Here is a 57671-nt window from a genome sequence, read left to right on the forward strand (position 1 = left end):
GTTTCGAGGGCTTGGATAATATACCACTCCTCCTCCTCATTGTCAAGCCTTTTCAAAGTCATTTTTTTACACTTGCCCGAACTCAATAGATGGGCAACCCGTAAAATTTCAGAAGTGGTAGCAAGCTCAAATTGTTAAACACTGAAACGCCCTGCATGAATCGGCGATATGGTTTTAAGACAAAAGAGTTTTAGCGTATAATATTTCCTGCTTCCCTTTTGAGTAAATTGATAAAAGTGTGAAATATAGTCCGGCTTGGGCTATTCTGCTATCAGGAGAATACTATGGATTTTGGATTCAGCCAAAAATCATTGGATTTGCAAGAACGCCTGAAAGTGTTCATGCTTAAATATGTGTATCCAAACGAAAAAATTCATCATGAACAAATTAAAGCTTCTGGAAATCCGCATCACCACGCTGAAATTGTTGATGTATTAAAGGAGAAGGCAAAAGAAGAAGGGCTGTGGAATCTCTTTTTGCCTGATACCACTTATGGCGCGGGTTTAACTAATCTCGAATATGCGCCGTTGGCAGAGATTATGGGTCGCGTTTTATGGGCTTCCGAAGTTTTTAACTGTTCCGCGCCCGATACCGGAAATATGGAAATTCTGGCACAGTTTGGCAATGAAGAACAAAAAGAAACTTGGCTTAAACCTCTGCTAGAAGGTAAAATCCGTTCTTCTTTTTCAATGACCGAACCGGATGTTGCCAGTTCAGATGCAACCAATATCCAGATGTACATCCGGCGTGAGGGGGATGAATACGTATTGAACGGGCGCAAATGGTTTATTTCTGGGGCAGCCCGTGAACGCTGCAAATTACTCATTACAATGGGGAAAACTGACCCACTAAACCCTGAAAAACATCGCCAACAAAGCATGGTAATCGTTCCCGTGAATACTCCGGGTGTCACCATCAAGCGAGCTATTCCGGTTTTTGGGAATGTTGGGAACGAAGGTCATTGCGAAATAATTTATGAAGATGCGCGTGTATCTATAACAAATGTATTGGGCGAAGAAGGGGGCGGTTTTGCAATAGCACAGGCGCGACTTGGTCCCGGTCGTATTCATCATTGTATGCGTTCAATAGGGGCAGCGCAACGCGCCCTTGAGATGATGTGCCAACGCGCTACTCGTCGGGTAGCTTTCGGTAAGGCTTTGGCAGAACAGGGCGTGGTGCAAGATTGGATTGCACAATCGCGAGTAGAAATTGAGACGGCACGCCTCCTGACCCTCAAGACTGCTTGGATGATGGATACGGTCGGGAAAAAAGCGGCGCAGGACGAAATTGCTATGATTAAAATCATCGCGCCAGAAGTACATACCACCGTTTTGAATCGTGCCATTCAGCTTTTTGGCGCGGCGGGCGTGAGCGATGATTTCCCCTTAGCTGAACAGTGGGTTTATGGGCGAACCTTGCACCTCGCAGATGGTCCCGATGAAGTGCATAAACGCTCTCTTGCGCGTTCCTGCTTGCGTCATTGGGGTAACATTAAGTAAAAGTTAGTTGCAAAGGCTTGACGTAAACATTTTGCCCGTTTACAATTTGTAGAAGTTTAGCCTTGTAGAAATAGCGCTTGAGGCTGTTTATGGGTATTTTATCGACGCTAAATCTATGGCGAAAAAAAAGAAGTAGTATAATTCTAGGGCAGCGAGGAATGGTATTAGATAATAGGGTTCTAGCCAGAGGACATAAAACACTAGTACATCAGTTCATGCGAGAGGATGTGGATAAGTGGATGGCGTGGCCTATGCACCAAGACCCGCTATACGCATCAAGTTACCCGCGCACAATGAACCGTTTTGAACGGGATGACTGGTTTCAGGATCGTTCATCTCGCAACGATTATATGATGTTTGCGGCTGAAGATTTTCAGGGAAATCTGATTGGCTTGATTACCCTTCGCAATATTGAACGCAACCGTACCCATGCGGTGCTGGGCATCACCATTCGCCCCGAAATATTGGGCAGCGGCTTTGGCACCGATTGTCTATGGATATTCCTGTATTACTATTTCGAGACGTTGCACTTTGATGCTTTGATTTTGGATGTGGCAGCATATAATTATCGCGCCCAAAGGGTTTACGAGAAGTGTGGCTTTGTTCGCACCGGGGAACACTGGGGTCATTATGATGACTACTCAGTTTTTTATAACGATTATTATAAAAATATCCGCAACTATTTTCGCCAGCGTGGCGCGTGGATTGAAACCCTCTACTATGATATGATTTTGCGTCGTTATGATTACCTACATCTCCGAAAGCAGGGTTACGATCCTACTCAGATAAGGACTCAGAAATAGCAATGAGTGATAAACAGGGAGTTTCTTCTAAATCTTCCCATCCACATTTCACCGATGAGATTATCTTCATAGAATTAAAACATGATGTGGCTAACCGGATGGAGTTGCCCCAATTAGTACCGCTATTCCAAAAAGACTACGAAACCGAAATAACACACGGTCAATTGCCGCCTGCCGCAATTGCCGCCGCAATTGAAGCTCTCAAGCTGGTTAAACCTGCTCTAACGGAATATGATCGTTTCTTGGCACGTTATTATCTGTTGGAAGCCCATCGCTCTCTTGAGCAAAAGCCCCCCGATGGCTATCAGGCGCAGCGTTATTTTCAGAAAGCTTTGGGTTTAGATGTAGGCGAGCCTTCGGCAGAAGCGGCTTTCTATCTCGGCAATATGCTTTCGGCGGTGGATACCCTTGAAGCGGAGCGCATGTACCGGCTATCGTTGGATATACAACCGGGAGTTGCGACAGTACATTATGAGCTTGGGTTACTATTAAGAGCTAGGCGCGATTTGCCTAACGCGCTTGGAGAATTTGAAAAGGCATTCCGGCTTGAGCCTGATAATGCTATCCTGCTAAATGAAGTGGCTGAAACCCAACTAATGGCTGAAAATTATGAACAAGCCAGAGCCGCTTTTGCGCGTGCTGCCGAAATTGAACCGGAAAATTGGATATTCCCTGTTAAACTGGGTCTAGCTGAATACCGCTTAGGTGAATATGCCTTTGCTATGACGCATCTTCGCGCCGGGCTGGATGAATCACCGGATGAATTATTAGATGGGGAGACTCAATCGCTTTATATTGACGGGCTGTTCTGTCTTGGGCTGGCTTATCGCGCTACAGGCGATCCGGTTAGGGCGCGTAAGCTGTTTAAAGCGGTGCTGAATATTGCACCCGGCTTTGAACCTGCGGTATTGGCATTGAACGGTTAGCTTTCAGGGGTTATAATTAATCTGTTAACTTAGCATAACAATAGTAAATATTGTGGCAACCATCGCAAAGAGTATCACCATTTCCATTGCTACAAAATAAAGCGCTGCCACCGTTTGATTAATGTTATGTAGCGTTACGGGCTTTTCCCCGTCACCTAGAGTATAATGCCCGCTTTTTTCAAGCTGCACTTTCATTGCGCCTGCTATTGCTGCCATTGTCCAACCCGCGTTAGGGCTGGCAGTTTTGTTATGGTCGCGTAGCGCAATTCTCCAAGCGTTTGCTCGGTTGCCCTTGTACCAGCGAGCATTGATTATCAACAGCAAAGCGGTGAGACGCGCCGGAAGGTAGTTTAGCAAGTCATCAAAACGGGCTGCGGCTTTGCCTAGATACTCGTATTTACCCCGATAACCTATCATCGAGTCGAAGGTGTTGGCGAGGCGATAAGCCAACGCGCCCGGCACACCAAACAACGCAAAAAACATCAGGGGTGAAACAAAACTATCGGTGGTGTTTTCTGCCACCGATTCGATGGTTGCCGCAATAATTAGCGGTTCACTGAGTTGGGCGGTATTTCGGCTAACCAAATCGCGCATCTCAAAACGCGCCTCCTCCAGCGTTTTTGCGCTCAGGATTTGCCTAATTTTCAAGCCGCTATCTCCAAGCATTTTTAAGCTGAAACAACTTTTTAGCAAGTAGGCTTCGAGAATTATAGCGGGAACGGGCAAGGCGGTTCGCAGCCAACTAAAGCCCCACCAACTTAAGGCAAATAATCCCCCAATACTGATTAGTAACGTTGACAGACCGAAAATAAATTGAAGTGCCGGGTTCTTACTTGGCGCGATTCTTTCCCAAAGACTGACCAATTTGCCCATTCCCACTACCGGATGAACCAGAGCAGGTGGCTCACCGATAGCAAGGTCGTAAGCTACCGCAATAAGCAAGGCTATCAAATATTCAAGCGGGAATGGGAATAGCATTGTTTAATCCGGAATCGGATGTTCCTTTTCTTCTTGCGTAAAGAGCTTTGTTAGGAATTTATGCAAAATCTTTGGTCCTTTAGGTAAGGGCGGAGGCGGGGTGAGCAGTGCCGCAATCGCTTTAGCGGCTGCTTCCGTTTGTTTGTTGGTTATATCCTTGCCGCCTTTTTCACCCGGTATCGGTACGCCGATAGTCATGCGGAGGTGTTTGCCAAGCCATAATTCTTTAGTGCCGCTAAAGGCAACCGGAACAATCGGTACCCCGCTCATGCCAGCGAACATACCCATACCTCTTTTCAACGGCAAAATACGTCCCGTTTCAATTGCGGAAACATCGCCTTCGGGGAAGATACCAAGCGCACCTCCGTCCTCTAGCGTTTCTCTAACCTTCTCGATTAGTTCACGGCTCAAGCCTTTATCTCGGTCTATCGCGATTACGCCGCCCACCTTTTCGGTGAATATGCGCCGCCAACGCGGAAAATATACTTCCTCACGGGCGGCAATAAAAAAGATACGCGGCTCTGAAGGGCAAAATGCCAGAATTAGAAAAGAATCAATCCAGCTAAGGTGATTTCCGGCAATTATATAGCCGCCCTCGCGGGGTAAGTTATGCCGCCCTTCCACCTTGATGCGGAACATCAGCCGAAAGAGTATTCGCCCGAAAAAGCGCAACGCCTTGAAAGGAAGGGAAGCTTTGTAGAACTTCCCATTATGAACCGCGCCCATATTATCTCCCGAAGCTAATAATATCCGCCAATACGCCGGAAGCAGTAACTTCTGGACCTGCGCCGCGCCCTTGAATTACCATCGGGTTTGGGTCATAGCGCCGGGTTTTGAAGACTACTATATTATCGGTGCCACGCAACCGCCCGATTTGCGAATCTTTGGGGACACTCTGCAAACCTACCGTTAGCCCCTTGCCGCTCACATTGGCAATATAGCGCAGGGTTTCGCCCTTTTCGGCAGCTTTGGAGGCGAGTCCAGCATAGTATTCATCTACTTCAGGTAAGCGTGCCATAAATTCTGGTACGCTCAAACTTGAGAGCGAATCAGGATATAACGCCTCTACGCTCACTTCACTTAACTCGATTCCCATGCCGAGACTTCGCGCTAAGATAAGGGCTTTGCGAGCCACATCCACTCCACCCAAATCATCACGCGGGTCTGGTTCAGTGTAGCCCTGCGCTTTGGCATCCGCTACAATTTCGCTATATTTACGCCCGTTTTCAAGTTCGGTAGCCAAATACCCAAGCGTTCCACTAAAACAACCCGATATTTCTTTGATTTGGTCAAAGCTATCTAGCAGCATACGTAAGGTGCTAACCACTGGTAACGCCGCTCCCGCCGTTGTTTCATATCTCAGCCGAGCCATACCCAAACCGGAAGCAGTCGCCATCTGCCGAAAATCCTCGATAGGTCCGCAGAGAGGACGTTTATTAGCCAGTGCCGCATAATGTCCTTGCCGTAGCGCGGAGGTTAGAACTGGGGTCATGGCAGTAGCAGAAGCGCCGCTAGTATCCACTACCACCAGTTTGGCAGTGCTATCTTCGGTGCGTATCCGGTCGAGTTCGGTGGCAAGAATAGATAAGTCGGAGGGTTTTTGAACCGATCCGGTTTGTTCGGAAATCCTGTCGCCCACTTCCGGCTTTAGTCGCGCCCACAAATATTGCATATACTGTTGGTTTGTTGCCGAGTTAAAATCAATGTGGAGGGCGTGGGTACTATCCACAATCGCCCGGTATCGCAAGTTAATACCCAACCGCTCTTTGATTTCGGGGGAATATTGCACCACCAGACCGAATAGGGCGCGTCCCACGCCACCCATTCCGTATTGCACAATCTCATAGAATTTAGACATTTTTGCTTTCCTAACCTATGTTTCAAAGACGCTATTTATTTTTTACTTCTTGGACTATTGTTATATTTTATCTCGACTAATGCAAACAAAGTGACTACTCCACTCGCCCTAAAGGGCGGGGGGCATCTAGGGGCGAACCCACGCTGTGTAGTCCCACAGCTTTGATATTTAAGGCAGCATTGAGATCGCGGTCTATATGCAGACTACAACTAGGACACTCGAATATTCTATCGGCAAAGGGAAGTTTTTCTTTCCCCGTTCTTCTGTAGCCACAGTCCGAGCAAGTCTGGCTGGTATAGGCAGGGTTTACAGCAATGAAAGTGTAGCCAGCTTCTTCCGCTTTACTACGCAACATACTGAAAAATTCCGACCATGCCGCATCACTAATGCTTTTGGCAAGCCTACGGTTTTTGACCATTCTATTCACGGTCAAATCTTCCACAAAAATCCTGCCATATTTATTTACGATTTTACGGCTGTGCTGGTGGCTAAAATCCTGACGTTTCCAGCCTAGCCGTTCGTGAGTTCTGGCAACTGCCTTGCGCCTAAACCTACGCTCCGGCGTGCCTTTGGTTTCTTTAGCCAACTTTCGTTGGACTTTAGCAAGGGCTTTTTCCTCCTTGAGAAAGAAGCGAGGGTTCTCAACCACAGTACCATCGCTGAGAGTAGCAAAGGTGTTAAGCCCAACGTCTATACCTACAGCGTTATCGAGTTTGGTCAAGCGTTTAGGCTCAAGCTCACAAGCAAAAGAGACAAACCATTTTCCAGTGGAAGTGCGACTGATAGTAGCGGTTTTGGGAGTACCTTCAAGCGGTCTGTGCAAAATGATATTGATATGCCCGATTTTGGAGACTACCAGATTCTTATTGTTTTGTACAGAACAACCGCCATTACTGACTTGAGGAAAGGTAATGCTGTCATAGCTGCCATAGCTTTTGAAGCGGGGGTAGCCGGGTTCTTCACCGGATTTTACCCTACGAAAGAAGGCTTTGAAAGCAAGGTCAACGCGAACTGCCACGTTTTGAAGGACTTGGCTGTGAACATTGGCAAGTTCGGGCTTTTCTTTCTTAAGAGGCGGGATAGAAACAGCTTGGGCGTGGTAAGTAACGCTGCGCTTTTCTTGTTCCCAAAAGTCTTTACGCTGAGCAAGGAAATGATTGTAAAGCCAGCGACAGGCTTCAAGTTGCTGGTTAAGCAAGTTAGTTTGCTTGCGAGTAGGGTATATCCTGTATTTATAATTCTTAAGCATATATATATTATGGCTTAATGTGATAGCAATGTCAAACGATTGTGCAATTATACAGGGTGAATAGATGCCCTCTCTAATGACCTTACAGTGAGCCTGACATTATTTTAATTTGTGAGAAGTCTGCGCTAAACGCATTTTCCCTGCCGATTCATGATAAAATACCGCAAGCGCAAAAAAGCCTAAGCGCAAAAAGTGTCTAACCATCCGACAAGCAGACTACTTTTTAGCGAAAGATGTAATCCATGTACTTAAAAAAGCTTCAACTACACGGCTTCAAAACCTTTGCCAATAAAACCGAGTTCTTTTACGACAGCGGTATCACCGCCATTGTAGGTCCCAACGGTAGCGGAAAAAGTAATATTGCAGATTCGGTGCGCTGGGTTCTTGGAGAACAGCGCTATAGCCTTATGCGAGGCAAAAAAACCGAAGATGTGATTTTCGCGGGCAGTAGCGGCAGACCCGGTATGGGTTTTGCCGAAGCCTCTATTACCTTCGATAATACCGAGCGTAAGCTACCGATTGATTTCAGCGAAGTCACTATCACCCGACGCGCCTATCGCACAGGTGAGAACGAATATTACATCAACAAAGCGCGTGTACGTCTTAAAGATGTACATGAAGTGGTAAATCAGATTTCCTCCAACTATACCGTTATCACGCAAGGTATGGTAGATGCTGCCTTGAGCCAAAAGCCCGAAGAACGCCGCAGCCTTTTTGAAGATGCCGCCGCAATCGGGCATTACAACTCCCGCCGGGTTGAAGCCGAAGAACGCTTGAATAAAACGCAAGAGAACATGCGCCGCATTTCTGACCTATTGGCAGAAATCGGACCACGCATGAAAGGCATGGAGAAACATGCCCGTCTTGCCGAAGAATATTATGCACTACAGGAAGAACTTCAAACCTTGTTCCGGCGCTGGTATGGGTATCGCTGGCGTGGTACAAACCGCACTCTGGTAGCGACGCAACGAACCGAACAACAAGCCCAAAGCGAATTTGAAAAGTGCAACCTCGATATGGAGTCGCTCAAGTTGCAAAGCAACGAAGCCCGCACCCGACAAAATGAGTTGCGGGCTAATCTTGCGCGGCTGCACCAAGATAGTAGCACACTCCACACTCGCGCCCAACAACTCCAGCAACAGGTTGCGGTAGAGCGCGAAAAGCTAAACGGCTTGAGTCGCCAGCGTGATTCACACCAACAGGAACTGGTTAGCTTGCGGATGCAAGTTGAAGAAAATACCCGCCGCTATTCTAATCTAGAGCTTGAGTTCAAAGCAGTTAAAAGCGAAATAAGTGAAGCAGATGCCAATGTTGCAGCGCAAGAAACAACTCTGAAAGAAAAAACGCTTGGAACCAGTCGTTTAGAAACCGCATGGGCGCAAAAAAGAGACGAAGTTTTAAGGATTCACAACCGATTGGACAGCCTGCAACAACAGACGGCGCAACAGGTCAAACAGCGAGAAGAACTGGCACGACAACAAACACAATATTATCAGGTGCGAGATAACACGCTGGCACGCCAGAAGGAACTAGAGCAAGAAATAGAAGTTGCCCGAAATTCCCTTAATGCTTTTGAAAAAGAAATAAACGCGCTGGCAGCCCGGCGAAAAAGCGAGGAGGTTGAGCTAAACGCCACCACCGAAGCGATTCGCTTAAAAGAACGACAAGCGCAAGATTTACGCAACAATCTTGACTCAACCCGTAGCCGACTAAATCTATTGCAGGATTTGCAAAACAGCTTTGCCGGGTTGCATAGCGGCGTTAAAGCGGTGATGCAAGCGACAAAGCGAAATAAACCCCCATTAGGTGGAATACAGGGACTAGCGGCAAATCTGCTAGAAGCTCCGGTTGAATTGGAACTAGCGATTGAAACCGCGTTAGGTGGGCATCTACAAGACATCGTAGTGGAACGCTGGGCAGATGCGGAGGATGCAATCCGTTTCTTGAAAGAAAGCGGGCAAGGACGCGCTACTTTCCTACCGCTCGATAGTCTTAAATCCCAAAATTCGGGTCGGCTCGAAGATAGAATTTTCAGAACCGAAGGGGTGCGCGGACTTGCCACCGGGCTAATTCGCTTCGCCGAAAAATATCGTTCCGTCTATGAACAGCTACTAGGGCGTTGGCTAGTGGTGGATGATTTAAAGGTAGCACGCCGCATCCTGCCCGATTTACCGATAGGCTGGAATGCCGTTACGCTAGGAGGCGAAACGGTACGCGGAGGCGGCGCAGTTACAGGTGGTACGCTTGGCAGAGAACGGGCAGAAAGCGGCATGCTTATGCGCGAACGCGAGTTGCGCGAATTGCCCGTCAAACTTGCCGCCCTCGAAAAACAAATCGCTGAAGGCGCACAGGAGCTTTCTAAATTACAGGTGCAATTCGCTACCCGCAAACAGCAAATTGCAAATACCGAGCGCGACACCCGCCAAATAAGCGACACCCGCCAAAAAGCGCAGGAAAAGTTGAGCAGCCTGTCAGGACAAACGGAGAAATTGTCGCATGAGTTGAAAGTGCGGGAAGAAACCAGCCAAAATCTGGCACGCGAAACCGCAGTTCTGGACGAGCAGGAAACCACCATTAATACAGGGAAAGAAGCCGCACTCAAACAACGCGAACAAGCACAGGCTGAAGTGATAGAGCTTGAAAAGTCTTTGCAATCTGCCAAAGAAGCCGAGCAGAAAGAGCGCGATAAGTTAACCGCTTTGCGTACCGCTAACGCCCTTTTCGAGCAACGCATCAAGAGCGCCGAGTCCAACTTGCAATTCGCCCGCACCGAACGAGAGCGGGTTAGCGGGCAAGCAAAAGCACGCGAGGAGCAAATAAAAGAGCTTGAAAACCAAACCAACGCTTTACAACGCTCCCTCGAAACAGCCCAAAGAGAACTATTGAAGTTAAGCGAGCAACTAGAAGCCCTTCGCGCCGAAATTGCGCCATACGAGCGGCAACTAGAAGCACTAGAACTAGAGCAGGTACAAAGCGATAAGCGTTGGCGTGAGATGAGTACCCATATGCTGCAACTCGAAGCAGCCCATAGCCGGGCTATTTTGGAAGTACAAAGGCTTGAAGCCGAATTAGAAACCTTGCAAGTGCAAGCTAACGCCGATCTCGCCCCCTCAATGGTGGGTGAGCAGGGCGAACAGGCACAAGTTAATCCGGCAGATTGGGTAGAGTTGCTAGAATTAGGCGAAGATGAAGCGCGGCAGTTACATGAGCGCATTGAACAAAGCCGTGTCCGCTTGCGACGAATCGGGGTAGTCAATCCGCTGGCAATGCAGGAATACAAGGAAACCAATGAGCGTCACGGCTTCCTGAGCCGCCAACTTGAGGATTTAGAAGAAGCTACGCTCTCTTTGCGCGAACTAATTAAAGAACTAAACCAACTTACCCAACAACGTTTCTCCGAAACCTTTGCAAAGGTTGCCGAAGCTTTCAGCAAATATTTCGCACAGCTTTTCAACGGCGGCAGTGCCAAACTTTTTCTAACCACGCCGGATAATCTGGCGGATACAGGCATAGAAATTGTGGCACAACCTCCCGGTAAAAAACAGCAAAATCTGGTATTGCTAAGCGGTGGGGAACGCGCTTTAACGGCGGTTGCCCTGCTTTTTGCCTTACTGGAAGTAAACCCTACGCCCTTCTGTATTCTCGATGAGGTGGATGCCGCTTTGGATGAAGCAAACGTGCGCCGCTTCTGTGAAACCCTAAAGGTTCTGGCAGCACGCACCCAGTTTATTGTAGTCACTCACAATCGAGGCACTATCGAAGCGGCTCGCACAATTTACGGAATCTCAATGGGGTCGGATAGCGTCTCCAAAACAATCTCGCTCAGGATAGATGAAGTCTCAAAATTCCGCCAGAAATACGATAAATCTCTACGCAACGCCGGAACATCGTCTGATTCCTCCCTTATTAGTAAAAATTAGGGTAAAATACAAAGCCCGGCGGAGCGGTTTAAAAGCTCTCCTGCTGGAAGCTTTGTATATTTTTTTCGCAAAGTCGGAAGTAATTTGATAGAAGCAGTTATTAATGCAGAGCTTTCCATTTTGAATTGAACAGGAAGTAAAAAATAAAATGAGAAAAGTAGTTGTATCCGAGTTCCTAACACTGGATGGGGTTATGGAAGCGCCAGACAAGTGGTCTTTCCAATTCTGGACTGAAAAAGCAGGAGAGTTTAAGTTCGCTGAGCTATTTGCTAGTGACGCGCTTCTGTTGGGGCGGGTGACCTATGAAGGATTCGCCCAAGCTTGGCCCTCTATGACTGATGAACAAGGCTATGCGGACAGAATGAACAGCCTTCCCAAATATGTTGTTTCCACCACTATACCAAAAGGGGAATGGAACAATTCAACGGTGCTTAAAGAAAATATCGTGGAAGAAGTTTCCAAACTAAAACAACAACCCGGTCAGAATATATTGGTTTTCGGCAGCGCCACTCTTGTACAAACCCTGATGGAACATGACCTCATTGATGAATACTGGCTGATGATTTATCCTGTGGTAGTGGGTAACGGAAAGAAGCTCTTTAGAGACGGAATCAATACGAGCTTGAATCTTGTAGAAACAAAAACTTTAAGTTCAGGCGTTATCATACTTTCCTACCAGCCCGTCAGAAAAGAAGAAAAATAATAAAGATGGTGGGCAATAAACGAGAAGTTTATCTTGATTATGCCGCTACTACCCCGGTTGACTCGGCGGTGGTAGAAGCCATGCTGCCAATTTTTAGCACAGATTGGGGCAACGCCAGCGCCCTTTACCACAAGGGGCGCATTGCAAACCAGCGCATCACCGAAGCACGAGAGCAAATTGCCCTTGTTCTCGGCTGTACACCGAACGAAATCATCTTTACGAGCGGCGGCACTGAAAGCGATAATCTAGCGTTAAAGGGCGCAGCCGAATACGGTCTGAAAAAAGGGTTGGGCAACCACCTTATTGTCAGCGCGTTTGAACATCATGCTGTACTACACACCGCCGAATATCTCAAGGAAAAAGGCTTTGAAATAACCTTTCTTCCCGTAAATCAGGACGGACTAGTGAACCCTGCCGAAGTGGAAAGAGCCATCATACCCGGCAAAACAAGACTGCTCAGTGTTATGTATGCCAACAACGAAATCGGCACAATTCAGCCGATTGACGAAATTTCCCGAATCGCTCGCAAATATAATGTGCCTTTCCATACCGATGCCGTACAAGCAGCAGGACAGCTACCGTTAAAGGTGCGCGATCTTGGCGTGGATATGCTCTCTCTATCTGCCCACAAATTTTACGGGCCAAAAGGGGTTGGCTTGCTCTATCTCAGACAAGGCTTGCAACTGGAATGGCAACAATTGGGCGGTAGTCAAGAACGCAAACGCCGCGCCGGAACAGAAAATGTGCCGGGTATAGTGGGAATGGCAAAAGCCTTGACGCTTGCCGAAGAAAAACGACCACAGGAAAATCTGCGTCTTGCCGGTTTACGCGACAGGCTAATGCAAGGAATAATGTCGCAAATAGCGGGAACTGCCGTAAACGGTACTCTTGACCCGACGCATCGTTTAGCTAATAATCTTAATGTTTCTTTTGAGGGAATCGATAGCGAGGGGTTGTTACAAGCGCTTGATTTACAGGGAATTGCTGCCAGCAACGGCTCTGCCTGCAATGTGGGCAGCATCGAACCAAGCCATGTTATTCGGGCTATCAGTGGAGCAGAAAATTCAGCCACCGGAACAGTAAGGCTAACACTTGGCAAATATAGCTCAAATGAAGATATTGAGTACGTTTTGGAAAAATTGCCGTTAGTGGTTAGTCGTATGCGAGCATTAAAGCAAAGCTCTTTTGCATGAATGTGGTAAAATATTAGTAAGACGCTTGTTAGACAATTTACAGGACTGGCTACGCAGTGTCGCGTTTTAACAGATTAACTAAAAATAAACCTGTAATTTGCGAGAAAGAGAACTACTATGGATGATGTACAACTAACAAACCTAAAAGCAACTTTACTGGCTGAAAAAGCTCGTTTGGAAGAAGAACTCGACCGTTTATTACAAGATGCCCGTGAAAACGCCGAAGATCAATCCGCCGAAGGTTCACCTAGCGAAATGGCAGATATTGCTTCCGATGTGACAGAGCAAGAGCGTATTATGTCAGAACGTGAAGAAGTGCGCTCACTTCTAAATGAAATTAATAAGGCACTGCTGCGTTTCGAGAAAGGCACTTATGGGCTTTCGGTTGTATCCGGCAAGCCCATACCATTTGAACGGTTGGAAGCGTTACCATGGGCAAGTAAGCTTGTAAGTGAAGAGAAGTAAAAGTTATTGATAACAAACGAAGCCGATAGCCTTACTGAAAATAAACCCCTAGAAAAACGAGGACTGGGATATTACTGGGTTTTTGGTTTTGCTACGGGTATATTTGCCCTCGACCAATTTACCAAATGGTTGACCGAAAATAACCTCGGACCCTATGGCAGCGGCAAGCAGACAGAAGTTTTAGAGGGACTGATAATTTTCCGTTACGTAAAAAATACAGGGGCTTCTTTCAGCATACTGCAAAACGCGCCTTGGTTTTTTACGCTAGTTGCCAGCCTTGCCAGTATCGGAATTATCTTCTGGTACATAGCCAAAGGTACGAATGACCGCTGGTATCAGTTTTGTGTGGCTATGCTACTCGCCGGGGCAGTCGGCAACCTCTCCGATCGCCTTTTTAAAAACGGGGCAGTCACGGACATGATAAATCTACCGTGGGCTGAGATTTTCAAAAATTTTAATGTGGCAGATGTCAGCCTGAATGTTGGAGTAGCTACCCTTTTGCTAGTCACCATCTTCAGGTCGTTACGCGAAAACCGCGACAATTCTACAAAGAGCGATAATATATAATGCCTTCCGAACCCCTATCCCTTGATGATTTGGATCTCGACCTAATTGGCGAGAATCTGGATGCAATTACTATTGACCCTGCTTTACCCGCTGAAATGAGTTACACCGCTACTGCCAACGACAAAGGTGAGCGACTGGATAAGCTCGTTTCAAATATGCGTCCCGACCTCTCACGCGGACATGTGCAACGCTTGATAGAAGAAGGAAACCTGACGATTAACGGCGCTATTGTCAAATCGGGTTACAAATTGCGCGAAGCTGAACTGATTCATCTGATAGTACCGCCGCCCGCACCGTTGGCACATCTCGCGCCAGAAGCTATCCCGCTTGATGTGGTTTATGCGGACGATGATATTATGGTCATCAATAAACCGGCAGGGCTGGTAGTACACCCTGCACCGGGTCACTATAGTGGCACTCTGGTAAACGCTTTGCTTTATCATGTCCCTAACCTAAATATCAACGGCAATATTCGCCCCGGCATAGTTCACAGACTGGATAAGGACACCAGCGGCTTGTTGGTAGTGGCTAAAACCGATAAAGCCTTAAACAGCCTCATCGGTCAGATGAAAGAACAAAGCACCCTCAAAGAATATACCGTGCTAGTCGAGGGAAATGTGCAACCCCCTGCCGGAATTATAGACGCACCGATTGGGCGCGACCCCAAAGCCCGCAAACAAATGGCGGTGGTACATAATGGCAGACCCGCCCGCACTGAGTATAAGGTACTTAATTATTTCGCCCGCCATACCCTGCTAATGGCGCGTTTACACACCGGGCGCACCCACCAGATTCGCGTCCATTTTGCCTATATGGGACATCCCGTTACAGGCGATCCGGTTTACGGGAGGCGCAAATCTACCCTGAATCTCAAACGCCAGTTTTTGCATGCGGCTTTGCTTGGTTTGGCTTTACCTTCTACAGGAGAGTATCGCGAATTTCAGGCTCCGCTACCGCCTGAACTTGAAAAAGCTCTTGCCGAAGCTCAAAATCTCGAATGAACTTTTAGCTCATCCTTGTTTAATGGTATAATCCATTATCTCAAATATCAGTAAAACCATGAAAACAATAGATGAGTTAAAGCTATGAGCAATCCCAGCCAACCGGTGACACCCAAACCTAGCGCAACCGTAATGGTGGTACGTCCTGCCGCCAACCCGGCTGAGGTGATGGAAATATTTATGTTGCGGCGACACTCCCGCAGCAAATTTATGCCAGACCGCTATGTTTTTCCGGGTGGTGGTCTGGAAGCGCATGATTTTGAACCTGAAACGCTGGCATTGCTCAAGCTTGAATCTCCAGAAGGAACGCTTTTTCGTGACTTGCCTGGCGAGGGCGCATACAATCAGGTCACGCCTTTGACTACTGCTCAGGAAAAAGGCCTTTTTGTAGCGACCTTCCGTGAACTTTTTGAAGAAGCGGGCGTATTGCTGGCGCTGCATAAAGAAACGGGCGAACCATTCGAGCTAGTAGAAGGCTCGGAAGAACATCACAAATATGCCCGCTACCGAGACCAATTACATGCCCATGAAATCAGCTTCCGTGATATTTTAACCCATGAAAACTTATTGCTTGATGCCAGCCGTTTGATTTATTATTCACACTGGATAACCCCTCTTGTTGAACCTATTCGTTACGATACGCGCTTTTTCGTGACGCTGGCGCAGCCCGACCAAATTGCCGAATCAGATTATCTAGAAACAACGCATGGTCTCTGGATTAGCCCAAGAACCGCCCTCTTCCGGTATGAAGCGGGTGATTTTAACCTTATTTTCCCAACGATATTACATCTCCGAAGGCTTGCCATCCATGACACTATTGCCGGTATGCTGGAAGTTGCCCATAGCAAAACCGTCATTCCCGTCTCACCGGATGCAATCCCCTCCGAGGTAGGGCTAGATTTCAATTTACCCGGCGCAATTGCAGACCGTTGGTAAATAACGTGCTTAACATCCCTTTAACCATTGATTAAATATTTATTAATAGGAACTTGATACCCTTATAAGGGTCTTCCAAACCATAGCTCTGGCAATTGGATGATAAAACCCCAAACGACAGTATTCATGCTGTCTTTATTGTGTGAAAGGAGAGAGAGTATTGAAATCCTTTAAGCGTATGGGAGCTTTTGTTGCTCTACTGATGCTGACTGCTATAATGGCTGCCTGCGGTGATAACACTGCCACCCCTGTACCTGCTACCACTACGGCGGCAGCGACTACAGCGTCTGCCACTACCACTACGGCTACTACTGCTGCGGCAAGCGGACAAGCAGTTGAACTGACCTTCTACTTCCCAACAGCGGTAGATGGGCCTATCCCCCAAACCTTCAAAAAATATGCGGATGATTTTACTAAAGCTAATCCCAACATTAAAATCAACACTGTATATGCTGGTGGTTATGCCGATGTTTTGAAGAAAATCCAGACCGAAGTTGGCGGCGGCGGCTCTACTGCTGATGTAGCGATTATGCTCAGCACCGACCTCTATACCCTCGCCGATAATGGGTTGGTTGTTTCGTTTGATGATTTAATCAAGGCTGACTCCACCGGAGATACTTGGGTCAAGGATTTCTATCCCGGTTTTATGGCTAATAGCCAGGCTAACGGCAAAACTTGGGGCATCCCTTTCCAACGCAGCACCCCGGTACTTTATTACAACAAAGACCTTTTCAAAGAAGTCGGATTAGACCCTACCAAGCCACCTACAACCTTCAAGGAAATGGCTGATATGGCTCAGAAATTGACCAAAGCTGACGGTAGCCGTTGGGGTATCAAGATTCCTTCCGATGGTTTCCCTTACTGGCTGTATCAAGGCTTTGCCATTTCTAACGGGCAAAACGTAGTGGGCGATGCTGCTAACAAAGTGTTCTTTAATACTCCTGCCGCTACCGAAGGTTTGAAGAACTTTGTAAGCCTTGTAAACGATTACAAAGCTATGCCAAAAGGTGTAATTGTCTGGAGCGATACTCCTAAAGACTTTATCTCCGGCAACGCCGCAATGATATACCATACCACTGGTAGCCTTACCACCATCTTGGGTGGAGCTAAGTTCGATGTGGGCGTATCTTTCCTACCTGCTGGTTCTAAAGGTTATGGCGCTCCTACCGGCGGCGGCAACCTTTACGTTATGAAAAAAAGCTCACCCGAAAAGCAGAAAGCGGCTTATCAGTTCATCAAGTTCCTGACCGAACCTGCTCGTTTGGCGGACTGGACTACTGTTACCGGATATGTTGCGCCGCGCAAAGCTGCATGGGATACTGACGCATTGAAAAAGCTCGTTGCAGATAAACCTCAATATGCAGTCGCCCGTGACCAATTGCAATATGCCGCCAAAGAACTGGCTACTCATGAAGGCGCTACCGTACAGCAAATTCTGGGTAAAGCAGTACAATCGGCAGTAACCGGCGATAAAGACCCTGCTAAAGCACTCGATGATGCTCAAAAAGAAGCTGATAAGCTTCTAGCTGATTACAAAGATTAAGCTTTAACTGAGCAGGATTTTCGTTTCAGAGGTGAATTCAGGCAAGGGGCATAAACCCCTTGCCTCTAAGGTAAATTCATTTTTACCATTTTAAATGTACTCTTCTCGAAATAAAACTAATGGAACAAGAATCAAAGCAAGCATTAATAGAAGCCAAAAATGCGGACTCAACATTGGTCGCTTTTAAAGCAAATGCCAGCCGTAAATCGCTAGGACGCGCTATTTTTCCATATTTGCTCATTTTTCCAACCCTAGCTTTAATAACGTTGTTCACCTTCATCCCAACTATCAATTCTGCCATTCAAAGTACTATTAAGCCTCCCCGCACCGTACAACAGGAAGCGGAATTTGTAGGATTCAAAAATTATCTCGACCTATTCGATAATAATACCGTCATCGGGCAAGAAGATAACTTCCAACGGGTATTTGTCAACACTTTAGTATTTGTAGCCGTGACAGTTCCGGTTTGTGTCATTCTGGCTTTCTTGCTGGCGTTATTGCTGAACCAAAAATTGAAACTGACTTCAATTTACCGCACTGGCATTTTTTATCCCGTATTATTGCCGCTATTAAGCGCAGCCAGTATCTGGGCTTTTTTCTTTGCCGATAGTTTCGGTATGCTAAATACTACCCTCAAAGCGATAGGTTTGCCCCCACAGGGCTGGAATCGTGACGCTAATTGGGCGCTTATTTCGATTATGCTGGTGGTAATCTGGAAACAAACCGGCTTTTACATGATTTTCTACCTCGCAGGTTTACAGAATCTGCCGCAGGATATTTATGAAGCAGCCCAACTTGATGGCGCAAGTGCGCTCAGGCGTATGTTTAACCTTACTATTCCGCTGCTGAACGGTACAACACTCTTTGTACTGGTCATTGCAGGAGTGGGCGCATTCCAAACTGCCGACCCGCTCTACGCGCTTGGTGAAGGAAATCCGGCTAACCGCAGTAACCTGATTCTTTATTTCATCTATCAGCATTTGAATGAACCGCGTGACCGGGGTTACGTGTATGCCATGACAATTCTGCTTCTGATATTGCTATTAGTCTTCACCGTTTTCAATTTCATATTTATAGAGCGGAGAGCGAACTATGAAGACTGATGCAACACCTGTAACCTTTACCCTGAACCGCCAGAAAATACGTTGGAACTTGCTGATTACAAACGTTATTTTGATAGTGGTTAGCATTATCTGGCTAATGCCTTTGATAATGACTATACTTTTGAGCGTGCGTCCCAAAAAGGATACGCTCGGCGCCGGAAATATTTTCTTTGGTTCGGGTTTTAGCCTTGAGTGGTTTCAAAGCGCATTTGATTCCCAGCCGTGGGGTACTTATTACCTCACCACTATTATATTCGTGTTCGGGTTGCTCGCCCTACAACTGCTTACTATTACGCTATCGGGTTACGCCTTCGCTCGTCTCGATTTTTTCGGGCGAGATTTCATCTTTATCCTTATATTGGTACAGATAATGATACCATCTGCCGTATTGCTAGTACCAAATTTTGCTACTGTACGCTTTCTAAACCTCTATGACACCAAGTTAGCGTTGCTGCTTCCATATATCGGCTCAGCTTTCGGCACTTTCTTGATGCGCCAAACTTTCCGGCAAATTCCCCGCGAATTGGAAGATGCAGCGCGGATTGACGGTTGCAACTGGCTAGGTTTATTGCGCCACGTTTACATTCCTTCCTCTACATCAGGTTATATCGCTTTTAGTCTTGCTTCGGTCAGCGCCCATTGGAACGAGTTCTTGTGGCCTCTCATTATTACTCGTAGCGATGATAACCGGGTTTTAACGGTTGGTCTGGGACAAATCTTGAGAAGCGAGTCTGGGGCGCAATACGGTTTGATTGGGGCAGGCACATTGATTGTAGTCGCCCCCTTACTGCTACTTTTTATTATATTCCAGCGACAGTTTATCAATAGCTTCCTGCGTAGCGGGATGAAATAGTTTATAATCCTGAACATGGGTAAAGACAAAACCAGCATGTATATAGGCACATGTCTGCTTTCAATTGAGATTCCTGACGGTGAATCGCTTAAAGATAAGCGTCATGTGGTCAAATCTATAATCGAACGCGCCAAGCGCGAGTTGCACCTGAGCGTGGCGGAGGTAGGCGGTTTGGATGAATGGGATTACGCCGAAATCGGTCTGGCATATGTCAGCAATAGCGCTAAACACGCCGATGAGGTTATCGCCAAAGCGGTCAACTGGATTGAGACAAATCTAAAAGATGGTATTCTGGGCAACTACAAGACCGAAATTGTTAGGATGTTTTAGTAGTTATGTCAATTCAGAAATCCCTCACCCTGTGCCTAACCCTCTTAATAATGGGACTACTGTTTTCGGCTTGCAGCAGCGCTCCAGATGACACAACTATTACGCCAACTTTAACACCTCGCCCTATTTTTGTGCTGAACACGCCTACGCCCACAGCGCAGGTTACACCACTAATTACACCTACTTCCATCCCTACGCCCACCACAAACCCTCGTATCCGCCCTACTGCCACTCCTACCCTTAACCCGCGTGTGACTCCAAGCCCATCGCCAAATCCTTCCGCCACGCCGATTGTATTGACCCCTGCTCCTAGCATAACTCCCAGACCGTCACGGGTTATTGGCGGTGATCTCGTTTCGGCACGTGACCGTGACCCTGCCAGTTTGCACCCTTACGGCTTGAACGAAGCGGTTAGCAAGGAATATCGCGCGATGCTCTACGATGCAAAATTGCTAAAGCGTAATTCCCAAACCCTCGATTGGGAATCTTACGCCGCCAGCGCCTTCAAATATGATGATAAGGCGTTAACCGTTTCTTTTATGCTACGCCGCAACATGCTCTGGAGTGACGGCGTACCTATCACCACCGATGATTTTATCTGGACTTATCAGTTTATTACCGACCCAGACAGAGGCTGGCTCGACTTGCCGCTTTACGCCGGAAAAATCGAGAGCTATTTCGCGCCGGACAAATATACCTTGCAAGTAAAATTGCGCGACCGTTACTCAAACCCGTTGGAAATTGCTAATCTAGTAGAGCCGCTCCCTAAACATCGCTGGGATGGGCAAAGCTGGGCAGAACCGGAGATAAACCGCGAGATTAATAGACCAACGGCAGTGAGTGGTCCATGGAAACTGAAGGAATGGCGCAAGGGCGACCGTATTATATTTGCAAGAAATGAGCTTAGCGCCTGTTCGCCCGTGCCAAACCTCAACAGCCTGACTTTTTTACGTGCCGACTCCAAAAACGCGCTCGAATTGTTGCGGAATGGCGACATTGATTTTTATACGCCTCCCAATCTCACCGATTTTGAAACGGTCAAGCAAATGGCTAAGATTGTACCCTATAGCTGGAATCCGGCGGCACCCACATGGCAATATCTAGGGTTTAATTTCAGAAATCCGCTCTGGCAAAACCTGAATGTGCGTAAAGCCTTGAGTAGCGCCGTTAGCCGCGCTGACATCGTGAAGGACATTGCCGGTAATCTGGCTGTGCCTCTTTATAGCGATATTGCGCCCGGTAATCCTGCCTATACCGATAATGTAGAAAAACCTGTTTATAGCCTCGAAACTGCCCAATCGTTGTTACTAGCAGCTGGCTATCGCCTTAACGGATACAGGTTAAGCGACCTTAGCGGCAAAGACTTGCCGGAAATCAACCTGATTTATAACAATGAAAGCGAGTTTCGGGCGCGGCTTGCCACTTATATGGCGAATCAGTTTGAGAAGTTGGGTTTCAAGGTAAAGTTAAGCCCACTTGAATATCAGACCTTTCTAAACACTCTGCAAGACCCGAAAGCAGATTTCGACCTGTACCTTTCAGCTTGGAAATCCACCACGCTTAACTCAGAGCAATTCGGGACAATTTGGAGCAACCTGCCGGGAGGCTACCGTAATCAGCAATTACTTGCTCTTTACGATAAGGCTAATAGTGTAGCGGATAAAACCTTGCGAACGGAATTGCTCAATCAGATTCAGCAATTGGAAGCAAAAGAGTTGCCTTATCTGTATCTTTATGCCAAGCAGGAGTATGCGGGCGTTGCAGCCTTTGTGGGGGGTGTAACCGAAAGCCCGCTGGGTATTGCTGCCAACCGCTACGCCGACTGGTATATCAGGTAACGTTGATTTTAGGGTTTGGGTTCGTAGGTGTACCAAATGTCGCGGAATTTTAAATAGTAATTCTGACGAATCACATCCGCCAATTCCTTTGACCAAACATCGGTGCGAAAACTGGACGAAAAGAAATCATCTTTTGCGAGGATTAATCCAAATTCTTTATTTTTTACCCGCTGTAGCAAACGTGATTCATCATACAGATTTTGCTTTGTTAGAGCAGAGAGGGTAAATAAGTCGTTATAGGTGGTAGGCTTTCCGGTTGCCACAAAAAAGCCCGCTTCGCTGGTTAAAATATAGGGATTAGGATTAGTGGAAGCATTATTGATAACGCGACCAAGCGCATTAATTTCATCAGGGCGATAGCGTAACTCGATTTCATAACGCTGAGAAGGAATAGAGAACACCGCCAACTGCCATATAAGCAGACCAATTACAGGCAAAGCCAGCCAACGCATCGCCGTCTTTAGTAGAGGTGCAAAGCCAAACGGCGCTACTAACAAACGCGCCAGCAAAAACCCTGCACCCACCGCCAAAGCAGCATCAGCCGGTAAAAAATGGTTGTGGTCTGCACCCGAAACGCCCATTCCCAACAATAAGGGCATTGAAAAAAGCAAATACCAGCCAACCAGCGGGATATTTCGGGCAGAATGTAGCAATTTAGCAAACTGGCGACCTTTTTGATTGCGCCAGTCCATTATCAAACCGCCAAGCGCAAACACAAAAAAACATAGCGCAATAATCAATAAAGCGGCAGTTTCGCTCGTAAATAAATCAAGGTAGGTTTTAAAATTATCAAACTTCCATGGCAAATTGTGGTATTCAAAAAGGCGGCGATACAATTGCAGCCCAGTCGCTAAATTTAACACGATAAAAGGAATACCCAACGCGGCCACAAAGCCTGCTATCCAGATAAAAATCAAGCGGCGTTTATGCCAATTACACAATATTATGTAAACTAAACTGGCGATGGGTGCAGCCAAAGCGGTTTGTTTGGTATAAAACGCCAGAGTGAGCGGGAGTATTGCAGCGAACGCGCCCCAGCCGCTAGGCTTCCATGCCACCAATGCTAGAGCCAATATCCCAAACGCGGTCATCAGCATATCGGCGCGAACCCTAACAGCCCAAATAGCTACGGCAGGCAAACTTAGAAAGACTAAACCGCCCACTGTACCGCCTATTGCTCCGGCAAGATAGCCTAGTTTGCCCGAAATGCGATTTTCGGCAACCACCAATAGCACAATGCCTACCGCAACCAGCAGGGCAGAAAGCAAAGATACGAACCGTCCGGTAGCAAAACCCGTAGAATAATTAGTACCGGATGCCCATAACCAATTGACTAAATAGTAATAAAGCGGCGGATATGGTGCGCTGATAAACTGGTCACCGCTTAGAGGAATATAGATTGAGCCACCGCCCCGAATAAGCGAGACCTCATTAAGTATCAACCCTTCTGAGCCAGTTTGAAAATATTGGAAATTCAACCAGCGTTGTACTTGTTGGCTAAAAAAATCCAGACGAGGAAGCAACGCGATTACAAAGGCAACAAGGCTCAGCAGAATTAAAACCAGAGGTAGAAGCGCAAAACGGCTGCCCATATAAAATAGCAACCGCCTTGAAAAAGAATTTAAATCAGTATTCTGTGCGTTTTTCAGCAAGTGATTAGTAATTTGTTCCAGATATTTGATTAGAAATACTTACTTTTGCTTTACTGCTTTTGCCTCAGTAAGTTTCTCTGCCAATGCCCGCGGGGTGGTCAAACGATTCCATTCAGCCCAATCTCTTTTGGATGAATAATCAAATTGCCCGATGCTGACCTGCCCATCAAATGTTACCAGTTTGGCACGAAACTGATAAGAACCATATTTCCAGACTACATTTCGAGTAGCAACATTCTTTTCTTCATCCACCAAACTTTCGTCTAATACAACTTCATCGCAAAAACGACGAAGGGCATTATTCAATAATTTAGCCTGGGTATCTTCACTAGGTTCAGATTCTATATAATCCAACGAAAAAGCTAATATATCAGACATTTGATAATTCTCCATGAAAGTAATCACCTCTATAATTATACTTGCTACCTATTGACATTACAAGTTAAATATCTGAATTTGCGTACAGTGTGCAACTACCGCCCTAAACACCCGTAGCAAGCTTAAACTCATTAACTGAATTTTAGATAGCAGCATTTCCTATGCATAAAAATATTTTAGCATGCCTACATAACAAACTAGATTACAAAATCAACATACCGATGCTTTCCGTCTAATCTAAATCATACCGCAACAAAATAGGCTTGACTTTCTCTTATTTTAGGATTACTGTGTATCTTGTGGACATGTTTGCCTTTCCCCACAATATTGTAATTGAGAAACGAAGGGTTTGGAGTTTTTAAGTCAAAAGAAGGAAACCGCTATGAGTACGAGTCAAAATTACGTAGATGTAGCTTTCCTGCGCTATCGTACCGGTCACAAGGAAACCAACGCTTTTCTGGCAGTACCAAACTTTCCCGGTCCCTTGCCCGGCATAATAATCGCGCATGATATCTTTGGTCTTGATGACCACATTAAGGATGTAGCAATCCGTTTTGCCAAGCTTGGATATTCGGTATTGGTTCCCGATTTCTATTCAAACAAAAGCGGTATGGGGGCTAGAGGTCACAATGGTCCCGGTCCTACTACCACCTATGAGCAGCGTCGTGATATTCGTAGAAAGACTGCCGATTTAATTGCGGTCAGTGATATAACACGAGGTTTTGAATATTTCACTAGAGAAGGCTATGCCGATGCAAGCCGTATAGCAATTGTTGGCTTTGGCTTTGGCGGCACTATAGCGACTCTGGCAGCAGGACAAACTTCAAACTTCGCAGCAGCAGTTAACTTCTACGGAGATTTGATTTACCCTAAATATTTGATTAGCCGAGTAAAGCCAGAATCTCCAATTAATTATGTGCCTTTCATCCAAGCTCCTTACCTAGCATTCTACGGAGCGCCGGAAGAAGACATTTCACTTCAGGACGTGCGTGCATTGGAAAATGAGCTTCGCTCACGTAACAAAATTTACCAGTTAAAGAGCTACCCTCGCGTCCCCAACGGCTTTTTCAATGACAATCGCCCAACTGTTTATAATGAGGCTGCTGCTAAAGAAGCTTTCGAAATTACAACCACCTTCTTGAGTCGTAATCTGAAAAGCGTCAGCGCAGTATTGCCAAAAGTCAGGGTAACATCTGGATCCCGTATTTAGGATAACGTAAAGGCTCAATCTTTGGTAAAGGCACACCAGCATAAAGGTGTGCTTTTTAATTTTTATATACTCCCGGAAAAATAAAATAAAAAGGGAAGAAAAGGCATAACCTCTCTTCCCTGAAAATTCTATAACACCGGTGTAAAGCGGAGAAATTACCGCTTGGTGTACTGAGGTGCTTTGCGGGCGCGTTTGAGACCCGGCTTCTTGCGCTCCTTCATACGAGGGTCGCGAGTCAGGTAACCGCTCTTCTTGAGGGTTGGGCGCAGCGTATCATCAGCCTGTAGCAAAGCGCGGGCGATGCCGTGCCGTACCGCTCCGGCTTGACCACTTACACCACCACCGACAACCTTGACCGAAACATTATAGCGACCTAAGTTGTTGGTAGCCCGCAAGGGCTGGGTAATAACAATCTCAAAAAGTTGCCTAGCACCGAAATGCTCCACAATAGTTTTATTATTTACCGTAATCTGACCGGTGCCGGGATAAAGACGCACACGCGCCACGGCAGTTTTGCGTCGCCCGGTTCCGTAGAAATAGTTCTTATTCAGCGTAGCCATCTTTCTCCTTAACCAAAGCTACGAGCAAAAGCTCGATTAGCTTTCCTTCAGATATTTAAACTCATATTCTTTAGGCTGCTGTGCAGAGTGCGGATGTTCTGACCCAGCATAAATCTTCAACTTCTTAATCATAGCCCGCCCAAGCTTACTATGGGGTATCATCCCCTTTATCGCATCAAACAGCGGCCAAGTTGGGTGCCTATTCATACGGTCACTGAGATTTTCCTGCCGAAAACCACCAGGCCACATGGTATGATGATAATAAATTTTATCATTCAGTTTATTACCTGAAACCACAATTTCTGCGGCATTTATTACCACTACAAAGTCACCAGTATCCATATGGGGAGAGTACATAGCTTTATGCTTGCCACGTAACAAGGCAGAAACCTCGGTGGCGACTCTACCCAGGGTTTGCCCTTTGGCATCAATTATATGCCATTCGCGCTTGATATCAGCTGCTTTGGGCGAGTATGTCTTAGCCATTCCTGAATAACTCCTGATTTTAAAACCTCGGTTAATATTTTACCGATACAAGATACAATCCGCACGGTGGGGCGGTAGGCCCTGCCCGACGGCGATCACATGCCGCAAAGATTTCTTCAAACTCGTGCAGGCTTATTTTTCCTGCACCGACTTCCAGCAATGTTCCAACAATATTCCGTACCATATGCGGCAGAAATGCGTTAGCGGCAACCCAGAACTCGATTAGGCTACCTTTCCCTCTACGCCACTCAAGCCGGCGTAACTCACGTATCGTACTCGGTTTACCTTCGCTCTCGATGTCTGGGACACCTATACCTGCTCCGGCAAAACTGGCAAAATCATGACTACCTACCAGAATTTTGCCCGCTTCCACCATACTGTTCACATCGAGCGGGGTCTTAACCCAGTGAACATACCTTCGGCTTATGGGAGAGCGGCTTCTCCGATTTAGTATTTCATAGCGGTATTCGCGCTCTGTGGCACTGAAACGGGCGTGGAATTCCTCGCCCACTTCTTCCACTATAACAACCGCCAAATCGGCGGACAGAAGAGCGTTTAAACCTCTCCAGAAAGTTTCGGTCGAGTGGTTACTATTCGTTTTAAAATTAGCAACCTGACCTTCCGCATGAACACCCGAATCAGTTCTTCCTGCCAATTGTACCCGGCAATACACCCCAGATGATAATCCGGTTAATTCTGCAATTGCCCTTTCAAGCTCACCCTGTACAGTACGCCCGTTAGCTTGTAACTGGCTACCTGCAAAGTTTGTACCGTCATATTCCAAAACAAGCTTGATATTACGCACAAACCCGCCCTACCGAACAGTTATTGATTAAGCTGGTACGAACTCTATAATCACCATCTCCGCATTATCACCCAAGCGAGTACCCAATTTAATAATACGGGTATAACCACCTTTGCGATCGGTATAGCGCGGACCGATAACTGTAAAGAGCTTATTTACCGCCGCAGAATTGGACAATTTACTGGTTACAATACGGCGACTGGGGATATTATCCTCAACGGAGATTCTAACCAGATGTTCAATCATAGGCTGGATTTCTTTAGCTTTAGCCTCAGTAGTCCGAATGCGTTCGTGAGCAATAACTGATATCAGCAAATTGCGGAACATTGAGAGGCGCTGCCCTGTAGGTCGGTCAAATTTGCGACCGGCTACTCCGTGTCTCATGATCTAAATCCTCGCGATTATATCTTTTCTAACTATTCGTCGTCCAACCCACTGTTGCCGCCGTAGAAACCATCGTCACCGTCACCGGATGTAAGCGAGCCATCCTCATCGGAGTCCTCATACAAGCCTGTGCCAGCAAAAGGCCCAATTGGAGTGGCAGTGCTCATAAAGCCATGCCTAATCAATTGTTCTCGCAACTCATCGTAAGATTTCCGCCCGAAATTGCGAACACTCAATAGGTCTTTTTCATCCATTGCCAGAATTTGACCAACTTTAGTAATATTGCTGCGCTTTAAGCAGTTATAAGTACGCACTGACAAATTCAGGTCTTCGATCGGCGTTTCATAAAGTTTAGGTTCGATAGTTCCAACGCCCGGCAACTGTTCCCGTTCCGGTTCAGTGGTGCGGTTAAAGTTGGCTATAATTTCACTATGCTGCCTCAGAATAGTAGCAGCTTGGCTAAGAGCTTCGCCCGGTTCAATCGAACCATCGGTCCAGACCTCCAGCAACAATCGGTCATAATCAGTCATCTGACCAACGCGGGTATGTTCAACCACATAATTTACGCGCGGTATAGGCGTGAAAATTGCATCCACCGGGATTACACCGATAGGCATATTGTCACGGTTTTCCGCAGGTATATAACCCACGCCTCTCTCAACCGTCAATTCCATATCCAAACGGGCATCAGCGCTATCTAGCGTAGCAATCGGTTGATCACTATTAATGATTTCAACCAACTGACCCGGCGCTTCAATATCGCCAGCACAAGCTACCCGTTCGCCCCGCAAGGACAGATTCATGCGTACCGGACGTTCACTATAGCTGCGCAAACGGATTCGCTTGGCATTCAAGATAATCTCTGTCACATCTTCCTTTATATTAGGAAGGGATGTAAACTCGTGAGACACACCATCTATCTTGATTGAAGTAATCGCCGCGCCAGGAATAGATGATAGCAGGATGCGACGCAAGGCGTTACCCAAGGTTGTACCGTATCCGGGCTCCAGCGGTTCAATTTTAAACCTGCCGTAATTCTCCGCAGTAGCCACATTCTCGACCTTCAACGCTACATCGAACAAGGTCTCCAGCCTCCTCTTCCTTAGTTGGGGAACCGGGTTAAATAATATCCAATCCGGTTGCCGACAATTGACTACTAGCGGCTATAATATTCGACTATAAGGTTAGTCTCAAGTAGCGAATCAATTTCGGCATGCTCAGGCAACCGCACTACTCGACCAGTTAAACCCTTAGCGTCAAGAGTAAGCCAAGACGGAGCATCATGCTTTCCAATGCTATCCGCCACAACCTTGAAATAGGTCTTTTCCTTGCTTCTTTCGACAAGGGTAACCGTATCACCGATTTTGGCTATATAGGAAGGTATGTCAGTTTTGTGTCCGTTTATAGCAAAATGACCGTGTCTGACCAACTGTCGCGCCTGCTTACGGGAATCGGCAAACCCCATCCGGTAAATCAGGTTATCCATTCGCAATTCCAAAATCTGGAGCAACCGCTCACCGGTAGCACCGGTTTGTCGCCGCGCTTCATCATAATGTTTGCGAAATTGCTTTTCCAGCACTCCGTAAATGCGACGTGCTTTTTGTTTCTCACGCAACTGCGTACCATAATCGCTGAGTTTGCGCTGGCGTTTTGCGCCGTGTACACCGGGTGTTTCCTGTCGGCTCTCAAAGGCGCATTTGGAAGTCATGCAACGTTCCCCTTTGAGCATTAACTTTACACCTTCGCGCCGACAGAGCCTGCAGACCGGACCAGTATATCTAGCCATTATTCCTCACTAATTTATATTCGTTAGACGCTTCAGATCAATCTTTTATACACGCCGGCGCTTGGGCGGACGACAACCGTTGTGTGGGATCGGGGTAACATCAGTAATAGATACCACCGAAATACCACTCGCCTGCAAGGAGCGGATTGCGGCTTCACGCCCGGAGCCCGGACCTTTCACAAATACCTCTACCTGACGCAAGCCATGATCCATTGCCCGGCGTGCAGCACCTTCCGCGGCTACCTGTGCAGCATAAGGGGTGCTTTTCCGAGAACCCTTAAAATCGCTTGCGCCTGCACTACCCCAAGCTAATACATTACCCTTGGGATCGGTCAAAGTAACAATTGTATTGTTAAAAGTAGATTGAATATGCGCCTGCCCCTTCGGAATATTCTTCCGCTCCCGACGTTTTACTTTGGCAACGCGCTTTTTACCGCCACTTTTCTCAGCCATCCTTGCTCCTTTAGCTCAGCCTACCAGTGGGAAAGCCCACCTGGCAATTAAAACTAGATTACTTCGTTGCTTTCTTTTTACCGGCAACGGTACGGCGAGGCCCACCACGGCGAGTACGTGCGTTAGTACGGGTACGCTGCCCGCGAACCGGTAACCCGGCGCGGTGGCGTTTGCCACGATAGCAACCAATCTCTACCAGGCGTTTAATATTCAGGTTTACTTCTCGACGCAAGTCACCTTCTACGCGGTACTCACGATCGATTATTTCACGCAACCGATGAACTTCATCATCAGTAAGTGTATGAACCCTGGTATCGGGGCTTATATTAGCCGTTTCAAGAATTTTCTGACTCGTTTTTAGCCCTATACCGAAAATATAGGTGAGACCTATTTCAACTCTTTTATCGCGGGGTAAATCAACCCCGGCAATTCTCGCCATGCGGTCTATCCTCCAAAAATCTTACTAGCCTTGACGCTGTTTATGTTTAGGAGTAGAACAAATTACCATTACCACTCCCTTACGCCGGATTATTTTGCATTTTTCGCAGCGCGGCTTCACCGATGCACGTACCTTCATCGCTAAATCCCCTCAATTTACACGATTATAACACTCTAAATTTAAAGTGCTTTATATCGTTTTAGTTTTTCCCTGTTTATACAGACAATTGCAAATTGTACCACAACCTATGTAGATTTGGCAAACTTCCAAAAGGCATTTCAATATTATTATCATAGCTGGGTTGCCATTTACCCTGCTATTTTTTTACTTGCGACGATAAGTGATTTGCTTTCTTATAAGTCATAAGGCGATAGCTTTACCAGAACGCGATCACCGGGCAAGATACGGATGAAGTTTAATCAGATTTTTCCGTTCACCCTACCAGCACTTTGTGACCTTCTTCCCGTTCTACTTGGAACATAGCGTTGGGTAAAAGGCTTCAATCACTTTTCCTGCTACCTCGATTAAATTTGCTCGCCTGTTTTATGTATTTCTACTTTTACAGGTAAGAATAGCGGTCCCATCTACTCACTTTGCAGAGAAACCGCCAACTAGAAAATGTCCTTATTTAACAGATGCCTGCCGCTTGCAATGAGTCATTACGCCAACAACGACTCAGTAACTCCCCCCGGCTGTTCCACTTTCTTAAGAGCACTTATCAGGTCTCGATTGACTTCTTCCACTTCGCGTTGCCCGTCTATTTCAATGAGCAAATCACGTTTTTGGTAATAATCTATCAATGGCAATGTCTGGTTAAAATAAACCTGCAAGCGTCGCTCGGCGGTTGCGCGAGTATCATCTTCTCTCTGGTACAAATCGCCACCGCAACTGTCGCATACCCCTTTTACGCGAGGTGCGCTGTACACTTCGTGATAAGGAGTTTGACATGACCTGCAAATCCAGCGACCACTAAGGCGGCTTAACAGTTCTTCGTTTTCCACCCTTATGTATAATACTGCGGTTACGCCCTGTCTAAATCCATTTTGCAATGCCACATTTAACGCATCGGCTTGCGGAATTGTACGCGGAAACCCATCCAACATTGCTCCATGAGTACAACTAGGCGTTGACAGGTGCTCTACTATCATATTGATAACAGTTTCATCCGGCACCAACTCGCCACGATCCATAAAACCTTTGGCTTGCAAGCCTAAATCTGTACCACGTTTGATGTTATCTCTTAACAAATCGCCACTGGATACATGAGCTATATCCAATCGTTCCGATAACAATTTGGCTTGAGTGCCTTTTCCTGCCCCAGGTGCTCCAAGTAAAATTATATACATCGCGGCTCCTTCCCTAAACTTCCATCTTCGCAAGTTGCCTAACCCAAATATGCGCACTTTGTGAAATGCTACACTATTATAACATAGGCTTAAGAAGGACAACAACTGAAAAGTAGAGCAGAACGTATCAATTTTGTATATGGTTTGTATAGCCCTACTTTATCAGGTTTATATCAGAGCTACCCTTTTTTAACGGAGTATGCCCTGATATTCGCGCATGGTCAACTGGGCTTCAAGCTGTTTCATGGTATCCACAGCTACACCAACCACAATCAAAAGCGATGTACTGCTCAAAAATGTATTGACTTGAGACTGGACTATAGCACCCAGCAAGAAGGGTAACACCGCAATCGTGCCTAGAAACAAAGCTCCCAGCAAGGTTATACGGTTCAAAACCTTCATTAAAAAGTCATTGGTTGGTTTGCCCGGTCGGTATCCCGGTATAAAGCCACCTCTATCCCGGAGACTTTCCGTAATATTTTGTTGATTAAAGAGTACGAGTGTATAGAAATAAGTAAAACCTACCACCATTCCAAAATACACTACTTGATACAAAATACTGCTAGGACCAAAATTCACAACTACCCAGTTTGCAGCTTGGCTTATCACATCATCGGGCTGGTTGGGGCGAACAAAGAATCCTGCCACCGTAGTTGGAAATATGATAATACTGCTGGCAAATATTAGCGGAATCATACCAGCTGAGTTAACTTTTAAGGGTATATATGTGCTTTGACCACCATAAACCCGGTTGCCCTGCGTTTGACGCGGGAACTTGACCGGGATTTTGCGTTGCCCTTCTTGCACCAACACAATTCCTACAATCGAGAGTAAGGCAACAACTGCGATAATCAAGATTGAGATGATGTTTTGAGCAACCCCCGTTTGGCTAGTACGCACCAAGGTTGAAGGCAGGTTCGAGACGATACCTCCAAATATAAGCACTGAGACACCCTGACCAATACCAAATTCGGTTATTAACTCACCCATCCAGACCAATATCATCGTTCCGGCTGTCATAGAAACAACTACGGTAACGGTTAGCCCGAAGTCAGCACTTGCGCCGAATAATGAGAGCTTTTGAGCATCAGTTCCGGTAATTACATTCTGGCTCTTAAGTAATACTATTTGACCGTAAGCGGTAACTGCCGCAATCGGTACAGTTATGATATGTTGCCAGCGATTAATTACAGCGCGACCTCGCTCACCCTCTTTTGAAAGGTTTTCCAGTGCCGGTATAATCGGCTGTAACAACTGCATAATAATTGTAGCAGTAATATAGGGATATACCCCAGTTGCCACAATCGAGAAGTTACTGAGACTTCCTCCCGAAAATATATTCAAAAAGCCCAGCACACTACCGATACCTTGGCTACTACCAGCAGGCGCATCAACGCCACTTATCAGGTTGGTAAGCCTAGATTTAATCTCACTTGAAATACCGGGCAACGGAACGTGGGCGATAACTCTAAAGATTACCAGAATACCCAGCGTAAAAAATATGCGTCGCCGCAGGTCAGGTATTCCAAATGCTTTGATAACAGCTTTTAGCATTGTTGGTGATTTTCCTCCGCAGGATTTAGGTTTAGCATCAGGTTGCAGGGTTTAGTCTGCTATAGGCAACTTTGCTATTATACAAGATTTTGTCCAATAGCGATTTTATATCCTTTAACCTGACGCTTTATAACCTAATCGGCGTCTTCCTCACCGCTCTCAGCGGGAGTCAATTCCTCATAGTTGCCACCGGCAGCCGTTATCTTCTGCTTTGCGCTTTCGCTTAGGCGATGAACTCTTACCGTCAGAGCTTTGCTAATCTCGCCCCTACCCAACACCTTTACCGGTTTGTTGGTACGTATAAAGCGACGTGCTATCAAAGTCTCAACTGTAACCTCGCCACCTTCCCAATCTTCCAATTGCGAAAGGTTTACCACTTCATATTCAACCCGATTTGGATTGTTGAATCCGGTACCACGTTTGTAACCGGTACGCTTAAAGGTGTTAACCTTTGAAGGTGCGCCTTCAAACCAGACCGGTACTTTGTGATGTCCAGTACGAGCTTTTTGACCTTTCTGACCGAAGCCGCTGGTCTTTACCAAACCCGAACCGTGACCACGACCTACGCGCTTGGGAGCCGAGGTGCTACCAGGAGCCGGTTTTAAGTCATGCTGTTGCATTAATTTATACTCCTTAACCTACTCTTCGACCTTCACCCAATGGCGCACGTACTTAATCATACCTCGCACCGCCGGGTTATCCGGCAGCGTGTTGGACTGGCGCAAGTGGTGTAAACCCAACGAAGCAATAGTTTGCTTGTGGTCAGCGCGCGAACGAATAGTGCTTCTTACCAATGTAAAGGTAACAGTCTTACCCGTAGTTTCCGCTTGATTGTTCACTTTATTATCAGCCATCGCTTACCTATTTCTTACAACTTATCTCAAGTGTAATTTCCGATTTATAAGGGGCAACATTCAAAATGTTTACCCCTCAAAACGGATTTCCTGTTAATTAGCGGAAGACTCGCCGCCACTCGCTTCAGTTTTTGGAGCTTCAGACTCAGGTCTCACTCCATTATCACTTCTGGGAGTGCCTCTACCAGCAGGGCGGTTTCCCCCACCCCTGCGGTCATCACGACGCTGACCGCCAGCGCCACCGGGTTTGCCACGACCACCGCCATCCCGGTCTTTTCTGTCACGGCGAGGACCACGATCGCTACCGCTGGAGACAGGCACAAGGATACCGAACTTGCGCTCAGGTACTGCCACCTTCTCATCGGTAGGACCAAGACCGAAGGTGCGGAACGGTTTGCTACGCTTGATTTCTTCGTCATTACGCACTTTCAATTGAGAAAGCGCTAACAAAGTAGCACGCACGGTGTTAACCGGGTTGTTGTTACCCAGCGACTTTGAGAGAATATCCTTGATACCTGCGGCTTCAAGAACAGCACGTACCCCACCACCCGCGATTACGCCGGTACCCGGAGAAGCTGGTCGCAGCATTACTTTGCTAGCGCCGAACTTCACGGTAATTTCGTGTGGTATGGTGGTACCCTCAAGAGGCACTCTGATCAGGTTCTTCTTAGCATCTTCAGCGCCTTTGCGAATGCTATCCGGCACTTCACCGGCTTTACCGATACCCGCGCCTACATAACCCTGACCATCGCCAACCACTACCATAGAGCTAAAGCTGAAGCGGCGACCACCTTTTACCACTTTAGCTACGCGGTTGATTTGGACCACGCGCTCTTCCAAATTCAATTTGCTTGCATCAATTCTTGCCATCTGAATTCGCGCTCCTTAAAAGTCCAAACCGGCTTCGCGGGCGGCGTCAGCCAGTGCCTTAATACGCCCGTGATAAAGATAACCGCCACGGTCAAAGACCACTTTGGTAATGCCTTTCTCTTTGGCGCGCTCTGCTACAATCTTTCCAACCAGTTTCGCCTCATCAGTCTTGTTGATACCGTCCTTAAATTCAGGGCGGGCCTCCTTATCCATCGTACTCGCTGAGACAAGGGTATGACCGATAGAATCATCGATCACCTGCGCGTAGATGTGGTTGGCGCTACGGAAGACGTTGAGGCGCGGTCTTTCGGGTGTGCCACTTATCTTGCTGCGCACCCGAATCTGCCGCCGCTGTCGCGGACTCAAATCTCGTCTAATTCTGCGCATAGTCTTTTACAAGCTCCCTATATTAGGTCAGAGTATCAATACCCTGCACCTGTAGTCTTATTTCTTGCCAGCTTTACCGGCTTTACCAGCCTTGCGGCGAATTACTTCACCGGCTAAGCGAATGCCTTTGCCCTTGTAGGGTTCCGGCGGACGCAACGCCCTGATACGAGCGGCTTGTGCGCCTACAATTTCTTTATCTATGCCCTGCACCGAGACTTTAGTAGTACCCTCTACTACATATGTAATACCATCGGGGGGCTGTAACTTAGTAGCATGACTAAAGCCTAGTAATAGCACCAAGTCATTGCCATCTTTGACAGCACGGTAACCTACGCCAGCGATTTCTAAGTCACGACGGTAGCCAGCACTCACTCCGACAACCATGTTGTCAAGCAAGGTACGGGTCAAACCATGCATAGCGCGACTTCTGTTGCTATCATCCGGACGTTTTACCTCGATGGTGGCATCGTTTCGCTCAAAGATAATCGAGGGTTCTAGCTGGCGCGATAATTCGCCTTTAGGTCCCTTGACATGAACGAGGTTGCCTTCCTCAATATTTACCTCTACGCCCTTGGGAAGGGTTATCGGCTTGCGTCCAATACGCGACACTTTTCCGTCCTCCTATTTAACTACCAGACGTACGCCAGCACTTCGCCGCCTACTCCAGCACGCCATGCTTGCCGCCCGGTCATTACACCTTGCGGAGTACTAACTATAGCAATGCCATAGCCATTCATTACTTTTGGAATTTCGCTACGCTTGGCGTATATGCGCAAACCGGGACGGCTGACGCGCTTTATGCCGGTAATAACTGCTCGTTTAGAGCCACCACTGGCACTGCCGACGTATTTTAATTGTATTTTCAGCAACTTCATTGCTTCAGTCTGCTCTTCGGAAAAATTCAGGACATAGCCTTCATCCTGCAGAATCTTTGCAATAGATACCTTCAGCTTGCTGCTCGGCATTATTACTTCCGAGTGGCGAGCCGAGGATGCGTTCCTGATTCGGGTCAACATGTCCGCAATCGGATCGGTTACGTTCATCTATAAACTCCCCTTAAAAGCCTTCTCTCAGCGGGACTTTCTGCCCAACACTGTTATCTCGAGGCGGTCTTTGCTCTTACGCTACCAGCTTGATTTCTTGACACCGGGTAAAACGCCTTTCAGAGCGTTTTCGCGGAAGCAAATGCGGCACATCCCGAATTTTCGCATATAGGCGCGGGAACGTCCGCAAATCTTGCAGCGATTATAACCCTGGACCTTGAACTTCGGCTTGCGTTGAGACTTAACAACCATTGATTCTTTTGCCATCTTGTCCGGTTTCCTTCTGCTTATGATCTGCGGAACGGCATACCCAGAAGCCCAAGCAGCTTCTGACCTTCTTCGTCGTTCTTGGCAGAGGTAACTATCGTCACCTCCATACCGCGCAGTTTATCAACTTTATCGTAATCAATCTCCGGGAAGATGATTTGTTCCTTCAAACCCAGAGTATAATTTCCGTGTCCATCAAATGACTTGGTAGGTACTCCAGTAAAGTCACGGACACGAGCAAGCGCTATGTTCATAAGGCGATCGAGGAATTCGTACATTCGATCCCCACGTAATGTAACGCTTACGCCTATAGGCATTCCTTCTCTTAACTTGAAGGCAGCAATGCTTTTCTTGGCGCGGTTCACAATTGGTTTCTGCCCAACTATCGCGGTAAGGTCACTTACTGCGGCATCCAACGCTTTAGCATTGGCAATGGCTTCACCCAAACCCATGTTGATTATTACTTTGTTAACTCTAGGAACCTGCATTGCATTCTGGAAGTTAAATTCCTTCATCAATGCCGGTATAACTTCTGCTAGGTATTTAGTTTTGAGATTAGGTACTTGCGCTGCATGACCTATTGCTTTCTCTACTGTAACACCTTTTGGGGCGCCTTTGGAAGATGCCGACTGGGATTGTTGCTGTTGCGGCTTTCCTCCCTTTGACGGTTGCTTACCCCCTGCTTTGCCTTTATCTGCCACTTAACTGTACGCTCCTTCCCGCTCCAAACCTATTCGGGTAACCTTGGCGGCCCCCGTTGACCTGCCACCTTACCCGTACCGGGCAGTGAAGGGCAGCGGTCTTTGTGCGGGCTAATAATTGTTCCAGTTTAATTTTTAAGTTAGTTCCCCGCTTACTCAGCGGTATGTCTGACCCAACCGGTTGAATCCGGGATAGTTGCTCCGCAATCAGGGTTTTTGCAGAAACGAACTTTCTCGTTATTTTCTTCACGGAAGCCTATTCGCACTGCCTCATTGCAACTCGGGCAAACCAGCATTACATTGCTAACTTGCAGAGGTGCTTCTACTTCCACAATACCAGTTTGACGTATCTGGGAGCGGGCTTTGATATGGCGTTTTACTATATTAACGCCTTCCACGATTACCTTATTACTTTCAGGCAATACGCGTTTTACCTTGCCTCGTTTCTGTTTATATTTCCCGGTGATTACCTGTACCGTATCACCCTTCCGCACTTTTGCCATTTCCGTTACTCCGTTTATCCCTAGATACGCTTTATAATACTTCTGGCGCTAGGGAGACTATTCGCATAAATTGTTTCTCGCGCAACTCACGCGCGACAGGCCCGAATATACGAGTGCCAGTCGGGTTATTGGTAGCAGGGTTTATAAGCACCGCTGCATTGTCATCGAAGCGGATATAGCTGCCATCTGGACGGCGGTATTCTTTTCTAGTGCGAACCACTACAGCAGTTACCACCTGACCCTTTTTGACCTGACCACCGGGCGAAGCCGATTTTATGGCGCAAACTATAATGTCGCCTATACCCGCATAGCGACGGCTGCTGCCACCCATCACCCGGATGCACATAACTTCTTTTGCTCCGGTGTTGTCGGCGACCTTGAGACGAGTAGTAGGCTGTATCACAGGGCAACTCCTCTTTCGATTATCTCTACCAGCGTGAAGCGTTTTTCCTTGCTGATAGGTCGGCACTCTTCAATTCGTACCACATCGCCCAACTTTGCAGTGTTTTCTTCGTCATGCGCCTTAAATTTGGTATGACGACGAATAGCCTTCTTATACAACTTATGTTTCTTAAGATATTCAACTTCTACCACGATGGTTTTATCCATCTTGGTACTCACTACCTTGCCGACCTTAACGGTACGCACTTTTTTCGGCTCGGTAGCGGCAGAAGCTGTCTCTTTAATTTGTTCCAGATTTTCAGCCATCATTTCGTTCCTTAAAATTCAACTACCAGCCTGTTATTGCGCCACCAGATTATGCAACTCGCGCTCCCGCTGAATTGTCTTGATGCGGGCGATTTTTTTCTTAACCTGACCAAAACGCGCCGGGCTGGGATTCTTGTAAGCAGCCAACTGAAAGCGCAGGTTAAAGAGTTCTTTATTCAGGTCTTGGACTTGCTCTTCAAGCTGCTCATCATTCAAGGCGCGTAGTTCATTAATTCTCATCTTTAACTACTCCTCGCCCTCTCCGGCTTCAGCATTATCTTCCACCAATTCCACTTCTTCTTCCGCGGCAATGCCGGGTTTGGGAGCAGTTAGGCGGTCAACGAACTTGGTTCGTATAGACAATTTATGACCAGCAAGGCGCATAGCCTCTTCCGCCAAGTCACGGCGAACGCCGCCAATTTCAAATAAAACTCTACCGGGCTTAACTACTGCCACCCAATGATCGGGTGCGCCCTTACCGCTACCCATACGGGTTTCGGCAGGTTTGGCGGTTACAGGCTTATCCGGGAAAATACGTATCCAGATTTGTCCGCCGCGCTTCACATAGCGAGTAATGGCACGCCGAGTTGCCTCGATTTGGCGGCTATCAACCCATCCCGGTTCAAGAGCCATCAAGCCAAACTCGCCGAAGGCTATGAAATTACCGCGGGTTGCTTTGCCTGTCATTCTCCCGCGATGTTGCTTGCGGTATTTGGTTCGTTTAGGCATTAACATGGCACATTACTCCTCCGCGCTGGCTTGAACCGGCATCAGGTTCACTTTCTTCATCTGGCCCGGCAGTACATCACCCTTGTAAATCCACACTTTTACGCCGATGCGTCCGTAAGTGGTAAAAGCGTGTACCAAGCCGTAATCAATATCGGCACGGATAGTTTGAAGCGGGATTCGCCCATCCTTTTCCATTGCGTTTCGCGCCATTTCAGCGCCTGCCAAACGACCGCTGCACTTGATTTTGATGCCTTTAGCACCCAAACGCATAGCACGGGTAACCGATTGCTTCATGGCACGTTTGTAATTCACGCGCTTTTCGATTTGTTCAGCGATACTCTCTGCTACCAGATAGGCATCGAGTTCAGGCTGGCGAATCTCTTCGATATTGAGCTTCACCTTCTTACCCGTCATGTCCTCGATTTCTTTCTTAAGCTGATCTACCGCTTGCCCACTCTTTCCGATAACAATGCCGGGCTTGGCAGTATGCAACGTGATTTCGAGGTTAGTCGAACTTCGCTGAATTTCGATTTTGCTCAAAGCCGCTGCCTTCAGACGACCGAAAATAATCTTCCGCAGCTTAATATCTTCATGCAGTAAGTTGGTATATTCCTTTTCAGCGAACCAACGGCTCTGCCAGTCTTTCGTTACGCCCAGCCGGAAGCCGATAGGATTAACTTTGCGTCCCAATTATTCCTCCTCTCGCTCTTCTACCGTAACTGTGATGTGGCTTAACCGCTTTACGACTCGGTCAGCGCGCCCTCGCGCTCTGGCATGAATACGCTTGAGACGGGAGCCTTCATTCGCCATGATGGCTTTGATATACAATTTCTCTGGCGACATAAGAAGGTTATTTTCGGCATTTGCTCTGGCACTTTGCAGTACCGCTGCTACATCTCGTGCCGAATGCTGCGGTAAATGCTTTAATATTGCCAGCGCATCATCTACCTTCTTACCCCTAATAAGATTCACCACCAAGCGTACCTTGCGAGGCGAGTGATGAACGGATTTTACTGTAGCGCTTACTTCCATTTCCTCACCTACCGCCCTTTCGCTTTCTTCTCGTCACCTGCGTGACCCCGGAAATTGCGGGTTGGCGAAAATTCGCCTAACTTGTGACCCACCATATTTTCGGTTATATAAACCGGTACATGGCGACGACCATCATACACTCCGATGGTATGACCTAACATCTGAGGGAAGATAGTGCTACTTCGTGACCAAGTCTTCAGCACTTTTTTCTGCCCTGCAGCGTTCAATCCTTCTATCTTAGCCAGCAACCGCTCTTGGATAAACGGTCCCTTTTTTAATGACCTCGACATCTTTCCTCCACCAAATCACTTGTTTCCCCCCTTCCCCTATTGGAAAAGGGGGGACGGGGATTAGGTTAATCCTTACCTTACTTAGTTCTGCGCCGTATAATAAAGCGGTTTGTACGCTTGTTGTTACGGGTGCGATAACCCATTGCCGGTTTACCCCACGGAGTCTTGGGATGTTTCAAACCAATCGGTGCGCGACCCTCACCACCACCATGGGGATGGTCTCTCGGGTTCATTACCGAACCGCGCACGGTAGGACGGATGCCCTTCCAGCGAGATTTACCTGCCTTAGCCCAACGCTCGTTTTCGTGGTCAAGGTTGCCTACCTGTCCGATGGTTGCCATACATTCGATTCGCACCAATCGGAATTCACCACTAGGCATACGCAGAGTAGCATACTTGCCCTCTTTCGCCATAAGTTGCGCCACCGTACCGGCTGAACGCACTACTTGACCGCCATGCCCAGCGTACAATTCAACGTTGTGAATCTGAGTACCGAGCGGTATATTCTTTAGCGGTAGGGAGTTCCCCACGCGAATTTCAGCTTCAGGCCCACTCTTTACGTTATCGCCCACTTTCAAACCATGTGGCGCTAGTATATAGCGTACCTCACCGTCAGAGTAGCGCAACAACGCTATTCGGCATGAACGGTTTGGATCGTACTCTATCGCTATTACCTTTGCAGCCACTCCAAACTTGTCGCGTTTGAAATCTATAATGCGGTAGCGACGTTTATGACCACCACCTTGGTGGCGTACTGTAATACGACCTTGATTATTGCGCCCAGCCTTACTCTTAAGAATGATTGTGAGCTTCTTTTCGGGCTTATGTTTGGTAATATCCGAGTAATCGCTGATTGCGCGACCCCGGCTACCGGGCGATGTAGGCTTAAACTTTTTTATTGGCATTTTTACGCTACCTCAAAAACTTCTATCCTGTCGCCGGGCTTCAAGCGCACGATTGCCTTCTTGCCCGTGTTGGTGTAGCCTTGGATGCGCCCGCGCTGGCGCTGTTTTCGGTGCATGTGCATCGTGTTCACGCTGATCACTTCCACGCTGAAAATCTTTTCAACTGCTTCTTTGATCTGCACCTTGTTAGCGCGTATATCTACCTCAAATGTGTAGATGCCCTCTGCGGCTTTATCATTAGCGCGTTCGGTAATCAGAGGGCGCTTGATAATTCCATACATATCCATAGCTTATCTCCGCCGCCCTCTATTCTTGCCCGGCTGCTGTGCTACTGCCTAGAATGCGATTTATCACATCCAATGCACCCAGCGGTACAATTACTTTGGTGTACTTAAACATATCATCCAAATTCAGATAGCCCGCCACCAGTGTTTTGACATTTGCCAAGTTACCGGCTGCCCTATACACTGTTTCATCTCTTTCGGCTACCAGAATTAGCACTTTCTGTCCGTTCAATTTCAAAGCAACAAGCGCTTCAGTCATTGACTTAGTGCGTGGTTCAAGCCCTTCAAAGCCGTCAATAAAAAGCAAATTGTCTTCTATCGCTTTAACCGAGAGCGCTGAGCGAACTGCCAGACGACGCATTTTGCGGGGCATATCCTTCTCATAACTGCGCGGTCTAGGACCGAAAATTACTGCACCACCTGTATATTGCGGCGCACGGCGGCTACCCTGACGGGCGTTGCCAGTGCCTTTTTGGCGATAAGGCTTTTTGCCGCCACCTCTTACTTCTTGGCGGGTTTTGGTGCTTGCTGTACCCTGACGGGCGTTTGCATGCTGGCGTACTAATGCTTGATGCATAACCGCGGTGTTAGGTTCAATACCGAAGATATTATCGTCTAGTTCTACGGTTGTTACCTCGGCGCCCTTGATGTTAAAAACTGTTGCCTGCACTGCTGTCCTCCTACTTGACGGGTTTAACCGCTTTGCGAATAACCAACAGGCCGCCATCCGAACCGGGTACCGCACCTCTGATTAAAATCAGATTATTCTCGGTATCTATTTTTACCACTTTAAGGTTGTGGACGGTTACGCGATCCTGACCCATGTGTCCCGCCATACGCATTCCTTTTACCACACGACCGGGCGTTGTGCCTGCGCCAATACTACCGGGCGCGCGTCGTCTATCGCTCTGACCGTGAGTTTTAGGACCACCGTGGAAGTTGTGACGCTTCATCACACCGGCGAAACCCTTACCTTTGCTGGTTCCGGTGACATCCACCAGTTCGTTCTCTTTGAACACATCCGGACCGATCTCGTCTCCCACCTTATAATCCGCAATAGGATTAGTGGCTTCTACTTCGCGCAAAAATTTCAGACCATAGGTCTTGGCACTAATGCCCTCTCCTTCAATGCGAAGGAGTTCCTTCTGATGACCTCTTTGAGGTTTTTTCAGACGAGCACTCTCTTCGAAGCCGATTTGTACAGCTTCGTAACCGTTTTTATCCTGAGTGCGTACATCAACCACTTTGCAGGGTCCTGCTTGCACTACGGTTACCGGGATTGCTTCGCCCTTCTCATTGAAGATCTGGGTCATGCCGAGCTTTTTGCCCAGTATTGCATTTACCATTTCTCATTGTCCTTACGACTTGGAGCGCCTGCACTCTGTCAACCTAACAGAGAAATACGCTCTTTGCAAAAACCTCTACAGTTTAATTTCTATCTCTACACCCGCCGGGAGGTTCAAGCGCATTAGCGCATTGATGGTCTTTTGGCTGGGCTTGATAACGTCAATCAGGCGCTTATGAGTCCTGACTTCAAAGTGTTCCTGCGAATCCTTATCAACAAAAGGTGAGCGAGTTACAGTAAACTTCTCAATCCTAGTCGGTAAAGGTACGGGACCTGCTACCACTGCCCCGGTTCGCTCGGCGGCATCTACGATTTGCTGCGCCGACTGATCCAGAATCTTGTGGTCGTAGGCTTTCAGGCGTATTCTTATCTTTTGTTCAGCCATTTACTAAAATCCTCCGTAGGGGCGCGTACTTTTGCGCCTCAGGAGGGCGAGTTTTTACCCGCCCCTACTTCTGTTTTTTTCGGTGATACTACTCGATGATGCTGGTAACGCTACCTGCTCCTACCGTTCGTCCACCCTCTCGAATTGCAAACCGCAACCCTAACTCGATTGCTACCGGTACTATCAACTCTACCGTCATCTGCACGTTGTCCCCAGGCATTACCATTTCCATCCCGTCCGGTAACTTGATTGATCCAGTTACGTCCGTTGTTCGTATGTAAAACTGCGGTCGATACCCGTTGAAGAATGGGGTGTGCCGTCCCCCTTCTTCCTTCGACAATACGTACACTTCTGCTTTCACTTTGGTGTGGGGTTTAATCGAACCTGTCTTCGCCAAAACCTGTCCGCGTTGTACGTCTGCTCGCTCAATGCCGCGCAACAAACAGCCTACGTTGTCTCCCGCTTGTCCGCTGTCCAACGTCTTCTGGAACATTTCCACGCCCGTTACTACGCTCTTGCGCGGCAGTTCTTCCGACATTCCCACTATCTCGATTTCTTCTCCCACCTTCACCGTGCCGCGTTCGATACGTCCCGTTACTACTGTGCCACGTCCCTTGATTGCGAATACGTCTTCTATCGGCATCAAGAACGGCTTATCAATCGCCCGTACCGGGGTCGGTACGTAGCTGTCCACCGCTGCCATCAAATCAAAAATGCACTTCAGTTCTGGCGCGTTCAAGTCTGTGGACTGGCATTCCAACGCTTTCAAGGCGCTCCCTCGTACTACCGGGATGTCATCGCCGGGGAAATTGTACTTCGAAAGCAGTTCCCGTACTTCCATTTCCACCAGTTCCAACAACTCTTCGTCTTCCATCACGTCGCATTTGTTCAAGAACACTACCATCGAGGGTACCTGTACCTGACGCGCCAACAAAATGTGTTCGCGGGTCTGCGGCATCGGCCCATCCGGCGCGCTCACTACCAGAATTGCCCCGTCCATTTGGGCTGCGCCTGTAATCATGTTTTTGATGTAGTCAGCGTGACCGGGACAATCCACGTGAGCATAATGCCGATTATCGGTCTCATACTCTACGTGCGCGATGGCGATGGTAATACCGCGTTCGCGTTCTTCCGGTGCGTTGTCAATACTATCAAACGCGCGAAACTTGGCTTTGCCACGCATCGCCAACGTTTTGGTGATTGCTGCGGTGAGGGTGGTCTTGCCGTGGTCAACGTGTCCGATTGTTCCTACGTTCACGTGCGGTTTTGTGCGCTCAAACTTCTGCTTTGCCACCTGATTTCCTCCTTAAGATCTGTTTAAATCGCTCCCGGAACACCGACCGGAAGTTCTAGCTTAACTACTGATAAGTTCTAAATATACAGCAAGGGCAATAATGTCACCCCTGCCTCAAATAACTACTGTCCTCGGACTTTAGCAACCAATTCTTCTTGCAGTGTTCTAGGCAACGCCTCGTAATGGTCGAACTCCATCGAATAAACGGCACGACCTTGAGTGCTACTGCGAAGGTCATTTACGTAGCCGAACATCTCGGAAAGCGGCACGTGCGCCATAATTACCTGAGTATTGCCACCACGAGTATCAGAACCCATTATCTGACCGCGACGTGAATTCAAGTCACCCAAAATTGAACCAAGGAATTCTTCGGGGGTGACGACTTCAACCTTCATAATCGGCTCAAGAATAGCAGGATGAGCTTTGCGTACACCCTCTTTGATGGCTATCGAACCAGCAATCTTGAAAGCATCTACCGAAGAGTCAACTTCGTGATAGCTGCCATCAATTAGAGTGACCTTGACATCAATTACCGGATAACCAGCAATAATACCATTCAACAAGGCTTCTTTAACGCCGTATTCAATACCCGGAATATATTCTCTCGGAATAGAACCACCCACGACTTTATTGACGAACTCAAACCCAACTCCGCGCTCGGATGGCTCGACTTCAATCCAGCAGTGACCGTATTGACCTTTACCGCCGGACTGTCGGACGAAGCGACCTTCAGCCTTAGTCTTACTGGTAATGGTTTCGCGGTAAGCTACCTGCGGACGACCGACGTTAGCCTCAACTCGGAACTCGCGCTTCATACGGTCAACGATGATTTCGAGGTGTAACTCGCCCATACCGCTAATAATAGTCTGACCGCTTTCCTCATCGGTTTTGACCCGGAAAGTAGGGTCTTCTTCAGCCAATTTGGAAAGAGCAAGACCCATCTTATCTTGGTCAGCCTTGGTCTTCGGTTCCAGCGAAAGCTCAATAACCGGCTCAGGGAACTTGATGCGCTCTAACACAATTGGATTCTCAGGGTCGCAAAGCGTGTCACCAGTAAAGGTATCCTTCAAACCGACAATAGCCGCAATATCACCAGCACTGACCTCTTCTACATCTTCACGCTTGTCTGCATGTAGCCGAACAATGCGCCCTACACGTTCTTTTCTGCCTTTGGTGCTATTCAGAATGTAAGAACCACTCTTCACCCTACCGCTATATACGCGGAAAAAGGCTAACCGACCATAAGGGTCAGCTACAATCTTGAAAGCCAGCGCGGAAAAAGGCTCGTTGCTGTCCAGAGAGCGAGTTTCTGGTTCTTCCGTATCTGGGTTAATGCCAGTAATTTCGTCTTTATCCAGCGGAGAAGGCAAATAACTCACAATTGCATCCAGCAAAGGCTGAACACCCTTGTTGCGTAGAGCCGCCCCACATATCACCGGAACGAGTTTGCGGGCAATAGTCGCCTTCCGAATCGCAATGTGCAATTCGTCAACGGTGATTTCCTCACCCTCCAAAAACTTGAGGGTCAATTCATCATCGGTTTCGGCAATCTTTTCAACCATCTTTTCCCGCATCTTCTTGACTTCTTCAATCATATCGGCGGGAATTTCAGCCGATTCCATAGTTTTACCCATGTCATCGGCGTAAACGATTGCCTTATTCTCAATAAGGTCAATAATGCCCTTAAAATTCTGTTCGAGACCAATGGGCAGTTGGATTGCCACTGGATTAGCTCCTAACCGTTCGATAATCATATCGAAACAGCGATAGAAACTTGCGCCGGTGCGGTCCATCTTATTGACAAAGCATATGCGTGGCACGCCATATTGGTCAGCTTGCCGCCATACGGTTTCGGACTGTGGTTCAACACCTGCCACACCGTCAAATACAACCACGCCACCATCCAGTACACGTAGAGAACGCTGCACCTCAACGGTGAAGTCCACGTGACCGGGGGTATCAATTATATTTATGCGGTGATCAGCCCAAAAACAGGTAGTCGCAGCTGCCGTAATGGTAATACCACGCTCACGTTCCTGAGCCATGTAATCCATTGTAGCCGCGCCTTCATGTACTTCGCCAACTTTATATACACGCCCCGTGTAATACAGGATACGCTCTGTTGTAGTCGTTTTACCAGCGTCAATATGGGCGATAATGCCGATATTACGGGTTTTTTCCAGTGCAGCGTCAACTGCCACAGGATTACCTCCTAAACTTAATTACTACGTTTTTAATTGCCTACCACTTGTAATGAGCAAAGGCTTTGTTAGCCTCAGCCATTTTGTGGGTATCTTCGCGCTTCTTGATTGTAGTACCAGTATTATTGGAAGCATCCAAAAACTCAGCAGCGAGTTTCTCAGCCATGCTTTTCCCAGAACGGTTTCTAGCAGAGTTAAGTATCCAACGTATTGCAAGCGAGGTACCGCGTTCACCTTTGACATCTACCGGCACTTGCAAAGTAGCACCACCTACCCGCTTTGGTTTTACTTCAAGACGAGGGGTAGCATTTCGCATCGCTTGCTCGAAAACTTCCATTGGTTCGCGCCCGGTCTGGGTTCCCATAATTTCGAGTGCGGTGTACACTATCCGCTCTGACAATCCCTTTTTACCGCCGTACATTATTTTATTGATAATCTTCTGGATTGTCCGGCTTTTGTAAACAGGGTCGGGCAATATTTCCCGCCGGGCAACTCTAGCTCTTCGCGGCATTCTGTTTCTCCCTTAAAAAATTCCTGCATTACGCGCAAAAACTGGTAGAATTACGTTTTCTAGCGAACCATGTCGCTGAATTAACGACTCTACCGAGACTTTGCATATTCTCTATGCCCTTTAACAGGGCGAATTGAGCATTTTCTTTACTTACTTCTTTTTGGCTGGTGCGCCCTTAACTGGTGCGCCTTTGCCTTTGCCCTTGGCAACTTTAGTGCCATATTTTGAGCGGGCTTTTTTGCGATCCTTTACGCCCTGTGTATCTAACGCGCCACGTACTATGTGATAACGCACACCGGGGAGGTCTTTTACACGACCGCCACGAATTAGCACTACCGAGTGTTCCTGTAAATTGTGACCTTCGCCCGGAATGTAAGCAGTAACTTCCATACCGTTGGAAAGACGCACACGGGCTACTTTGCGAAGCGCCGAATTCGGTTTCTTCGGAGTCATGGTACGTACTATCGTACATACGCCACGCTTCTGGGGAGATCCTCGCCCGCGAGTCACGCGTTGTTTTAACGAATTCAAGTTAAAGCGGAGCGCCGGGGCTTTGGTCTTCTTTATAATACGTTTGCGCCCTTTGCGCACCAATTGGTTAATCGTCGGCAACTGAGTTCCTCCGTGGCTTAACGCCTTCACAAAAAACTGAGCCTTGCAAGGCTCTCAACCAAACTAAATGTTATCTTTTCAACCGATAATCGGGTATAACCCGCAGTTGAGCATCGCCTTTTGGGGCAATAGGCGGTTATTATACTAGTCCCGGATGTCTTTGTCAAATTTAGAACTTTACCAATTTTGTGGGAGGTTTGAGACCCCTTCAAAGCATCTGGACAACTTATACATTATACCCTAAAACTCAAACTTTTGCATGCATATAAAGCTTAGTTTTTGCTTAATAAATGGATTTACACAATTGCATACAGCCACTTTTTATTGTAACATTTGAAAGCTTTTATCAATATACAAAGGGGAGAAATTGATGCGTATTAGAATTGATTCTAAATTATCGGGAGGCTTTGATGCGCTAGTAGTAGGTGTCTTCAGTGATGATACCACGCTACCGGGTCTGCTTGATGATAAATCTAAGGAACTGGTTAATAAATTTCGAGAATTGGGCAGTGTCGCTAAGCCATTAGAAACTGATAATTCAATCTACCCGGAAGGCACCCCTGCTAATAGATTATTGGTCATCGGTGCAGGGAAAAAAGCCGATTTCAAACTAAGCTTCGCTCGCAATCTGGCGGGAACAGCCGCTCGCCAACTCCGTAAAAAAGGTGCTAAAAAAATAGCCTTTGCCCTTCCATTCGGAGAATTGGATGCGGCAGCGGTAGCGCAGGTTTATGCTGAAGGAATTGTTTTAAGCGCATTTGACACCAGCACATACCGTACCGGAGAGGGCAAAGAAGAGAAAATTCTGGAAGATGTGCTGTTCTTAAGCGAGCAGAGTAACACAATTAAAGATGCTTTTGAGCGCGGAGTCGTTTTCGGCGAAGCCGCAAATTTCAGCCGTTCGCTGGCACACGAACCCGGCAATAATATGTATCCTGCATTGCTGGCAGAAGAAGCCCGCAAGGTAGCTGAAACCTACGGTTTGGAGTTTGATGCACTCGACAAAAAAAGGTTGGAAGAAGGCGGTTTCAAAGCCATCCTTGCAGTAGGACAGGGCAGTTCGCACGACCCTCGCATGATAGTCCTCAAGTATAAGGGCGCAGGTGAAAATGAACCCTATTTTGGGTTGGTAGGGAAAGGTATTACATTCGATAGCGGCGGTATCAGCATTAAACCCGCCGATAGCATGGGCGACATGAAAATGGATATGAGCGGTGGTGCTTGGGTAATCGGCGCAATGCGTATTCTGGCACAACTGAAACCAAAAATAAATGTGCTTGGCATTGTACCCGCCGCCGAAAATATGCCAAGTAGCACCGCCTACCGCCCCGGCGATATAATCGGTAGCCTCGAAGGTAAAACCATTGAAGTAATCAATACCGATGCGGAAGGTCGCCTCGTCCTTGCCGATGGGCTAACTTATGCAAGGCAACTCGGCGCAACCAAGTTGGTAGATTTGGCAACCCTAACCGGAGCAGTAGTTGTGGCGCTCGGTCATACCGCCCCGGCAATATTCGGTACAAACGATGAATTTAGCCAGAAATTTCTCGATACCGCTGAGAAAGCAGGGGAAAAAGCTTGGCAAATGCCACTCTATCCCGAATATAGCGAACAAATCAAAAGCAGCATCGCCGATATAATGAATACAGGCGGGCGAGCGGGCGGTTCTTGCACTGCCGCAGCCTTCCTCAAGGAATTTACGGGTGAGGTGCCGTGGATTCACATCGACATTGCCGGAATTGCCTATACTGAGGGCGAAAAACCTTACCTCGCCAAAGGTTCCAGCGGCTACATTATCCGCAGCGTTGTTGATTTTGTATTAGCCCACGTTTAAATATAATATATAGAGAATGGGTAGCATAACACTACCCATTCCTCACTTAATCTCTTCAATAAGTTAGCATTACGGAAATGAAATCTTTCATTATTACAAAGGTAATCTTAAAGTTATGACTTTGCTTTAAATTGTAATCAGAGATGCTAGATAATCTGGATTATATTACAGTAATTATCTGGAAGGCTATGATTATGAAACAGTTGCACAACAATATAACACTACATTTGCACTTTTGCCATTTTAAGCTGATTTTGAAGAGATTCACTATCATAATTAGTAGTGTGCAATTTCAAAACCATAACATTAATAGAAAGTGCGAAAATAGTGAATATCAAAAAAGTTGCATATATTTACGATGGTACAGAATTCGGTGGTGTTGAAATATATGTGCTTAATCTATTGAAACATATAGACCGCACTCGCTATTTTCCATGCGTTGTTATACCGGGGTATAACCGATGCTTCAGCCCTCCACGCTTTATTGAAGAAGTGCGAAAATCCGGCTTAGAATTACTATCCGCGCCCTTTCCCGGCAATTCTAGAGGTATAAGTTTCGCTAAAGATGTGTGGAATTTAGCGCAAATTTTTAAGAAAAACCAAATAGACATTATTCATATCCAAACTTCCAATTATGATGGAGGCAAACGACCTATTCTGGCAGCAAAACTAGCAGGCGTAAAAGTTATTTTAAGAACAGAACATGTTCCGCCGTCTTCAAATTTAAAGTTATATTCCCGATATATTATAAAACCGTTTGACCTACTAACGAATTATATTATTACGGACTCAAATTCTAACCGGAATGAACAAATTAGATTGCTGAAACGAGACCCTCAGAAAGTATATCGCTCCTATTGTGGAATTGAGCTTGAAAAATTTATCCCTAAACACAATCCTCGAAAAGCTAAAGAACTGTTAGGGTTTGACCCTGAATTACCATTAGTGGGGGCTATAGGTCGTCTGGTAGAGCAAAAGGGGCATAAATATTTTGTTGATGCAGCCGCAAGAGTCATTAAAGAAATAGGCGCGGTTAATTTCGTCATTGTAGGCAAGGGTAAACTTGAAAAAGAGCTAAGAGAACAAGTCTCCCGCTTGGGTATTGCCCAATATTTTCATTTTGCAGGGTTCCAATCCAATTACCTCCCCTATGTAGAGGCAATGGATATTACAGTGATGTCATCAATCCACGAAGGTTTCTCGCTCATGATGCTTGAATTTATGGCGATGGGCAAGCCCTGTGTTTTTACCGACCATCCGAGTTTTCAGGAAGCAATAGTTAATGAAGAAAGCGGCTTATTGGTAGCCGTTGAAAGCGGTGAAGCGCTGGCACAGGGTATCCTAAAATTGCTAGGCAACCCGGTACTGGCAAACCAACTCGGTAAAAACGCTTTGGCGCGAGTGCGTTCTGAGTTCAGCCTCGAACGCTTGATAAAAGATATGATGGAATTGTACGACTCGACACTGGGTTTTAAAACTTATACTCCAGTGGAACAAGGCAAAATACCGATAAGTATTTAATAAAAACAAAATCGGCAATTGTCTTGAACGTTAATGTAATAGATAAATGTATCAGCAAGCAGGTAAGCCATATGATGGAGACTATACAAAGAACCATACCCTTTTCAGAACCAACCGTAGGTGAGGCAGAATACCTAGCAGTACAACGTGCTATTGAGATGAAATCGCTTGGAGGTGATGGCAAATTCTGCCGCGAAACCGAAATGTTGATGTCCAAAATGTTTAATGTCAAACATGCCTTGCTTACTACCAGTTGCACCCATGCTTTGGAATTGGCGATGATGACCCTTGATTTAAAACCCGGTGATGAAGTCATATTGCCAAGTTTCACTTTTACTTCTACCGCCAACGTCATTATCCGACAGGGCGCAGTTCCCGTATTTGTCGATATTGATTCCGATACTTTCAATATGGATGCTTCAAAAATAGAGGCTGCTATCACCCCTAACACCCGTATAATTATGCCTGTACACTACGCCGGGCAGGGTTGCGATATGGACGCGATTATGGACATAGCCAAACGCCATAATCTTTACGTGGTCGAGGATGCCGCTCAAGGAGTAGGCGCAAGTTGGAATGGACAGCCGCTAGGTACTATCGGCGATATAGGCTGCTTAAGCTTCCATGCTACCAAAAACATCAGTTGTGGCGAGGGGGGCGCATTTCTTACCAACAACACCAAACTTGCCCATAAAGCCGAGATTATCCGGGAGAAAGGCACTAATCGGGCTGCCTTCCTGCGGGGGGAAGTTGATAAATACACGTGGGTTAGCCTTGGCAGCAGTTTCGTGCTGACCGACATGTTAGCGGCTTTACTCAAGGTACAGCTTGAAAGAACATCTGAATTAAATGAAAACCGCATAGATATTTGGAATACTTACTATTCCGGTACTGCCGAACTTGAAGCTAAAGGATTGGTCAAGCGACCGGTTTTCCACTCAAACGCCACCAACAATGGTCATATCTTTGCTTTGCTTATCAACAACGGACGACGGGACGAGATAATGGCAGCCATGAAGAAACGCGGTATTAGCTGCACGTTCCACTATGTGCCGTTACACTCTTCTCCCTTTATGGTGGATTATTTCAATGGTAACGTAGAAAACTTGCCTATAACCGACAAGGTTAGCAATTCCTTGCTACGATTACCTATATTCGCACACCTATCCACACAAGACGTAGAATACATCCTTTCACAACTACATGAGGTCTTTAGTTAGTTATCCGTTCCATGTTAACCCTCTTCTTGTCAAACAGAAGGGGGCTAACTTTTGATTAAGGCTTTGTAATTTACCCAACACTTTCCAACGTGATACCCAGAGATTCGGCACGCTCAATCAACTTTCGCTGAGCCGCAGCCACCAAACTTGTAGCTTTCGGATAATGGTCAATGGCAGCTTTCAAATCACCTAGATGCTCGGCAATTTGCAAACCATACGGATCCAAATCAGCAGCATCCTCATAGGCTTGCCAACCCTCTTTCTCTTTACCCAGCAATAATTGCACCATTCCCAAGTTATAGTACGAGCGGTCGCTTCCCACATCACCCGACCTACTGAAAGTTACAGCCGCGCCTTCAAGGTCACCGCTAAGGTACTGACAATAACCTTTATTGTTCCACGCAAGATGGTGAGTCGGCTCTAACTCGACAACTTTCCCAAAATAATCTACACAGATAACATAATCTTGTTTGGCATAATAGGCATAGCCAAGAAATAAATAACTCCCAGCATCATAAGGGTCAAGCTCCCTAGCTTTTTCGAGGAAAGGAATCGCATCATCTGGCTTGTCCATCGCCAACAAAATCTGACCTAAAGCAGTATAAGCCTTTAAATGCTGAGGATTTTGCTCAATAGCATCCAGATAGGACTCAGCCGCGCCTTTAAGGTCGTCAACCGCCTGCAAACTGCGTCCACGCACAAAGGCAGCTTCACCCGGTATAACCCCACCCCCGCCGAACATAGCGGAAACCTGCGATAGGAGTCCACCATTGGAAAGTGCCTCAGCTAATTGGCGTGCCTGAAGTAGAAGATCGCTTTCTGCATTCCCAACATATTCTTCATTCTCATCAAGTTCATCTCCATCATCGAAGTCGTCATCGTCTTCGTATTCCTCTTCATCGCTAAATTCCTCGTCATCCTCAAAATCCTCTTCGGCTATTTCGTCAAAGTCCTCTTCCAACTGGGCAGGTGCTACTTCATCTTCTACCTTCTGAGGCAACATTTTAGCCTTCTGCACATCGCTCATGCCGATTCCTCTCTACAAGATTAATGTAATGATAACCAACTACCCTATTATACAACAGCAAGGCACTCTAACACTTCTCAAACTGATTTCAAACATTGCTCTTATATCAGCCATACTTTGCTCTAATACTAGTAGGCTATAATTCATCCTGTAAGCACGAACACAATAGATTTGAAACCAATTATTAGTTTGGAGGTAACTTTAAATGACCAGAATGATTATTCGCCCTTCGCTTTTTGACGAAGTAGCATCACTTAATAATATAGTTAATGAGCTTTTTGATAATAATACCACTGCCCCCTATCGGTACGGTTACAGTACCAAAAGCGTCACTTTGAATGTGTACGAGGACAACGGCAATTTTTATCTGTTGGCTTCATTGCCCGGTATTGATCCAAAGGCTATTGAACTGAACGTCAAAGATAAAGTGCTAACTATCAGCGGTGAATATGATTATACAAACGCTTTCCCACACGGCGAAAACGACAATTTCAAGGCGCATCTTTCCGAATTAGGTAAGGGCAAATTCTTCCGCCAAGTCAAGTTGCCGCTTGCGTTTGAATCAGAAAAAATCGAAGCGGTTTACGAAAATGGGCTATTGCGACTGACCCTCCCCAAATCCGAACAGGCGCAGGTAAAACGTATTTCCATTCAAACCGCTAATTCGCAGACTGTTGCAGTAAACTAGAATTTCATCTCGACTTATTTAATCCGTAAGTACAAGCCCGGTTGTTCCGGGTTTTTTTTACTTTAAATCTGAATGGATTCTAATAATCGGAGTGTAGGTGAAAAATAGTTCGCAAACTTTATTCGCACATTACATATGAGCGGAAATAGAAAAGGAGCGAACAAAATGTCCGCCCCCTTTACAAGTCTAATCAGTATGGATTATTCGATGATGCTGGTAACGCTACCTGCTCCTACCGTTCGTCCACCCTCTCGAATTGCAAACCGCAACCCTAACTCGATTGCTACCGGTACTATCAACTCTACCGTCATCTGCACGTTGTCCCCAGGCATTACCATTTCCATCCCGTCCGGTAACTTGATTGATCCAGTTACGTCCGTTGTTCGTATGTAAAACTGCGGTCGATACCCGTTGAAGAATGGGGTGTGCCGTCCCCCTTCTTCCTTCGACAATACGTACACTTCTGCTTTCACTTTGGTGTGGGGTTTAATCGAACCTGTCTTCGCCAAAACCTGTCCGCGTTGTACGTCTGCTCGCTCAATGCCGCGCAACAAACAGCCTACGTTGTCTCCCGCTTGTCCGCTGTCCAACGTCTTCTGGAACATTTCCACGCCCGTTACTACGCTCTTGCGCGGCAGTTCTTCCGACATTCCCACTATCTCGATTTCTTCTCCCACCTTCACCGTGCCGCGTTCGATACGTCCCGTTACTACTGTGCCACGTCCCTTGATTGCGAATACGTCTTCTATCGGCATCAAGAACGGCTTATCAATCGCCCGTACCGGGGTCGGTACGTAGCTGTCCACCGCTGCCATCAAATCAAAAATGCACTTCAGTTCTGGCGCGTTCAAGTCTGTGGACTGGCATTCCAACGCTTTCAAGGCGCTCCCTCGTACTACCGGGATGTCATCGCCGGGGAAATTGTACTTCGAAAGCAGTTCCCGTACTTCCATTTCCACCAGTTCCAACAACTCTTCGTCTTCCATCACGTCGCATTTGTTCAAGAACACTACCATCGAGGGTACCTGTACCTGACGCGCCAACAAAATGTGTTCGCGGGTCTGCGGCATCGGCCCATCCGGCGCGCTCACTACCAGAATTGCCCCGTCCATTTGGGCTGCGCCTGTAATCATGTTTTTGATGTAGTCAGCGTGACCGGGACAATCCACGTGAGCATAATGCCGATTATCGGTCTCATACTCTACGTGCGCGATGGCGATGGTAATACCGCGTTCGCGTTCTTCCGGTGCGTTGTCAATACTATCAAACGCGCGAAACTTGGCTTTGCCACGCATCGCCAACGTTTTGGTGATTGCTGCGGTGAGGGTGGTCTTGCCGTGGTCAACGTGTCCGATTGTTCCTACGTTCACGTGCGGTTTTGTGCGCTCAAACTTCTGCTTTGCCACTTTTTTACCTCTCTAATCTTTTGTAAAGATTGGACAAAATAAGAAGCCCATGATCAGGATCGAACTGATGACCTCATTCTTACCAAGAATGTGCTCTACCGACTGAGCTACATGGGCTTACCGTCAATAGATTTAGCACCAAATAAAATGGTGGACAGAACAGGATTCGAACCTGTGAAGAGCTTCCGCTCGACGGATTTACAGTCCGTTGCCATTAACCACTCGGCCATCTGTCCACGTAAAAATGCTAAATCTTATTTAATTTTCTAGTGTAGAATGAAGCCGACGAAGGGAATCGAACCCCCAACCGACTGTTTACAAAACAGTTGCTCTGCCGTTGAGCTACGTCGGCATGTCACGGGTACTACCCCTCAAAACAGTTTCATATTATAGGCATGGCATGCCTGTTTGTCAAATTTTTTTTCCTATGGTTTTTTATCTAACTTTCTTAAATCTACCCGGTAGATAATCGCGTAATTTTTGGTGAGCTTCCCGTACCATTTCTTCGGTAGCTTCCCAATTCAGACAGCTATCGGTTACCGACACTCCATATTTTAACATAGAAGGGTCTTTGGGTATTGGCTGGCTACCTTCAAAAAGATGGCTTTCAATCATCATACCCACGATAGATTTGTTCCCCTCCAAAATCTGGTTTACCACATTTTTGCCCACCAGCGGTTGCAAGTTAGGATCTTTAAACGAGTTAGCGTGGCTGCAATCCACCACAATATTTAAGGGAAGTTTGGCTTTTTCAAGACTCTGTTCACACATCCAGATGCTTACCGAATCATAATTCGGGCGACCACCCCCACCCCGCAATACCAGATGTCCATAGCGATTTCCCCGCGTGCCGAATACTGCTACCCGCCCGTTTTGCTCCACACCCAAAAAGTGATGTGGGCGCAAAGTGGAAAGCAGCGCATCAATCGCCACCTGCACGCTACCGTCGGTGCCGTTCTTGAAACCTACCGGCATAGAAAGACCGCTCGCCAATTCGCGATGAGTTTGTGACTCGGTGGTACGCGCTCCGATTGCCGCCCACGTTACCAATTCGGAGAAATACTGGGTTGCAATAGGGTCAAGCGCTTCAGTTCCAATGGGCAAACCCATCTCTGCTATTTGCAGCATGATGCGCCGTGCCGATATTAGCCCTTCCTGCATCTTGAACGAATCATCCATATGGGGGTCATTGATAAAACCCTTCCAACCGACAGTAGTTCGCGGCTTTTCAAAATAAACCCGCATAATCACAAATATCGTGTCGCTAACCTCAGCCGCAAGTTTGCACAAACGTTGAGCATATTCTTCAGCCGATTGGGGGTCATGAATCGAGCAAGGACCAATCACCATAAAGATTCTGGGGTCCTTACGATCCAAAATATTATTTAGAGTCTGCCTGCTTTGCCACACAGTTCTTTCTGAAATAGCGGTCAGCGGCAACAATTCTTTTATTTCGGCTGGGGAAATAAGAATTTCCGAGGATTCTACGTTTACATTATAAACTTTTTCTTCGTATTGTTTGTAGTCGTGGGTCACCTGAATCACTCCTGAGCGCCAAATTATGGTTCTTTGACAAAATCTGTACTATAATAGCACAGCATAAATAAATGCGGAATGTGCTATAATACTTAAACGTTTCATCAGAAAAATTAATGAGTTTGCAATTACGGCTCTTTTTAAGAGTCTTCCCATATAAATTCTGTGTCAGGAAGGGGTGATAAGCGTGCAAGTAGTGCAAGAAGATGGCGAAAGTTTTGAGAATTTGCTGCGGAGATTTACCCAGCAAGTCAAAAAAGCTGGCGTGCTGAGCGAATTTAAACGAAAGCGATTTTTCGTTTCCAAAGGCGTAGAACGTCGGGAGAAAATGAAAAAGAGCCAACAACGTCAACGCCGCAAGCAACAACGCGGTTAGGAAGTTGGGGGGGGAGAAAGCAGCTTTTGCTACTTCCCCTCAAAAAATGATAGCCTGTAAAGCTTGACAAACAGGCTCACACTAGATATAATTTCCTCGGTAATTAAACCGTTCCGCAATAGCTCAACGGTAGAGCAACCGGCTGTTAACCGGTAGGTTCTAGGTTCGAATCCTAGTTGCGGAGCCTTTTTATTTTATAATTATTCTGCTGTTGACCCCGCCTTTAGTAAATTCCCTGGAAATCTGCTAAAATAAGCCCTCGTATGGCTAAATTAAACAGTAAAGTAGCGCTTTACAAATGGAACTAAAGCCTAATAATCGCGT

65 protein-coding genes, 4 tRNA genes and 3 pseudogenes (1 of these 72 running past the window's edge) are annotated in these 57671 nt (G+C 46.9%); 23 read left to right on the forward strand and 49 right to left on the reverse strand.

The features are described from left to right. The first annotated feature begins 284 nt into the window (after nt 1–284). The 3 genes from WCK19_RS09055 to WCK19_RS09065 all read left to right on the forward strand — a co-directional run bounded on the left by WCK19_RS09055 (nt 285) and on the right by WCK19_RS09065 (nt 3228). Nucleotides 285–1499 (forward strand): acyl-CoA dehydrogenase family protein, encoded by a 1215-nt coding sequence (locus WCK19_RS09055; RefSeq protein ID WP_342397060.1) that lies wholly within the window; start codon nt 285–287, stop codon nt 1497–1499. Between the two features lie 158 nt (nt 1500–1657). After that, a complete protein-coding gene (locus WCK19_RS09060) occupies nt 1658–2302 on the forward strand; it encodes a GNAT family N-acetyltransferase (RefSeq protein ID WP_342397061.1) in 645 nt (214 codons plus the stop codon). A 2-nt stretch (nt 2303–2304) separates the two neighbouring features. Continuing rightward, nucleotides 2305–3228 (forward strand): tetratricopeptide repeat protein, encoded by a 924-nt coding sequence (locus WCK19_RS09065; protein WP_342397062.1) that lies wholly within the window; start codon nt 2305–2307, stop codon nt 3226–3228. A 24-nt stretch (nt 3229–3252) separates the two neighbouring features. Here WCK19_RS09065 and WCK19_RS09070 read toward each other — a convergent pair whose 3' ends face one another. The 4 genes from WCK19_RS09070 to WCK19_RS09085 all read right to left on the reverse strand — a co-directional run bounded on the left by WCK19_RS09070 (nt 3253) and on the right by WCK19_RS09085 (nt 7313). Beyond that, the gene (locus WCK19_RS09070; protein ID WP_342397063.1) at nt 3253–4206 is read right to left on the reverse strand and encodes a cobalamin biosynthesis protein; all 954 of its coding nucleotides are present in this window, start codon (nt 4204–4206) and stop codon (nt 3253–3255) included. Nucleotides 4207–4209: 3 nt separating this feature from the next. Beyond that, complete coding sequence (locus tag WCK19_RS09075; protein ID WP_342397064.1) at nt 4210–4932, reverse strand: lysophospholipid acyltransferase family protein; 723 nt, start codon at nt 4930–4932, stop codon at nt 4210–4212. A 1-nt stretch (nt 4933) separates the two neighbouring features. Next, complete coding sequence (locus WCK19_RS09080; protein ID WP_342397065.1) at nt 4934–6064, reverse strand: hypothetical protein; 1131 nt, start codon at nt 6062–6064, stop codon at nt 4934–4936. 94 nt (nt 6065–6158) lie between these two features. After that, nucleotides 6159–7313: an RNA-guided endonuclease TnpB family protein gene (locus WCK19_RS09085; RefSeq protein ID WP_342397066.1), complete on the reverse strand. Its 1155-nt coding sequence runs from the start codon at nt 7311–7313 to the stop codon at nt 6159–6161. A gap of 242 nt (nt 7314–7555) precedes the next feature. Here WCK19_RS09085 and smc point away from each other — a divergent pair, with 242 nt between their 5' ends. The 12 genes from smc (at nt 7556) to WCK19_RS09145 (ending at nt 21765) form a co-directional block, all read left to right on the forward strand. Continuing rightward, nucleotides 7556–11233: a chromosome segregation protein SMC gene (gene smc / locus WCK19_RS09090; protein WP_342397067.1), complete on the forward strand. Its 3678-nt coding sequence runs from the start codon at nt 7556–7558 to the stop codon at nt 11231–11233. A gap of 148 nt (nt 11234–11381) precedes the next feature. Further along, entirely contained in the window at nt 11382–11936 is a 555-nt protein-coding gene (locus WCK19_RS09095; protein ID WP_342397068.1) for a dihydrofolate reductase family protein, read from the forward strand. Nucleotides 11937–11941: 5 nt separating this feature from the next. Next, a complete protein-coding gene (locus WCK19_RS09100) occupies nt 11942–13129 on the forward strand; it encodes a cysteine desulfurase family protein (protein WP_342397069.1) in 1188 nt (395 codons plus the stop codon). A 117-nt stretch (nt 13130–13246) separates the two neighbouring features. Continuing rightward, a complete protein-coding gene (locus tag WCK19_RS09105) occupies nt 13247–13594 on the forward strand; it encodes a hypothetical protein (protein WP_342397070.1) in 348 nt (115 codons plus the stop codon). 6 nt (nt 13595–13600) lie between these two features. Continuing rightward, nucleotides 13601–14161, forward strand: coding sequence for a signal peptidase II (gene lspA / locus WCK19_RS09110; RefSeq protein WP_342397071.1), 561 nt, complete (start codon nt 13601–13603; stop codon nt 14159–14161). Then, entirely contained in the window at nt 14161–15162 is a 1002-nt protein-coding gene (locus WCK19_RS09115) for an RluA family pseudouridine synthase (RefSeq protein WP_342397072.1), read from the forward strand. Before lspA ends, WCK19_RS09115 begins: the two co-directional genes overlap by 1 nt. Nucleotides 15163–15246: 84 nt before the next feature. Beyond that, nucleotides 15247–16098, forward strand: coding sequence for a hypothetical protein (locus tag WCK19_RS09120; RefSeq protein WP_342397073.1), 852 nt, complete (start codon nt 15247–15249; stop codon nt 16096–16098). 160 nt (nt 16099–16258) lie between these two features. Continuing rightward, the gene (locus WCK19_RS09125; protein WP_342397074.1) at nt 16259–17641 is read left to right on the forward strand and encodes an ABC transporter substrate-binding protein; all 1383 of its coding nucleotides are present in this window, start codon (nt 16259–16261) and stop codon (nt 17639–17641) included. A gap of 119 nt (nt 17642–17760) precedes the next feature. Continuing rightward, nucleotides 17761–18744, forward strand: coding sequence for a sugar ABC transporter permease (locus WCK19_RS09130; RefSeq protein ID WP_342397075.1), 984 nt, complete (start codon nt 17761–17763; stop codon nt 18742–18744). Then, complete coding sequence (locus tag WCK19_RS09135; RefSeq protein WP_342397076.1) at nt 18734–19597, forward strand: carbohydrate ABC transporter permease; 864 nt, start codon at nt 18734–18736, stop codon at nt 19595–19597. The genes WCK19_RS09130 and WCK19_RS09135 overlap by 11 nt, the downstream gene beginning before the upstream one ends. Before the next feature lie 15 nt (nt 19598–19612). After that, nucleotides 19613–19927 (forward strand): DUF503 domain-containing protein, encoded by a 315-nt coding sequence (locus tag WCK19_RS09140; protein WP_342397077.1) that lies wholly within the window; start codon nt 19613–19615, stop codon nt 19925–19927. A 5-nt stretch (nt 19928–19932) separates the two neighbouring features. Further along, nucleotides 19933–21765 (forward strand): ABC transporter substrate-binding protein, encoded by a 1833-nt coding sequence (locus tag WCK19_RS09145; RefSeq protein ID WP_342397078.1) that lies wholly within the window; start codon nt 19933–19935, stop codon nt 21763–21765. Between the two features lie 8 nt (nt 21766–21773). On the opposite strand, the gene WCK19_RS09150 is transcribed toward WCK19_RS09145, so the two are convergent. Beyond that, on the reverse strand, nt 21774–23357 hold the full coding sequence (locus tag WCK19_RS09150) for a hypothetical protein (protein WP_342397079.1): 1584 nt from the start codon (nt 23355–23357) through the stop codon (nt 21774–21776). 99 nt (nt 23358–23456) lie between these two features. Then, nucleotides 23457–23795 carry a hypothetical protein gene (locus WCK19_RS09155; protein WP_342397080.1) on the reverse strand — a complete coding sequence of 113 codons (339 nt, stop codon included), beginning with the start codon at nt 23793–23795 and terminating at the stop codon, nt 23457–23459. Between the two features lie 382 nt (nt 23796–24177). On the opposite strand from WCK19_RS09155, the gene WCK19_RS09160 reads away from it, so the two are divergent. Next, a complete protein-coding gene (locus WCK19_RS09160; RefSeq protein WP_342397081.1) occupies nt 24178–25005 on the forward strand; it encodes a dienelactone hydrolase family protein in 828 nt (275 codons plus the stop codon). A 155-nt stretch (nt 25006–25160) separates the two neighbouring features. Here the strand turns inward: WCK19_RS09160 and rpsI are convergent, their stop codons facing one another. From rpsI to rpsL, 37 genes and pseudogenes are all read right to left on the reverse strand, one after another. Beyond that, the gene (rpsI, locus tag WCK19_RS09165) at nt 25161–25556 is read right to left on the reverse strand and encodes a 30S ribosomal protein S9 (protein ID WP_342397138.1); all 396 of its coding nucleotides are present in this window, start codon (nt 25554–25556) and stop codon (nt 25161–25163) included. A gap of 45 nt (nt 25557–25601) precedes the next feature. Beyond that, nucleotides 25602–26051, reverse strand: a complete 450-nt coding sequence (gene rplM, locus WCK19_RS09170; RefSeq protein WP_342397082.1) for a 50S ribosomal protein L13 — start codon at nt 26049–26051, stop codon at nt 25602–25604. A 31-nt stretch (nt 26052–26082) separates the two neighbouring features. Then, the gene (gene truA / locus WCK19_RS09175) at nt 26083–26856 is read right to left on the reverse strand and encodes a tRNA pseudouridine(38-40) synthase TruA (protein WP_342397083.1); all 774 of its coding nucleotides are present in this window, start codon (nt 26854–26856) and stop codon (nt 26083–26085) included. A 27-nt stretch (nt 26857–26883) separates the two neighbouring features. Beyond that, nucleotides 26884–27240, reverse strand: coding sequence for a 50S ribosomal protein L17 (gene rplQ / locus WCK19_RS09180; protein WP_342397084.1), 357 nt, complete (start codon nt 27238–27240; stop codon nt 26884–26886). Nucleotides 27241–27419: 179 nt separating this feature from the next. Next, a pseudogene (locus WCK19_RS09185) lies at nt 27420–28322 on the reverse strand (DNA-directed RNA polymerase subunit alpha); the annotation flags it as partial. 74 nt (nt 28323–28396) lie between these two features. Next, entirely contained in the window at nt 28397–29026 is a 630-nt protein-coding gene (rpsD, locus tag WCK19_RS09190; protein ID WP_342397085.1) for a 30S ribosomal protein S4, read from the reverse strand. A gap of 45 nt (nt 29027–29071) precedes the next feature. Further along, nucleotides 29072–29479, reverse strand: a complete 408-nt coding sequence (rpsK, locus tag WCK19_RS09195) for a 30S ribosomal protein S11 (RefSeq protein ID WP_342397086.1) — start codon at nt 29477–29479, stop codon at nt 29072–29074. A gap of 58 nt (nt 29480–29537) precedes the next feature. After that, nucleotides 29538–29918, reverse strand: a complete 381-nt coding sequence (rpsM, locus tag WCK19_RS09200) for a 30S ribosomal protein S13 (protein WP_342397087.1) — start codon at nt 29916–29918, stop codon at nt 29538–29540. A gap of 24 nt (nt 29919–29942) precedes the next feature. Continuing rightward, nucleotides 29943–30056: a 50S ribosomal protein L36 gene (rpmJ, locus tag WCK19_RS09205; RefSeq protein ID WP_341467534.1), complete on the reverse strand. Its 114-nt coding sequence runs from the start codon at nt 30054–30056 to the stop codon at nt 29943–29945. Nucleotides 30057–30242: 186 nt separating this feature from the next. Next, nucleotides 30243–30443, reverse strand: a pseudogene (gene infA / locus WCK19_RS09210) (translation initiation factor IF-1). A 134-nt stretch (nt 30444–30577) separates the two neighbouring features. Continuing rightward, on the reverse strand, nt 30578–31264 hold the full coding sequence (locus WCK19_RS09215; RefSeq protein WP_342397088.1) for an adenylate kinase: 687 nt from the start codon (nt 31262–31264) through the stop codon (nt 30578–30580). Between the two features lie 189 nt (nt 31265–31453). After that, nucleotides 31454–32818, reverse strand: coding sequence for a preprotein translocase subunit SecY (gene secY / locus WCK19_RS09220; protein ID WP_342397089.1), 1365 nt, complete (start codon nt 32816–32818; stop codon nt 31454–31456). 134 nt (nt 32819–32952) lie between these two features. Beyond that, complete coding sequence (gene rplO / locus WCK19_RS09225) at nt 32953–33438, reverse strand: 50S ribosomal protein L15 (RefSeq protein WP_342397090.1); 486 nt, start codon at nt 33436–33438, stop codon at nt 32953–32955. A gap of 18 nt (nt 33439–33456) precedes the next feature. Then, on the reverse strand, nt 33457–33672 hold the full coding sequence (gene rpmD, locus WCK19_RS09230; protein ID WP_341467529.1) for a 50S ribosomal protein L30: 216 nt from the start codon (nt 33670–33672) through the stop codon (nt 33457–33459). Between the two features lie 393 nt (nt 33673–34065). Further along, nucleotides 34066–34542, reverse strand: a pseudogene (rpsE, locus tag WCK19_RS09235) (30S ribosomal protein S5); the annotation flags it as partial. A 15-nt stretch (nt 34543–34557) separates the two neighbouring features. Further along, nucleotides 34558–34929: a 50S ribosomal protein L18 gene (gene rplR, locus WCK19_RS09240; protein ID WP_342397091.1), complete on the reverse strand. Its 372-nt coding sequence runs from the start codon at nt 34927–34929 to the stop codon at nt 34558–34560. A gap of 57 nt (nt 34930–34986) precedes the next feature. Then, on the reverse strand, nt 34987–35538 hold the full coding sequence (rplF, locus tag WCK19_RS09245) for a 50S ribosomal protein L6 (RefSeq protein ID WP_342397092.1): 552 nt from the start codon (nt 35536–35538) through the stop codon (nt 34987–34989). 20 nt (nt 35539–35558) lie between these two features. Further along, a complete protein-coding gene (gene rpsH, locus WCK19_RS09250) occupies nt 35559–35972 on the reverse strand; it encodes a 30S ribosomal protein S8 (RefSeq protein ID WP_341467526.1) in 414 nt (137 codons plus the stop codon). Nucleotides 35973–36053: 81 nt separating this feature from the next. Further along, entirely contained in the window at nt 36054–36239 is a 186-nt protein-coding gene (locus WCK19_RS09255) for a type Z 30S ribosomal protein S14 (RefSeq protein ID WP_341467525.1), read from the reverse strand. Between the two features lie 20 nt (nt 36240–36259). After that, nucleotides 36260–36820, reverse strand: a complete 561-nt coding sequence (rplE, locus tag WCK19_RS09260; protein ID WP_342397139.1) for a 50S ribosomal protein L5 — start codon at nt 36818–36820, stop codon at nt 36260–36262. A gap of 272 nt (nt 36821–37092) precedes the next feature. Continuing rightward, nucleotides 37093–37443, reverse strand: coding sequence for a 50S ribosomal protein L24 (gene rplX, locus WCK19_RS09265; protein WP_342397093.1), 351 nt, complete (start codon nt 37441–37443; stop codon nt 37093–37095). A gap of 31 nt (nt 37444–37474) precedes the next feature. After that, nucleotides 37475–37846 (reverse strand): 50S ribosomal protein L14, encoded by a 372-nt coding sequence (rplN, locus tag WCK19_RS09270; protein ID WP_341467523.1) that lies wholly within the window; start codon nt 37844–37846, stop codon nt 37475–37477. Next, nucleotides 37843–38151 (reverse strand): 30S ribosomal protein S17, encoded by a 309-nt coding sequence (gene rpsQ, locus WCK19_RS09275; protein WP_342397140.1) that lies wholly within the window; start codon nt 38149–38151, stop codon nt 37843–37845. The genes rplN and rpsQ overlap by 4 nt, the downstream gene beginning before the upstream one ends. 33 nt (nt 38152–38184) lie before the next feature. After that, nucleotides 38185–38391, reverse strand: coding sequence for a 50S ribosomal protein L29 (rpmC, locus tag WCK19_RS09280; RefSeq protein ID WP_342397094.1), 207 nt, complete (start codon nt 38389–38391; stop codon nt 38185–38187). A 6-nt stretch (nt 38392–38397) separates the two neighbouring features. Next, nucleotides 38398–38886, reverse strand: coding sequence for a 50S ribosomal protein L16 (rplP, locus tag WCK19_RS09285; protein WP_342397095.1), 489 nt, complete (start codon nt 38884–38886; stop codon nt 38398–38400). Between the two features lie 6 nt (nt 38887–38892). After that, nucleotides 38893–39570 (reverse strand): 30S ribosomal protein S3, encoded by a 678-nt coding sequence (gene rpsC, locus WCK19_RS09290; protein WP_342397096.1) that lies wholly within the window; start codon nt 39568–39570, stop codon nt 38893–38895. After that, entirely contained in the window at nt 39571–39912 is a 342-nt protein-coding gene (rplV, locus tag WCK19_RS09295) for a 50S ribosomal protein L22 (protein WP_341467518.1), read from the reverse strand. It abuts the gene before it with no gap. A gap of 8 nt (nt 39913–39920) precedes the next feature. Next, nucleotides 39921–40202: a 30S ribosomal protein S19 gene (rpsS, locus tag WCK19_RS09300; RefSeq protein WP_342397097.1), complete on the reverse strand. Its 282-nt coding sequence runs from the start codon at nt 40200–40202 to the stop codon at nt 39921–39923. Nucleotides 40203–40279: 77 nt separating this feature from the next. Beyond that, entirely contained in the window at nt 40280–41107 is an 828-nt protein-coding gene (gene rplB / locus WCK19_RS09305; RefSeq protein WP_342397098.1) for a 50S ribosomal protein L2, read from the reverse strand. A gap of 2 nt (nt 41108–41109) precedes the next feature. Then, complete coding sequence (gene rplW / locus WCK19_RS09310) at nt 41110–41394, reverse strand: 50S ribosomal protein L23 (RefSeq protein ID WP_342397099.1); 285 nt, start codon at nt 41392–41394, stop codon at nt 41110–41112. A 19-nt stretch (nt 41395–41413) separates the two neighbouring features. Next, complete coding sequence (rplD, locus tag WCK19_RS09315; RefSeq protein ID WP_342397100.1) at nt 41414–42061, reverse strand: 50S ribosomal protein L4; 648 nt, start codon at nt 42059–42061, stop codon at nt 41414–41416. Between the two features lie 10 nt (nt 42062–42071). Continuing rightward, nucleotides 42072–42737: a 50S ribosomal protein L3 gene (rplC, locus tag WCK19_RS09320; RefSeq protein WP_342397101.1), complete on the reverse strand. Its 666-nt coding sequence runs from the start codon at nt 42735–42737 to the stop codon at nt 42072–42074. A 75-nt stretch (nt 42738–42812) separates the two neighbouring features. After that, nucleotides 42813–43121, reverse strand: coding sequence for a 30S ribosomal protein S10 (rpsJ, locus tag WCK19_RS09325; protein ID WP_341467512.1), 309 nt, complete (start codon nt 43119–43121; stop codon nt 42813–42815). Between the two features lie 88 nt (nt 43122–43209). Then, nucleotides 43210–44415, reverse strand: a complete 1206-nt coding sequence (gene tuf / locus WCK19_RS09330) for an elongation factor Tu (protein ID WP_342397102.1) — start codon at nt 44413–44415, stop codon at nt 43210–43212. A 122-nt stretch (nt 44416–44537) separates the two neighbouring features. Beyond that, nucleotides 44538–46616, reverse strand: a complete 2079-nt coding sequence (fusA, locus tag WCK19_RS09335; RefSeq protein ID WP_342397103.1) for an elongation factor G — start codon at nt 46614–46616, stop codon at nt 44538–44540. A gap of 40 nt (nt 46617–46656) precedes the next feature. Next, nucleotides 46657–47127 (reverse strand): 30S ribosomal protein S7, encoded by a 471-nt coding sequence (rpsG, locus tag WCK19_RS09340; protein ID WP_342397104.1) that lies wholly within the window; start codon nt 47125–47127, stop codon nt 46657–46659. A 150-nt stretch (nt 47128–47277) separates the two neighbouring features. Next, nucleotides 47278–47739, reverse strand: a complete 462-nt coding sequence (gene rpsL / locus WCK19_RS09345; RefSeq protein WP_341467509.1) for a 30S ribosomal protein S12 — start codon at nt 47737–47739, stop codon at nt 47278–47280. Nucleotides 47740–48109: 370 nt separating this feature from the next. Between rpsL and WCK19_RS09350 the strand changes: the two genes are divergently transcribed. From WCK19_RS09350 to rffA, 3 genes are all read left to right on the forward strand, one after another. Continuing rightward, nucleotides 48110–49573, forward strand: coding sequence for a leucyl aminopeptidase (locus tag WCK19_RS09350; protein WP_342397105.1), 1464 nt, complete (start codon nt 48110–48112; stop codon nt 49571–49573). Nucleotides 49574–49900: 327 nt separating this feature from the next. After that, a complete protein-coding gene (locus WCK19_RS09355; protein ID WP_342397106.1) occupies nt 49901–51094 on the forward strand; it encodes a glycosyltransferase in 1194 nt (397 codons plus the stop codon). Nucleotides 51095–51165: 71 nt separating this feature from the next. Continuing rightward, nucleotides 51166–52314, forward strand: a complete 1149-nt coding sequence (rffA, locus tag WCK19_RS09360) for a dTDP-4-amino-4,6-dideoxygalactose transaminase (protein ID WP_342397107.1) — start codon at nt 51166–51168, stop codon at nt 52312–52314. 70 nt (nt 52315–52384) lie between these two features. On the opposite strand, the gene WCK19_RS09365 is transcribed toward rffA, so the two are convergent. Then, nucleotides 52385–53341, reverse strand: a complete 957-nt coding sequence (locus WCK19_RS09365; RefSeq protein ID WP_342397108.1) for a tetratricopeptide repeat protein — start codon at nt 53339–53341, stop codon at nt 52385–52387. A 205-nt stretch (nt 53342–53546) separates the two neighbouring features. On the opposite strand from WCK19_RS09365, the gene WCK19_RS09370 reads away from it, so the two are divergent. After that, the gene (locus WCK19_RS09370) at nt 53547–54029 is read left to right on the forward strand and encodes an Hsp20/alpha crystallin family protein (RefSeq protein ID WP_342397109.1); all 483 of its coding nucleotides are present in this window, start codon (nt 53547–53549) and stop codon (nt 54027–54029) included. Nucleotides 54030–54229: 200 nt separating this feature from the next. On the opposite strand, the gene tuf (WCK19_RS09375) is transcribed toward WCK19_RS09370, so the two are convergent. The 5 genes from tuf (WCK19_RS09375) to WCK19_RS09395 form a co-directional block, all read right to left on the reverse strand. Continuing rightward, nucleotides 54230–55435 (reverse strand): elongation factor Tu, encoded by a 1206-nt coding sequence (gene tuf / locus WCK19_RS09375; protein WP_342397102.1) that lies wholly within the window; start codon nt 55433–55435, stop codon nt 54230–54232. Between the two features lie 44 nt (nt 55436–55479). Then, nucleotides 55480–55552 (reverse strand) — tRNA-Thr (locus WCK19_RS09380). Between the two features lie 31 nt (nt 55553–55583). Next, nucleotides 55584–55671: transfer RNA gene (locus tag WCK19_RS09385), tRNA-Tyr, on the reverse strand. Nucleotides 55672–55715: 44 nt separating this feature from the next. Beyond that, nucleotides 55716–55787: transfer RNA gene (locus WCK19_RS09390), tRNA-Thr, on the reverse strand. Between the two features lie 83 nt (nt 55788–55870). After that, on the reverse strand, nt 55871–56971 hold the full coding sequence (locus tag WCK19_RS09395; RefSeq protein ID WP_342397110.1) for a 3-deoxy-7-phosphoheptulonate synthase: 1101 nt from the start codon (nt 56969–56971) through the stop codon (nt 55871–55873). Nucleotides 56972–57158: 187 nt separating this feature from the next. Between WCK19_RS09395 and rpsU the strand changes: the two genes are divergently transcribed. The 3 genes from rpsU to WCK19_RS09410 form a co-directional block, all read left to right on the forward strand. After that, entirely contained in the window at nt 57159–57347 is a 189-nt protein-coding gene (rpsU, locus tag WCK19_RS09400) for a 30S ribosomal protein S21 (protein ID WP_341467500.1), read from the forward strand. A 112-nt stretch (nt 57348–57459) separates the two neighbouring features. Further along, nucleotides 57460–57531 (forward strand) — tRNA-Asn (locus tag WCK19_RS09405). A gap of 114 nt (nt 57532–57645) precedes the next feature. Further along, nucleotides 57646–57671, forward strand: the beginning of a protein-coding gene (locus WCK19_RS09410; RefSeq protein WP_342397111.1) for a phospholipid carrier-dependent glycosyltransferase. 2299 nt of this gene lie beyond the right edge of the window; the window shows 26 of its 2325 coding nt (coding positions 1–26); it begins with the start codon at nt 57646–57648; the stop codon falls past the right edge of the window.

It is taken from the genome of Candidatus Chlorohelix sp. (assembly GCF_037138995.1).
Taxonomy (GTDB): Bacteria; Chloroflexota; Chloroflexia; order Chloroheliales; family Chloroheliaceae; genus Chlorohelix.

Bases quoted from the DNA above. Each gene is read 5' to 3' on its own strand.
- WCK19_RS09055 (WP_342397060.1), top strand. From the start codon at position 285: ATGGATTTTGGATTCAGCCAAAAATCATTGGATTTGCAAGAACGCCTG.
- WCK19_RS09060 (WP_342397061.1), top strand. From the start codon at position 1,658: ATGGTATTAGATAATAGGGTTCTAGCCAGAGGACATAAAACACTAGTA.
- WCK19_RS09065 (WP_342397062.1), top strand. From the start codon at position 2,305: ATGAGTGATAAACAGGGAGTTTCTTCTAAATCTTCCCATCCACATTTC.
- WCK19_RS09070 (WP_342397063.1), bottom strand. From the start codon at position 4,206: ATGCTATTCCCATTCCCGCTTGAATATTTGATAGCCTTGCTTATTGCG.
- WCK19_RS09075 (WP_342397064.1), bottom strand. From the start codon at position 4,932: ATGGGCGCGGTTCATAATGGGAAGTTCTACAAAGCTTCCCTTCCTTTC.
- WCK19_RS09080 (WP_342397065.1), bottom strand. From the start codon at position 6,064: ATGTCTAAATTCTATGAGATTGTGCAATACGGAATGGGTGGCGTGGGA.
- WCK19_RS09085 (WP_342397066.1), bottom strand. From the start codon at position 7,313: ATGCTTAAGAATTATAAATACAGGATATACCCTACTCGCAAGCAAACT.
- smc (WP_342397067.1), top strand. From the start codon at position 7,556: ATGTACTTAAAAAAGCTTCAACTACACGGCTTCAAAACCTTTGCCAAT.
- WCK19_RS09095 (WP_342397068.1), top strand. From the start codon at position 11,382: ATGAGAAAAGTAGTTGTATCCGAGTTCCTAACACTGGATGGGGTTATG.
- WCK19_RS09100 (WP_342397069.1), top strand. From the start codon at position 11,942: ATGGTGGGCAATAAACGAGAAGTTTATCTTGATTATGCCGCTACTACC.
- WCK19_RS09105 (WP_342397070.1), top strand. From the start codon at position 13,247: ATGGATGATGTACAACTAACAAACCTAAAAGCAACTTTACTGGCTGAA.
- WCK19_RS09115 (WP_342397072.1), top strand. From the start codon at position 14,161: ATGCCTTCCGAACCCCTATCCCTTGATGATTTGGATCTCGACCTAATT.
- WCK19_RS09120 (WP_342397073.1), top strand. From the start codon at position 15,247: ATGAGCAATCCCAGCCAACCGGTGACACCCAAACCTAGCGCAACCGTA.
- WCK19_RS09130 (WP_342397075.1), top strand. From the start codon at position 17,761: ATGGAACAAGAATCAAAGCAAGCATTAATAGAAGCCAAAAATGCGGAC.
- WCK19_RS09135 (WP_342397076.1), top strand. From the start codon at position 18,734: ATGAAGACTGATGCAACACCTGTAACCTTTACCCTGAACCGCCAGAAA.
- WCK19_RS09140 (WP_342397077.1), top strand. From the start codon at position 19,613: ATGGGTAAAGACAAAACCAGCATGTATATAGGCACATGTCTGCTTTCA.
- WCK19_RS09145 (WP_342397078.1), top strand. From the start codon at position 19,933: ATGTCAATTCAGAAATCCCTCACCCTGTGCCTAACCCTCTTAATAATG.
- WCK19_RS09150 (WP_342397079.1), bottom strand. From the start codon at position 23,357: ATGGGCAGCCGTTTTGCGCTTCTACCTCTGGTTTTAATTCTGCTGAGC.
- WCK19_RS09155 (WP_342397080.1), bottom strand. From the start codon at position 23,795: ATGTCTGATATATTAGCTTTTTCGTTGGATTATATAGAATCTGAACCT.
- WCK19_RS09160 (WP_342397081.1), top strand. From the start codon at position 24,178: ATGAGTACGAGTCAAAATTACGTAGATGTAGCTTTCCTGCGCTATCGT.
- rplM (WP_342397082.1), bottom strand. From the start codon at position 26,051: ATGGCTAAGACATACTCGCCCAAAGCAGCTGATATCAAGCGCGAATGG.
- rplQ (WP_342397084.1), bottom strand. From the start codon at position 27,240: ATGAGACACGGAGTAGCCGGTCGCAAATTTGACCGACCTACAGGGCAG.
- rpsD (WP_342397085.1), bottom strand. From the start codon at position 29,026: ATGGCTAGATATACTGGTCCGGTCTGCAGGCTCTGTCGGCGCGAAGGT.
- rpsK (WP_342397086.1), bottom strand. From the start codon at position 29,479: ATGGCTGAGAAAAGTGGCGGTAAAAAGCGCGTTGCCAAAGTAAAACGT.
- rpsM (WP_342397087.1), bottom strand. From the start codon at position 29,918: ATGGCGAGAATTGCCGGGGTTGATTTACCCCGCGATAAAAGAGTTGAA.
- rpmJ (WP_341467534.1), bottom strand. From the start codon at position 30,056: ATGAAGGTACGTGCATCGGTGAAGCCGCGCTGCGAAAAATGCAAAATA.
- WCK19_RS09215 (WP_342397088.1), bottom strand. From the start codon at position 31,264: ATGTATATAATTTTACTTGGAGCACCTGGGGCAGGAAAAGGCACTCAA.
- secY (WP_342397089.1), bottom strand. From the start codon at position 32,818: ATGCTAAAAGCTGTTATCAAAGCATTTGGAATACCTGACCTGCGGCGA.
- rplO (WP_342397090.1), bottom strand. From the start codon at position 33,438: ATGCAACAGCATGACTTAAAACCGGCTCCTGGTAGCACCTCGGCTCCC.
- rpmD (WP_341467529.1), bottom strand. From the start codon at position 33,672: ATGGCTGATAATAAAGTGAACAATCAAGCGGAAACTACGGGTAAGACT.
- rplR (WP_342397091.1), bottom strand. From the start codon at position 34,929: ATGCGCAGAATTAGACGAGATTTGAGTCCGCGACAGCGGCGGCAGATT.
- rpsH (WP_341467526.1), bottom strand. From the start codon at position 35,972: ATGAACGTAACCGATCCGATTGCGGACATGTTGACCCGAATCAGGAAC.
- WCK19_RS09255 (WP_341467525.1), bottom strand. From the start codon at position 36,239: ATGGCAAAAGAATCAATGGTTGTTAAGTCTCAACGCAAGCCGAAGTTC.
- rplX (WP_342397093.1), bottom strand. From the start codon at position 37,443: ATGGCAAAAGTGCGGAAGGGTGATACGGTACAGGTAATCACCGGGAAA.
- rpsQ (WP_342397140.1), bottom strand. From the start codon at position 38,151: ATGGCTGAAAATCTGGAACAAATTAAAGAGACAGCTTCTGCCGCTACC.
- rpmC (WP_342397094.1), bottom strand. From the start codon at position 38,391: ATGAGAATTAATGAACTACGCGCCTTGAATGATGAGCAGCTTGAAGAG.
- rplP (WP_342397095.1), bottom strand. From the start codon at position 38,886: ATGTTAATGCCTAAACGAACCAAATACCGCAAGCAACATCGCGGGAGA.
- rplV (WP_341467518.1), bottom strand. From the start codon at position 39,912: ATGGAAGTAAGCGCTACAGTAAAATCCGTTCATCACTCGCCTCGCAAG.
- rpsS (WP_342397097.1), bottom strand. From the start codon at position 40,202: ATGTCGAGGTCATTAAAAAAGGGACCGTTTATCCAAGAGCGGTTGCTG.
- rplB (WP_342397098.1), bottom strand. From the start codon at position 41,107: ATGCCAATAAAAAAGTTTAAGCCTACATCGCCCGGTAGCCGGGGTCGC.
- rplW (WP_342397099.1), bottom strand. From the start codon at position 41,394: ATGGATATGTATGGAATTATCAAGCGCCCTCTGATTACCGAACGCGCT.
- rplC (WP_342397101.1), bottom strand. From the start codon at position 42,737: ATGGTAAATGCAATACTGGGCAAAAAGCTCGGCATGACCCAGATCTTC.
- rpsJ (WP_341467512.1), bottom strand. From the start codon at position 43,121: ATGGCTGAACAAAAGATAAGAATACGCCTGAAAGCCTACGACCACAAG.
- rpsG (WP_342397104.1), bottom strand. From the start codon at position 47,127: ATGCCGCGAAGAGCTAGAGTTGCCCGGCGGGAAATATTGCCCGACCCT.
- WCK19_RS09350 (WP_342397105.1), top strand. From the start codon at position 48,110: ATGCGTATTAGAATTGATTCTAAATTATCGGGAGGCTTTGATGCGCTA.
- rffA (WP_342397107.1), top strand. From the start codon at position 51,166: ATGATGGAGACTATACAAAGAACCATACCCTTTTCAGAACCAACCGTA.
- WCK19_RS09365 (WP_342397108.1), bottom strand. From the start codon at position 53,341: ATGAGCGATGTGCAGAAGGCTAAAATGTTGCCTCAGAAGGTAGAAGAT.
- WCK19_RS09370 (WP_342397109.1), top strand. From the start codon at position 53,547: ATGACCAGAATGATTATTCGCCCTTCGCTTTTTGACGAAGTAGCATCA.